49 protein-coding genes, 8 tRNA genes, 3 rRNA genes, 5 pseudogenes and 1 riboswitch (2 of these 66 cut by a window edge) are annotated in these 57,671 nt (G+C 33.6%); of the genes and pseudogenes, 23 read left to right on the top strand and 42 right to left on the bottom strand.

The window, feature by feature from the left end; translation table 11 throughout:
• Both EAG11_RS13175 and EAG11_RS13170 read left to right on the top strand, forming a co-directional pair.
• Positions 1-665: the 3' portion of a porin gene (locus EAG11_RS13175; protein ID WP_129539574.1), read on the top strand. 487 nt of this gene lie to the left of the window's left edge; the window shows 665 of its 1,152 coding nt (coding positions 488-1,152); its start codon lies beyond the left edge, outside the window; the stop codon is at positions 663-665.
• Between the two features lie 20 nt (positions 666-685).
• Positions 686-2,116: an anion permease gene (locus EAG11_RS13170; protein ID WP_129539573.1), complete on the top strand. Its 1,431-nt coding sequence runs from the start codon at positions 686-688 to the stop codon at positions 2,114-2,116.
• Here EAG11_RS13170 and EAG11_RS13165 read toward each other — a convergent pair.
• A pseudogene (locus EAG11_RS13165) lies at positions 2,113-2,396 on the bottom strand (GNAT family N-acetyltransferase). The gene EAG11_RS13170 and the pseudogene EAG11_RS13165 overlap by 4 nt on opposite strands.
• Positions 2,397-2,722: 326 nt before the next feature.
• Here EAG11_RS13165 and EAG11_RS13160 point away from each other — a divergent pair.
• Positions 2,723-3,379: an alpha/beta hydrolase gene (locus EAG11_RS13160; protein WP_129539572.1), complete on the top strand. Its 657-nt coding sequence runs from the start codon at positions 2,723-2,725 to the stop codon at positions 3,377-3,379.
• 103 nt (positions 3,380-3,482) lie between these two features.
• Here EAG11_RS13160 and EAG11_RS13155 read toward each other — a convergent pair whose 3' ends face one another.
• Positions 3,483-3,998 (bottom strand): DUF2892 domain-containing protein, encoded by a 516-nt coding sequence (locus EAG11_RS13155; RefSeq protein ID WP_129539571.1) that lies wholly within the window; start codon positions 3,996-3,998, stop codon positions 3,483-3,485.
• A gap of 168 nt (positions 3,999-4,166) precedes the next feature.
• Here EAG11_RS13155 and rpmH point away from each other — a divergent pair, with 168 nt between their 5' ends.
• Together rpmH and carB are read left to right on the top strand one after the other, a co-directional pair.
• Positions 4,167-4,328, top strand: coding sequence for a 50S ribosomal protein L34 (rpmH, locus tag EAG11_RS13150; protein ID WP_008464848.1), 162 nt, complete (start codon positions 4,167-4,169; stop codon positions 4,326-4,328).
• A 144-nt stretch (positions 4,329-4,472) separates the two neighbouring features.
• The gene (gene carB, locus EAG11_RS13145; RefSeq protein ID WP_129539570.1) at positions 4,473-7,328 is read left to right on the top strand and encodes a carbamoyl-phosphate synthase large subunit; all 2,856 of its coding nucleotides are present in this window, start codon (positions 4,473-4,475) and stop codon (positions 7,326-7,328) included.
• 64 nt (positions 7,329-7,392) lie between these two features.
• Here the strand turns inward: carB and EAG11_RS13140 are convergent, their stop codons facing one another.
• The 4 genes and pseudogenes from EAG11_RS13140 to EAG11_RS13125 form a co-directional block, all read right to left on the bottom strand.
• Positions 7,393-7,929: a DUF4252 domain-containing protein gene (locus EAG11_RS13140; protein ID WP_129541101.1), complete on the bottom strand. Its 537-nt coding sequence runs from the start codon at positions 7,927-7,929 to the stop codon at positions 7,393-7,395.
• Between the two features lie 6 nt (positions 7,930-7,935).
• Positions 7,936-8,505, bottom strand: a pseudogene (locus EAG11_RS13135) (DUF4252 domain-containing protein); the annotation flags it as partial.
• A 1-nt stretch (position 8,506) separates the two neighbouring features.
• A complete protein-coding gene (locus EAG11_RS13130; protein ID WP_129539569.1) occupies positions 8,507-8,980 on the bottom strand; it encodes a hypothetical protein in 474 nt (157 codons plus the stop codon).
• Positions 8,967-9,475, bottom strand: a pseudogene (locus EAG11_RS13125) (RNA polymerase sigma factor). Before EAG11_RS13125 ends, EAG11_RS13130 begins: the two are co-directional and overlap by 14 nt.
• Before the next feature lie 125 nt (positions 9,476-9,600).
• Between EAG11_RS13125 and EAG11_RS13120 the strand changes: the two are divergent.
• Positions 9,601-11,058 carry a S41 family peptidase gene (locus EAG11_RS13120; protein ID WP_129539568.1) on the top strand — a complete coding sequence of 486 codons (1,458 nt, stop codon included), beginning with the start codon at positions 9,601-9,603 and terminating at the stop codon, positions 11,056-11,058.
• Between the two features lie 77 nt (positions 11,059-11,135).
• Here EAG11_RS13120 and EAG11_RS13115 read toward each other — a convergent pair whose 3' ends face one another.
• The 9 genes from EAG11_RS13115 to EAG11_RS13075 all read right to left on the bottom strand — a co-directional run bounded on the left by EAG11_RS13115 (position 11,136) and on the right by EAG11_RS13075 (position 19,686).
• Positions 11,136-12,218, bottom strand: coding sequence for a YncE family protein (locus EAG11_RS13115; protein ID WP_129539567.1), 1,083 nt, complete (start codon positions 12,216-12,218; stop codon positions 11,136-11,138).
• Between the two features lie 4 nt (positions 12,219-12,222).
• Positions 12,223-14,085, bottom strand: a complete 1,863-nt coding sequence (locus EAG11_RS13110) for a TonB-dependent siderophore receptor (RefSeq protein WP_129539566.1) — start codon at positions 14,083-14,085, stop codon at positions 12,223-12,225.
• A 27-nt stretch (positions 14,086-14,112) separates the two neighbouring features.
• A riboswitch (cobalamin riboswitch) is annotated at positions 14,113-14,346 on the bottom strand.
• Positions 14,347-14,423: 77 nt separating this feature from the next.
• Positions 14,424-14,960: an alpha-ribazole phosphatase gene (gene cobC, locus EAG11_RS13105; protein WP_129539565.1), complete on the bottom strand. Its 537-nt coding sequence runs from the start codon at positions 14,958-14,960 to the stop codon at positions 14,424-14,426.
• Entirely contained in the window at positions 14,945-15,742 is a 798-nt protein-coding gene (locus tag EAG11_RS13100) for an adenosylcobinamide-GDP ribazoletransferase (RefSeq protein WP_129539564.1), read from the bottom strand. Before EAG11_RS13100 ends, cobC begins: the two co-directional genes overlap by 16 nt.
• 343 nt (positions 15,743-16,085) lie before the next feature.
• A complete protein-coding gene (gene tnpA, locus EAG11_RS13095) occupies positions 16,086-16,526 on the bottom strand; it encodes an IS200/IS605 family transposase (protein ID WP_129539563.1) in 441 nt (146 codons plus the stop codon).
• Between the two features lie 13 nt (positions 16,527-16,539).
• Complete coding sequence (cobT, locus tag EAG11_RS13090) at positions 16,540-18,219, bottom strand: nicotinate-nucleotide--dimethylbenzimidazole phosphoribosyltransferase (RefSeq protein WP_129539562.1); 1,680 nt, start codon at positions 18,217-18,219, stop codon at positions 16,540-16,542.
• A gap of 53 nt (positions 18,220-18,272) precedes the next feature.
• Positions 18,273-18,782 carry a bifunctional adenosylcobinamide kinase/adenosylcobinamide-phosphate guanylyltransferase gene (gene cobU, locus EAG11_RS13085; protein WP_129539561.1) on the bottom strand — a complete coding sequence of 170 codons (510 nt, stop codon included), beginning with the start codon at positions 18,780-18,782 and terminating at the stop codon, positions 18,273-18,275.
• Between the two features lie 157 nt (positions 18,783-18,939).
• A complete protein-coding gene (locus tag EAG11_RS13080) occupies positions 18,940-19,305 on the bottom strand; it encodes a four helix bundle protein (protein ID WP_129539560.1) in 366 nt (121 codons plus the stop codon).
• A gap of 24 nt (positions 19,306-19,329) precedes the next feature.
• On the bottom strand, positions 19,330-19,686 hold the full coding sequence (locus EAG11_RS13075; protein WP_371414587.1) for a DUF5522 domain-containing protein: 357 nt from the start codon (positions 19,684-19,686) through the stop codon (positions 19,330-19,332).
• A 129-nt stretch (positions 19,687-19,815) separates the two neighbouring features.
• Between EAG11_RS13075 and EAG11_RS13070 the strand changes: the two genes are divergently transcribed.
• From EAG11_RS13070 to EAG11_RS13060, 3 genes are all read left to right on the top strand, one after another.
• Positions 19,816-20,958 carry an ABC transporter substrate-binding protein gene (locus EAG11_RS13070; protein WP_129539558.1) on the top strand — a complete coding sequence of 381 codons (1,143 nt, stop codon included), beginning with the start codon at positions 19,816-19,818 and terminating at the stop codon, positions 20,956-20,958.
• A gap of 6 nt (positions 20,959-20,964) precedes the next feature.
• On the top strand, positions 20,965-21,993 hold the full coding sequence (locus EAG11_RS13065) for an iron ABC transporter permease (protein ID WP_129539557.1): 1,029 nt from the start codon (positions 20,965-20,967) through the stop codon (positions 21,991-21,993).
• A 106-nt stretch (positions 21,994-22,099) separates the two neighbouring features.
• A complete protein-coding gene (locus EAG11_RS13060; RefSeq protein WP_129539556.1) occupies positions 22,100-22,876 on the top strand; it encodes an ABC transporter ATP-binding protein in 777 nt (258 codons plus the stop codon).
• 34 nt (positions 22,877-22,910) lie between these two features.
• On the opposite strand, the gene EAG11_RS13055 is transcribed toward EAG11_RS13060, so the two are convergent.
• Entirely contained in the window at positions 22,911-23,366 is a 456-nt protein-coding gene (locus tag EAG11_RS13055; RefSeq protein ID WP_129539555.1) for a tRNA (cytidine(34)-2'-O)-methyltransferase, read from the bottom strand.
• A 60-nt stretch (positions 23,367-23,426) separates the two neighbouring features.
• Positions 23,427-24,011 (bottom strand): pseudouridine synthase, encoded by a 585-nt coding sequence (locus EAG11_RS13050; protein WP_129539554.1) that lies wholly within the window; start codon positions 24,009-24,011, stop codon positions 23,427-23,429.
• Positions 24,012-24,645: 634 nt separating this feature from the next.
• Here EAG11_RS13050 and EAG11_RS13040 point away from each other — a divergent pair.
• Positions 24,646-28,065, top strand: a complete 3,420-nt coding sequence (locus tag EAG11_RS13040) for a T9SS-dependent choice-of-anchor J family protein (RefSeq protein ID WP_129539553.1) — start codon at positions 24,646-24,648, stop codon at positions 28,063-28,065.
• A 111-nt stretch (positions 28,066-28,176) separates the two neighbouring features.
• On the opposite strand, the gene EAG11_RS13035 is transcribed toward EAG11_RS13040, so the two are convergent.
• The 5 genes from EAG11_RS13035 to EAG11_RS13015 form a co-directional block, all read right to left on the bottom strand.
• Positions 28,177-28,977 carry a hypothetical protein gene (locus EAG11_RS13035; protein ID WP_129539552.1) on the bottom strand — a complete coding sequence of 267 codons (801 nt, stop codon included), beginning with the start codon at positions 28,975-28,977 and terminating at the stop codon, positions 28,177-28,179.
• 47 nt (positions 28,978-29,024) lie between these two features.
• Complete coding sequence (locus tag EAG11_RS13030) at positions 29,025-29,810, bottom strand: hypothetical protein (protein ID WP_129539551.1); 786 nt, start codon at positions 29,808-29,810, stop codon at positions 29,025-29,027.
• Complete coding sequence (locus tag EAG11_RS13025) at positions 29,807-30,322, bottom strand: RNA polymerase sigma factor (RefSeq protein WP_230728660.1); 516 nt, start codon at positions 30,320-30,322, stop codon at positions 29,807-29,809. The genes EAG11_RS13030 and EAG11_RS13025 overlap by 4 nt, the downstream gene beginning before the upstream one ends.
• Positions 30,323-30,410: 88 nt before the next feature.
• Positions 30,411-30,812, bottom strand: coding sequence for a hypothetical protein (locus EAG11_RS13020; protein ID WP_129539549.1), 402 nt, complete (start codon positions 30,810-30,812; stop codon positions 30,411-30,413).
• 49 nt (positions 30,813-30,861) lie between these two features.
• A complete protein-coding gene (locus tag EAG11_RS13015; RefSeq protein ID WP_129539548.1) occupies positions 30,862-31,740 on the bottom strand; it encodes a protease complex subunit PrcB family protein in 879 nt (292 codons plus the stop codon).
• Positions 31,741-31,938: 198 nt separating this feature from the next.
• Here EAG11_RS13015 and rmuC point away from each other — a divergent pair, with 198 nt between their 5' ends.
• From rmuC to EAG11_RS12995, 4 genes are all read left to right on the top strand, one after another.
• Complete coding sequence (rmuC, locus tag EAG11_RS13010) at positions 31,939-33,297, top strand: DNA recombination protein RmuC (protein WP_164998707.1); 1,359 nt, start codon at positions 31,939-31,941, stop codon at positions 33,295-33,297.
• Positions 33,298-33,309: 12 nt separating this feature from the next.
• Complete coding sequence (locus EAG11_RS13005) at positions 33,310-33,675, top strand: 6-phosphogluconate dehydrogenase (RefSeq protein WP_129539547.1); 366 nt, start codon at positions 33,310-33,312, stop codon at positions 33,673-33,675.
• Positions 33,676-33,683: 8 nt separating this feature from the next.
• Positions 33,684-34,238, top strand: coding sequence for an acyl-CoA thioesterase (locus EAG11_RS13000; RefSeq protein ID WP_230728656.1), 555 nt, complete (start codon positions 33,684-33,686; stop codon positions 34,236-34,238).
• A gap of 213 nt (positions 34,239-34,451) precedes the next feature.
• On the top strand, positions 34,452-34,991 hold the full coding sequence (locus EAG11_RS12995; RefSeq protein ID WP_129539546.1) for a YceI family protein: 540 nt from the start codon (positions 34,452-34,454) through the stop codon (positions 34,989-34,991).
• Here EAG11_RS12995 and EAG11_RS12990 read toward each other — a convergent pair whose 3' ends face one another.
• Entirely contained in the window at positions 34,992-35,903 is a 912-nt protein-coding gene (locus EAG11_RS12990) for a TIGR01777 family oxidoreductase (RefSeq protein WP_129539545.1), read from the bottom strand.
• Between the two features lie 99 nt (positions 35,904-36,002).
• On the opposite strand from EAG11_RS12990, the gene EAG11_RS12985 reads away from it, so the two are divergent.
• Positions 36,003-36,665: a TetR family transcriptional regulator C-terminal domain-containing protein gene (locus EAG11_RS12985; protein WP_129539544.1), complete on the top strand. Its 663-nt coding sequence runs from the start codon at positions 36,003-36,005 to the stop codon at positions 36,663-36,665.
• Entirely contained in the window at positions 36,662-37,966 is a 1,305-nt protein-coding gene (locus EAG11_RS12980; RefSeq protein WP_129539543.1) for an AarF/ABC1/UbiB kinase family protein, read from the top strand. The genes EAG11_RS12985 and EAG11_RS12980 overlap by 4 nt, the downstream gene beginning before the upstream one ends.
• 161 nt (positions 37,967-38,127) lie before the next feature.
• On the opposite strand, the pseudogene EAG11_RS12975 reads toward EAG11_RS12980, so the two are convergent.
• From EAG11_RS12975 to EAG11_RS12910, 14 genes and pseudogenes are all read right to left on the bottom strand, one after another.
• Positions 38,128-39,422: pseudogene (locus tag EAG11_RS12975) on the bottom strand (deoxyribodipyrimidine photo-lyase).
• Positions 39,422-39,883, bottom strand: coding sequence for an SRPBCC family protein (locus tag EAG11_RS12970; protein WP_129539542.1), 462 nt, complete (start codon positions 39,881-39,883; stop codon positions 39,422-39,424). Before EAG11_RS12970 ends, EAG11_RS12975 begins: the two are co-directional and overlap by 1 nt.
• A 9-nt stretch (positions 39,884-39,892) precedes the next feature.
• The gene (locus tag EAG11_RS12965) at positions 39,893-40,333 is read right to left on the bottom strand and encodes a sterol desaturase family protein (RefSeq protein ID WP_129539541.1); all 441 of its coding nucleotides are present in this window, start codon (positions 40,331-40,333) and stop codon (positions 39,893-39,895) included.
• Positions 40,334-40,356: 23 nt separating this feature from the next.
• Positions 40,357-41,193: a phytoene/squalene synthase family protein gene (locus tag EAG11_RS12960; RefSeq protein ID WP_129539540.1), complete on the bottom strand. Its 837-nt coding sequence runs from the start codon at positions 41,191-41,193 to the stop codon at positions 40,357-40,359.
• A 4-nt stretch (positions 41,194-41,197) separates the two neighbouring features.
• Positions 41,198-42,664 carry an NAD(P)/FAD-dependent oxidoreductase gene (locus EAG11_RS12955; protein ID WP_129539539.1) on the bottom strand — a complete coding sequence of 489 codons (1,467 nt, stop codon included), beginning with the start codon at positions 42,662-42,664 and terminating at the stop codon, positions 41,198-41,200.
• 37 nt (positions 42,665-42,701) lie between these two features.
• Complete coding sequence (locus tag EAG11_RS12950) at positions 42,702-43,601, bottom strand: MerR family transcriptional regulator (RefSeq protein WP_129539538.1); 900 nt, start codon at positions 43,599-43,601, stop codon at positions 42,702-42,704.
• Positions 43,602-43,676: 75 nt separating this feature from the next.
• Entirely contained in the window at positions 43,677-44,639 is a 963-nt protein-coding gene (locus EAG11_RS12945; protein WP_129539537.1) for an ion channel, read from the bottom strand.
• Positions 44,640-44,779: 140 nt separating this feature from the next.
• Positions 44,780-45,280, bottom strand: a complete 501-nt coding sequence (locus EAG11_RS12940; protein WP_129539536.1) for a tetratricopeptide repeat protein — start codon at positions 45,278-45,280, stop codon at positions 44,780-44,782.
• Between the two features lie 187 nt (positions 45,281-45,467).
• Positions 45,468-45,540: transfer RNA gene (locus tag EAG11_RS12935), tRNA-Lys, on the bottom strand.
• Between the two features lie 40 nt (positions 45,541-45,580).
• Positions 45,581-45,653 (bottom strand) — tRNA-Lys (locus EAG11_RS12930).
• Positions 45,654-45,696: 43 nt separating this feature from the next.
• Positions 45,697-45,769: transfer RNA gene (locus EAG11_RS12925), tRNA-Lys, on the bottom strand.
• A 39-nt stretch (positions 45,770-45,808) separates the two neighbouring features.
• Positions 45,809-45,891, bottom strand: a tRNA-Leu gene (locus EAG11_RS12920).
• A gap of 39 nt (positions 45,892-45,930) precedes the next feature.
• Positions 45,931-46,003: transfer RNA gene (locus EAG11_RS12915), tRNA-Lys, on the bottom strand.
• A gap of 40 nt (positions 46,004-46,043) precedes the next feature.
• A tRNA-Lys gene (locus EAG11_RS12910) sits at positions 46,044-46,116 on the bottom strand.
• A 127-nt stretch (positions 46,117-46,243) separates the two neighbouring features.
• Between EAG11_RS12910 and EAG11_RS12905 the strand changes: the two genes are divergently transcribed.
• A complete protein-coding gene (locus EAG11_RS12905) occupies positions 46,244-46,762 on the top strand; it encodes a shikimate kinase (protein WP_129539535.1) in 519 nt (172 codons plus the stop codon).
• On the opposite strand, the gene EAG11_RS12900 is transcribed toward EAG11_RS12905, so the two are convergent.
• On the bottom strand, positions 46,754-47,254 hold the full coding sequence (locus EAG11_RS12900) for a phosphoribosyltransferase domain-containing protein (protein WP_129539534.1): 501 nt from the start codon (positions 47,252-47,254) through the stop codon (positions 46,754-46,756). The genes EAG11_RS12905 and EAG11_RS12900 overlap by 9 nt on opposite strands.
• A 47-nt stretch (positions 47,255-47,301) precedes the next feature.
• Positions 47,302-47,694, bottom strand: a complete 393-nt coding sequence (locus EAG11_RS12895) for an RNA-binding S4 domain-containing protein (protein WP_129539533.1) — start codon at positions 47,692-47,694, stop codon at positions 47,302-47,304.
• A 79-nt stretch (positions 47,695-47,773) separates the two neighbouring features.
• On the opposite strand from EAG11_RS12895, the gene EAG11_RS12890 reads away from it, so the two are divergent.
• From EAG11_RS12890 to rrf, 6 genes are all read left to right on the top strand, one after another.
• A complete protein-coding gene (locus EAG11_RS12890; RefSeq protein WP_129539532.1) occupies positions 47,774-48,781 on the top strand; it encodes an FKBP-type peptidyl-prolyl cis-trans isomerase in 1,008 nt (335 codons plus the stop codon).
• A gap of 842 nt (positions 48,782-49,623) precedes the next feature.
• A 16S ribosomal RNA gene (locus tag EAG11_RS12885) occupies positions 49,624-51,137 on the top strand.
• A 123-nt stretch (positions 51,138-51,260) separates the two neighbouring features.
• Positions 51,261-51,334, top strand: a tRNA-Ile gene (locus tag EAG11_RS12880).
• 87 nt (positions 51,335-51,421) lie between these two features.
• Positions 51,422-51,495: transfer RNA gene (locus EAG11_RS12875), tRNA-Ala, on the top strand.
• A gap of 134 nt (positions 51,496-51,629) precedes the next feature.
• Positions 51,630-54,513 (top strand): 23S ribosomal RNA (locus tag EAG11_RS12870).
• 145 nt (positions 54,514-54,658) lie between these two features.
• A 5S ribosomal RNA gene (gene rrf / locus EAG11_RS12865) occupies positions 54,659-54,768 on the top strand.
• The 16S, 23S and 5S rRNA genes sit together here with 2 tRNA genes alongside, the layout of an rRNA operon.
• Before the next feature lie 546 nt (positions 54,769-55,314).
• Here the strand turns inward: rrf and EAG11_RS12860 are convergent.
• From EAG11_RS12860 to EAG11_RS12850, 3 genes and pseudogenes are all read right to left on the bottom strand, one after another.
• The gene (locus EAG11_RS12860) at positions 55,315-56,268 is read right to left on the bottom strand and encodes a transketolase family protein (RefSeq protein ID WP_017498449.1); all 954 of its coding nucleotides are present in this window, start codon (positions 56,266-56,268) and stop codon (positions 55,315-55,317) included.
• Positions 56,269-56,341: 73 nt separating this feature from the next.
• Complete coding sequence (locus EAG11_RS12855; protein WP_129539531.1) at positions 56,342-57,190, bottom strand: transketolase; 849 nt, start codon at positions 57,188-57,190, stop codon at positions 56,342-56,344.
• Positions 57,191-57,393: 203 nt separating this feature from the next.
• Positions 57,394-57,671 (bottom strand): annotated as a pseudogene (locus tag EAG11_RS12850) (polysaccharide deacetylase family protein); it runs 582 nt beyond the window's last position.

Raw genomic sequence — 57,671 nt, 5'->3', positions numbered from 1 at the left:
AAAATGGATGGACTAGTTTTCAGATTGGAGCTTCTGCGACAGGTTCTTTCGATGTTGGTGTTCTTCCTGTGAGTTATGCTATTTCTATTTTAAACGGGACAGGACGGAATCAGGAAAAAGATAAAGATAGTGGAAAGCAATATTCTACAAGATGGGTTTTTGGGCTTTCTAAACTGAATAAAATTAATTTAGGATTAAATGGCGGAATTGGAAAAGTATTCGATCAGGATGTTTTTGCTTTAGGTGTAGATATTACCAGTGATTTTAAAATTACTGATGCGCTTACTTTTGATATGCAAGTTGAGTATAAACAAGGAACGAATCATAATTTATATTTTTCATTACCTGTAGATGGTAGGACATTAAATGCAGATGATTATCAGATGCGAGGTTATTATATTATGCCTAATTTGAGATATCGCATTGATTATAAAAAATTAAGTTCTTTAGAGTTTTCATGCCGTTATGAGTCTTTTGATACCAATTTTAGATTAAAATCAAATGTCCGTCAAACATATGTGCCAATGATGAGTCTTGAATTTGGAAAGGCATATACAGGAAGAATTGGGTTAGGATTTCAAATTGATAGATATGACAAGAATATACCTGATACATCGATGTATAATGAAAATTTATTTATTGTTCAATTTCAAACTAGACTTTAGTATAACTTAATTTCTGTATTATGAAAGAAGTAAAAATTCCGCAAACATTAATAACACTTGTAGTTGCTATTGGTCTTTGGGTTATTCCTGCTCCTGAGGGGGTGAAAGTAGAAGCCTGGCATTTGTTTGCAATTTTTGTGGCAACTATTCTTGGAATTATTTTAAAAGCAGCCCCTATGGGAACTATGTGTATGCTTGCAATAGCGGTAACTGCATTTTCACAGGTGTTGGCTCCTGATGATGCTGGGAAATCAATAACACTTGCCTTAAGAGGTTTTGGGGATAAAGTTATTTGGTTAATTGGGATATCGTTTTTTGTAGCACGTGGTTTTATTAAGACAGGTTTAGGTAATAGGATTGCTTTTATTTTTATAAGGATATTTGGGAAAAGTTCTCTGGGATTAGCTTATGGATTAGGACTTGCTGATTTATGTCTAGCTCCTGCTGTTCCTAGTAATACGGCTAGGGGAGGAGGAATTATTTATCCTATTATGAAATCGATGGCGATAAGTTTTGGTTCAGAGCCAGATAAACCAGAAACACACAAAAAGTTAGGCTCGTTCTTAACATTGAATAGTTACAATATGAATCTTATTTCATCCTCAATGTTTTTAACTGGAACGGCAAGTAATCCGATGTGTCAAAAGTTTGCATTAAATTTAGGGATTAAAATAACTTGGATGTCTTGGGCGCTTGCTGCAATTGTACCGGGATTAGTCGCTTTTTTTGTAATTCCTTTAGTATTATATAAAATTTATCCGCCTGAATTAAAATCGACAGCAGATGCTCCAGCAATTGCGAAGCAAAAGCTAAAAGACATGGGGCCAATCTCTAGAAATGAATGGTTGATGTTGTTGACGTTTTTTATCTTGTTGTTTCTTTGGATGACAGGAGATTTGTTCTCTATCGATGCAACGACAACAGCTTTTATTGGGTTGGTAATTTTGTTATTAACTTCAGTGTTAACTTGGGAAGATGTAAAATCTGAGAAGGGAGCTTGGGATACTATTGTATGGTTTTCGGTTTTGGTAATGATGGCGAGTTCGCTCAATGAATTAGGTTTCATTGGATGGTTTAGTGATTTGGTAAAAGAGCAAATAGGGGGATTAAGCTGGCAAATGGCTTTTCCTATTATAATTTTGGTGTACTTTTTTAGTCATTATCTTTTTGCAAGCGCAACAGCTCATGTAGCGGCAATGTATGCCGCGTTGCTAGGAGTTGGTGTTTCTTTAGGTGTTCCGGGATTACTTTTGGCTTTTATGCTTGGGTTTGTTGGTTCGCTTTATGGTACATTAACCCATTACGGTCATGGACCAGCTCCTGTATTTTTTGGTAGTGGTTATGTCGATTTAAAGAGCTGGTGGGTAAAAGGTCTTGTAACGGGTCTTGTCCTATTACTCATTTATATGGTAATAGGAGGATTATGGATGAATATAATCGGGTACTATTAAATTCGGATACCAGGCGGAAGTAGTTCTTTGTAAATTGGGTTTTTCTTAAAGAAAGCGGCAATTTTAGGATGAATAGGAACTACTTTTAATTTTCGTTCAATGGAGATTTCCATTATGCTTTTAAGCATGTTGTAGAAAAGCTCTTGATCATCAAATGAGTCGGGAGTGTTGACTTTTGTTAGAAATATCTTTTTTCTTGAAAAGAATATTCGATTGTTACTAATCCTGTAGGTGTTGAGATTTCAAATTGTCTTGCAAAGGCATTGTCTTTGATTTCCATTACTGAAATGGGTTCCATATTACTTGTTTTTTATGTGGTATTTAAAAAAATAGAAGAAATGAACTTTGTAAAAAGGTCAGGCAGGCTTCTTATAATATATTGTTAGAAACAAATCATTTCTACTACAAATATAATCATTTGATATTCAATAACAAAAGATTTTAAGGATGGGAAATATTTTACATTTTTAAAACTGTTGTGAACACGCGGGTTTGCTATGATTTTAAGGGATAATATTATTATAAAAACAGAGTTGAACTCGTTAAAAAACAATAATTTTATATCAATAATACTTTTTTGATGTTATTAATATTTGAGATGTGATTATGAGTAAAGTTTCTGTTTATTTTATGCCTGGTCTTGCGGCAAGTACAACTATTTTCGAGAGGATTGCATTGCCTGAAGATGTTTTTGAAATTCATTTGTTAGAATGGGAAATACCACTTGATGGCGAATCCTTACCTGATTATGCTAAAAGGATAGCTCAAAGTATAAAACATCAAAATCCAGTTTTGATAGGAGTGTCATTTGGAGGTATACTGGTTCAGGAAATGGCAAAGCATATAGTTGCTAGAAGAGTGATCATTATTTCTAGTGTAAAAAGTAACGTAGAGTTTCCTAGAAGAATGAAAATTGCAAAAACGACCAAAGCATATAAGTTAATCCCCATGCGATTAATCTTGAATGTAGAAAGTCTGGCTAAGTTTTCTTTTGGTGAAAAGATAAATAAACGATTGAAGTTGTATGAGAAATTTTTGTCTGTGCGTGATATTCGCTATCTAGACTGGGCGGTTGAACAAGTAATTCTTTGGGATAGAACTAAAATTGATGAAAGTGTAATTCATATTCATGGAGATCAAGATGAGGTTTTCCCTATAAAATATATAACCAATTGTAAAGTGGTAAAAGGAGGAACGCATATTATGATTTTGAATAAGTATAAATGGCTAAACGAAAACTTACCGAAAATCATTTTAGAGTAGATTTTTTGGCTATAGTTGAGTTTTCTTATTGACTTATTTTAACATATAAAAAAAACCATCCGTTTTTGCGGATGGTTTTTTTTGTAAAAGGTAAACATGAAAACTATATTTTTTTCATTTGATCTTTCATCATAGTAATTTGTTCTTTTAGCATTCCTTGTTTGTCAAGCTTCTTAGCTTCGTTCAATAAGTTTGTAGCTTCAAGCTTTCTTCGGCGTGACATGGCAACCCCAGCAAGGTTTAATTTGGCTACAGCTAAATCCATATCCATAGACAGACCGAGTTCAATTGCTTTTTTGAAATATTTTTCAGCTTGATTGATATTAGTTTGAGAAACCATAATACCCTGTAGGTAGTTAAAGTATCCTTGTTGTTTTCTTACCAAAGCAGTTTCAGGGTTTTTGATGTGTGCTAGCCATTTTTTAGCACCTTCAAAATCTTGTTTTCTTAGTTTTAAGAAGGCTAATAAGATGAATTCATTTTTAAAATAAAGGAAAATAGGGATTCCAGCCAATAATATGAGGAAGATTCCGTTTCCAATATTACTTTCTGTAAATTGCCAAATGCCAGCAACTACTAATAGTCCGGCTAAAATAAGTTTAATATTTCTGTGAAACATAATAGGTGTATTTTTGTGATTGCAAAGATAGTAAAATGAATTAAAAATATTTTTATAAAACTACTTGCCAGAAAAAAAAGTCTTTGTATATTTGCACTCGGTTTTACGGGAAGACAATTCCAAAACCAAAAAGAAGATATTAGACACCATATTTAAAGATACAAAGCAATGAGTAAAAGAACGTTTCAACCATCGAAAAGAAAAAGAAGAAATAAGCACGGATTTATGGACAGAATGGCTTCTGCGAATGGAAGAAAAGTTCTGGCACGTAGAAGAGCTAAAGGAAGACATAAATTAACTGTTTCTAGCGAACCTAGACACAAAAAATAATGTTTCTATAAACATAAATAAGGCGTTACTTTTTTTAGTATCGCCTTTTTTTATACCTTGTCATTAAAAAATAAGTAATGTTTTAATTTCTAAACAAGTAGAGTTAAACGTTAAGCCGAAATATAACTACACAATACAATTAAAATGCCTAAAGACACATCAATAAAATCAGTTTTAATAATAGGTTCGGGACCTATTGTTATTGGTCAAGCCTGCGAATTTGATTATGCAGGATCGCAATCAGCACGTTCTATCCGTGAAGAAGGAATTGAAGTTATCTTGATAAATTCAAATCCAGCGACTATTATGACCGACCCAAGTATGGCCGATCATATATATTTGAAGCCATTAACTACAAAATCGATTATTGAAATTTTAAAAGCACATCCACAAATTGATGCAGTTCTGCCTACAATGGGAGGACAAACTGCATTGAATTTATGTCTGGAGGCTGATGAAAAAGGAATTTGGGCTGATTTTGGAGTAAAATTAATCGGTGTTGATGTAAATGCGATCAATATTACCGAGGATAGAGAGCAGTTTAAACAACTTCTTGAAAAAATTAATGTACCAACAGCACCTGCAAAAACAGCTACTTCATATTTAGAAGGAAAAGAAATTGCTCAGGAATTTGGTTTTCCATTAGTTATTCGTCCTTCATTTACGCTTGGAGGAACTGGAGCAGCGGTAGTTTATAAAAAAGAAGATTTTGACGAACTCTTAACTAGAGGATTGGAAGCTTCTCCAATACATGAAGTTTTAATTGATAAAGCTTTAATGGGATGGAAAGAATATGAATTAGAACTTTTAAGAGATAAAAATGATAATGTAGTTATCATTTGTTCTATCGAAAATATGGACCCAATGGGAATCCATACTGGAGATTCGATTACAGTTGCACCAGCAATGACATTATCTGATACAACATTTCAAAGATTACGTGACTATGCAATCTTAATGATGCGTAGTATCGGAAATTTCGCTGGAGGTTGTAATGTGCAATTTGCAGTTTCACCAGATGAAAAAGAAGATATTGTTGCGATTGAAATTAACCCACGTGTATCTCGTTCGTCAGCATTAGCATCAAAAGCAACTGGATATCCAATTGCTAAAATAGCTTCTAAATTGGCATTAGGATATAATCTTGATGAATTACAAAATCAAATTACAAAATCGACTTCGGCTCTTTTTGAGCCAACTCTTGACTATGTAATTGTGAAAATCCCACGTTGGAACTTTGATAAATTTGAAGGGGCTGACAGAACGCTTGGACTTCAGATGAAATCTGTAGGTGAGGTTATGGGTATCGGACGTTCATTTCAAGAAGCTTTACATAAAGCAACCCAATCTTTAGAGATTAAAAGAAATGGTTTAGGTGCTGATGGAAAAGGATATAAAAATTACGAACAAATTATAGAGAAACTAACTTTTGCAAGTTGGGATCGTGTTTTTGTAATTTATGATGCAATTGCAATGGGGATTCCATTGAGCCGTATTCATGAAATTACAAAAATTGATATGTGGTTCTTGAAACAATATGAGGAACTTTATACACTTGAGAAAGAAATCTCTAATTATAAGGTAGCTACTTTACCGAAAGACCTTTTGCTTGAAGCGAAACAAAAAGGTTTTGCCGACAGACAAATTGCTCATATGGTAAATTGCTTGGAGAGTGAAGTTCACGCTTTAAGAATGACAATGGATATTAACCGTGTGTTTAAATTGGTAGATACTTGTGCAGCCGAATTTAAAGCAAAGACTCCTTATTACTATTCTACTTTTGAAGCACAAATTGAGAAAGCAAATGGTGAGCGTTACGTAGATAATGAAAGTGTTGTTACTGATAAAAAGAAAATAATTGTTTTAGGTTCAGGACCAAACCGTATCGGACAGGGAATTGAATTTGATTATTCTTGTGTTCACGGTGTATTAGCCGCTAAAGAATGTGGTTATGAAACAATCATGATTAACTGTAATCCTGAAACGGTTTCAACAGATTTTGATACTGCTGATAAATTGTATTTTGAGCCAGTTTTCTGGGAACATATTTATGATATCATTCAACATGAAAAACCAGAAGGAGTAATTGTGCAGCTTGGTGGGCAAACCGCTTTGAAGCTAGCTGAAAAATTATCTAAATACGGTGTAAAAATTATAGGGACAAGTTTTGATGCCTTAGATTTAGCTGAAGATAGAGGACGTTTTTCAGAATTATTGACTGAATTACATATTCCTTTCCCGCAATTTGGAATTGCTGAAACGGCTGATGAAGCTTCAACTTTAGCAGATACGCTTGATTTTCCATTATTGATTCGTCCTTCTTATGTATTAGGGGGGCAGGGAATGAAAATTGTAATCAATAAAAAAGAGCTTGAAGAGCATGTTATCAATTTATTGAAAACAATTCCTGGAAACAAATTACTTTTGGATCATTACCTTGCTGGAGCAATCGAGGCTGAGGCTGATGCAATTTGTGATGCTGATGGTAATGTTTATATCATTGGAATAATGGAGCATATCGAGCCTTGCGGAGTTCACTCTGGAGATAGTAATGCGACATTGCCTCCTTTTAACTTAGGAGAGTTCGTGATGCAGCAAATAAAAGATCATACTGTAAAAATTGCCAGAGCTTTAAAAACGGTTGGTTTAATTAATATTCAGTTTGCTATAAAAGACGATACCGTTTATATTATTGAAGCGAATCCTAGAGCATCTAGAACAGTACCATTTATAGCAAAAGCATACGGAGAGCCTTATGTAAATTACGCTACAAAAGTGATGTTGGGTCATAATAAAGTAACTGATTTTAAATTTAATCCACAATTAAAAGGATTTGCAATTAAACAACCAGTATTCTCTTTTAGTAAATTCCATAATGTAAATAAAGCATTAGGGCCAGAGATGAAATCAACAGGAGAAAGTATCTTGTTCATCGATGACTTAAAAGATGATCAGTTTTACGAATTGTACTCAAGAAGAAAAATGTATTTGAGTAAATAATCTCAAATCATAAATATAAAAAAAGCCTCATGAAATGAGGCTTTTTTGTTTTAAAGTAAGAATATTATTTAATCAGTTGTTGTAACGGTTTAAGTTGTTCCATATCTATATTAGATTCTTTAAGAACGGTCATTAATGTCATGATATTGTTTGGGTTCATGTTTTTTCCTAAAACGCGAACTAAAGCAAACCCATTTTCGTTTCTGTTGGCGTAGATTACAAATTCTTCAATATTTTCGTCAGTTCCAACATAGCTTACTGAAGCACCATCTTTTCCAGAACCAAATTTCATTAATTGCTGGTATTTCGGATTCTTCAAAATAGTATTTACTTTGGTTCTTTCTGCTTCATATTCAGCCTGATTTTTATCATTTCGTTTAAAGGCTAGAATATTCATTTTGTCAAAAGATTTTAATGCTTCGTTTTGTTCTGTAGATAGTTTTGTTTTCTCTACATTAAGTATATTTGGAGAAACATCTAATGCAATGAAATTTTTATTTTCTGTGTTTTCTACAAAATATTTTTGCAATGATGGGTCAGAATTACAACTTGTTAAAAGTAATAATCCTAAAAAGGTGAAAATAGTGGCTATCTGTTTCATGTTATTTTTTTCCTTTAGATGCTTTTTTAAATCAGATCCTCCAGGTAGTTTCATTTTATCAGTAAGTACTGAGATTTCATTTAAATCAAAGTTCCCTGTTAGTGATAGTAAAACGGTATCTTCATTTTTACCTGAATCGATAAACATGAACAACTCTTTTATTTGAGTAGCACTTGATCCAGATTTTACATAAATTTTTACATTTCTTCCACTATCATTTACTCGCATTAATTCTTCTAATCCTGCCGATTTTATGTATTTATCTGTAGTGAGTTTCATGTCGGCTTCAACTTTGGCGCTTTGTGTTGTAAAAACTTTTAGATTGTCTAATTTTTTTATAAGGCTTAAGTATTGCTGTGTTTCTTTATCAGAAGTATCAACTTTTACCTTGCTCATTAAATCAAACATTTTTTTGTTTACAATTACAGATGTTACATCGTCTTGGCCATCGTATTTGTCAAAAGCTCCTTGTGCGTAAAAAGCATGGCTAACTAATATGAATACTAATGTTAGTATGAAATTTTTACCAAAACTACTTCTGTTATTTTTTCTGTTTTCGTGAATTATTGATTTCATTTTATTGGATTTTATTTTGTTTAAAAATTAAGTTTTTTGATTGTTCATATTCTTTAATGTACTGGACACTTTCTATACCAGTATTAACATTGTGAGAGACCATAGCGAGTGCTTTTTGCGTTGCCGCTAAAGCTTCTTCTGGAGAGTCATAAGTTCCTAAATCTGATTTTGCAACAACAGGGGTTGTATTATTTGTGTTGTTGAGGTAAAAATAAGAACCTATTCCTAGTAAAAGGACAGCCGAAGCAGCAATTGATAACCACGCCACATTACGTTTCTTAGTTTGTAGTGGAATTTCTTGCGTTAAACGTTGTTCTTTTACTTGAGAGAAATAACCAAAAATTGGTTTGTATTGTTCCAAATGCTGCGCAACATCTGAAGAAGAAAAGTATTTTTTTAGTTCATTTTCTTCGGCAATAGTACTTTCTCCCTGAAAGTATTTTTCTAATATTATTTCTATTTTATCTAATTCCATATTGATGTGTATTAAGCATAGATTCTCTTATTTTTTTCTAGCTCTTGAAAGTGCTACGCGTATAGCAGTTTCGTTCATATTAACTATTTTGGCAATTTCATCAAACTCATATTGTTCGACATCCCGCAACTGAATTAAAATTTGTTGCTGTTCTGGTAATTGATTCATTATTTTTTCTACCCATTCTAAACTATTATTATCTTCAATTTTTTGATCTAATTCTGGCTCCTTGTCTTTGTAATTCGTATGTACAAGAGTAATATTGCCAGCCCGTTTTGATTTTAATTGATCCAAACAATAATTTTTGGTCATTGTCATTGCTAGAGCTTCAACATTATTATAGGTATTTAAAGTCTCTTTTTTATTCCATAGCTTTACTAATATTTCCTGCGAAGCATCTTCGGCCTCTTCAGTACTTGTTAGTAATCGTTTCGCCAGACGAAATACTTTGTCTTTAAAAGGATTTACCAACTGGATGAAAACGATTTGATTCATAAAAATGATAAATTTTAGGTTCGCTTATAGTATCAAGACGATGCAGAATTATTTTTGTTACAAATGTGTAAGAAATAAAACTAAAGATAGTATTTTTACGTTAGTATTATATTGATACCTACTATATGAAGACAATATTTAGAACCGTAATATTATTATTTTTAGCTGTATTCTGCTTTCAAGCTTGCCAAGATCAAGATGATGTGGGCGCTCCTAGAAATTTACAAGTACAAGATTTTATCTGGAAAGGATTGAATCAGTATTATTTGTGGCAAGGTGATGTTCCTAATTTAGCTGATGACCGTTTTAATAATAATCAAGAAGCATTAAATTCTTTTTTGAGGGGGTATCCAGATCCTGAAACATTATTTAATTCTTTGCGTGTAGATCCATCAATAGATAGGTTTAGCTGGATTGTTGATGATTATACGGTTTTAGAACAAGAACTTCAAGGAACATCAAAAAATAACGGAATAGATTTTAAATTAAGTCCAAAGTCCAAAGGTTCTAATGATTTGATTGGTTTTGTACGTTATATTTTGCCTAACTCTGATGCTGCAAACAAAGGAGTGAAACGTGGAGATTTATTTTATGGTATTAACGGAACTCAAATCACTTATGATAATTATAGAACGCTGCTTGCACCAGATAGTTATACTATAAATCTAACGGATTATAATGGGACGGCATTTGTTCCAAATGGGAAATCGATTACGCTTACTAAATCAGTTTTGGATGAAAATCCAATTTTCATCAATAAAGTGATAGAAAAAGATGGTCATAAAATAGGGTATTTGATGTATAATGGCTTTTATGGAAACTATGATGATCAATTAAACGCGGCATTTGGAGAATTAAAATCAAAAGGTGTTACTGATTTGGTTCTTGATTTGCGATATAATGGGGGAGGTTCTGTACAAACGGCAACCCGATTGGCAAGTATGATTACAGGACAGTTTACTGATGAAGTTTTTTCTAAGCAAAAATGGAATAATAAGCTCAATAAGTATTATGAAACTGAAGATCCGGAATTACTTAATAATAGGTTTGTAGATAGATTTAATGGAGTTGCTTTAAAAAGTTTGAAACTAGCTAAAGTATATATCTTAACTACTAAAAGTACTGCATCGGCAAGTGAATTGGTTATTAATGGGTTAAAACCATACATTGATGTAGTACAAATAGGTGATGTTACTATAGGTAAAAATGTGGGGTCGGTTACTCTTTATGATTCACCTACTTTTGGTAAAATGAATAGAAATCCGAGTCATAAATATGCTATGCAGCCCATTGTTTTAAAAATTGTTAATTCTGTAGGCTTTGGAGAATACACTAACGGATTAACACCTACATATAGTGTAATAGAATCTGTAAATGCGTTAGGCGTTTTAGGAGAGTATACTACTGAACCTTTATTAGGTGCTGCAGTTTCAAAAATTATTGGAACAGGTAAAATGATTCTGCCTAAAGATGACAAAGTGTTTGAGTATTTTACCGATTCAAAATCAATAGATGGTATTCGAAATCAAATGTATTTGGATAAAGCTCCAGAAGGGCTCTTGAGAGCGTTACAAGATAGATAATTCAACAAAAAAGGCTTTCGATAGAAAGCCTTTTTTGTTGAAAATAAGTAAGATATGAAATTAAGATTTTTAATTTACTATTTGTTAAAATAGAAGCCATTTGGTGATATTCCAACACTGAATTCATTAGATAAAACTCCTGTTAAAGAATAAATATAAACATCTCCAGGGTCTTGAAAATTTACTGCATCAGCAATATATATATTGTTGTTTTTTACTGCAAAGCCATAAAGAGCACTAACTTCTTTTGCTTTAAATATTTCTGTAGTTGGTAACGTTGTTGTGCTTGTTGATGCAGCATAGATATTATTTCCAACAGTATAATACAGTTTGTTGTTTTCAATAGCTAAGAAGCTAGGATGAGTGATGCCAGGAAAATCAATTGTAGATGAAACGGTATTGTTACTCATGTTAATTTTTACTAATTTACCAGTTGTTTCAGGTGAAACGTATGATGGTCGTCCATTACATAAAACATATAAAGTGCCATTATCTTTTACTAATGAACTAGGTACGTCTCCTACTGCAAAGTTTTTTGTAACTGTATTATTACTAGCGTCGATAATAGATAATGAGTTTCCTTGGCCCCAACCACCTTTGTGAGCTACATAAAGTTTGTTGTCATTTTCGATTATTTGCTCAGGACCTTCAACAACAGGAATTGTTGATGTAACTTTATTTGTTGTTAAATCAATGACAGCTACATAATCATCTGAAGGGTCTACTGGGTTACCCCAGTTTGTAATAAATCCTTTTCCATTTGCAAATGCAATATATCTTGGGCTATTTATCTTTGTGTTGATTGTAGCAATACTTTTAAATGTATTTCGGTTAACTACTTCAATTTTATTTCCTCTATTTACAATGATGTAAGCATAATCACCATTAAAACCAATGCTTTGAGGAGCATCTTTAATATTTTTACCTTCATTAACTAAAGAAAAAACATTTTTCCCGAGTTTTAAGTCGTCTGATAAATAGGAAATAGATCCATTTACTTTTTCAAAAACACCTTCTTCGATAATAAATAGTCCTCCTTCGTAATTTCCACGTGGTGCAGGTTCTGGTTCTGGAGTAATGGTATCGTCGTCATTACTACAAGATGCAAAAAATGTAGCGCTTACAATGACAGCTAAAAATAGCTTATTAAATTTTTTCATGGTATTAAAAGTTAAGGTTTATATATATGGTGTAATTTCTTCCAGGCATTTGTCTTCCAATAACTGGTTGGTAATCTTCGTTCCAGATATTCAGTATTTGTAATCCAATTTTGTAACTGTTCTTTTTTCCTAAGTCATAATCAATTCCTAGATTACCAACGTTATAAGGTTTCACTTTGGTAGCAGGATTATTAAAAGGAGTGCTAAATGCTTCTCCGTTATATAAGTATTGAAAGTAAGAAGAAACTTTTTTCCAATTGTAAGAAACAGATCCAGTTAATTTATGATAAGGGACATATATAAGTTGTTTATAAAATAATTCGCCTTTAATTAATTGCTTGCTTTCTGAAACAGTATAGGCATAGGTTCCGTTAAGTGTGAAATTATGATTTTCTATTTTTGTTCTCCATTCTAAAAGTACTTCAGCACCATAAGCTCTTACTCTGCTTGTGTTTTCTGGAGACCAGTTATCACCACCACCTTGGGATGGTACCCAACGTAATAAATCTTTTATCGAATTGTAATACATAGTTACAGATAATGAGAATTTTTTTGTAAAAAACTCGTTGCCGATTTCTCCCTGATAAGAAGTTTCAGGCTTTAAATCAGGGTTACCACTTCCTTCCCAAAATAAATCGTTGTAAGTAGGCATTCTGAAATTCTTAGAAGCGTTTAATTTTATGCGATAAAAATCTGTAAATTGATACCTTGTTCCTAAAGAAAAAAGAAAAGGATTTCCATAATTATCTGTTAATTCCTGACGAATACTAGCTGTGTAATCCCATTTGTCAGTTACGAAATGCTGTAATAATAAACTAGCAGAACCAACTTGCCTTTTTACATTATTTATACTAGAGCCATATCCTTTATTACGATTATAATCAATGATAGAATTCAGTTTAATCTTGTCATTTACATCAAAAGCTAAATCATATTTTATAATAGAAGTTTCAACTTTTCCATAAGTATAAAAATCGGAGGTAATACTTGGGAAATATTTATAAGATTCTCCAATATGTGCCATCCTTAATTTAGAAGTAAACCGATTAAATGTATTCTCCCATTCTAAAAGATTACGAGTGTTAAAGTCATTATATTTTGTTTTGGTAGCGTTTGGAGAAGTCAAAGAAAAATGACGCTCTGCATCATAAAACTGACTATATAATTTCAAGGAGTTTTTAGAGTCTATTTTATAACCAAATGTTGTATTCATACTCGTGTTATAGTATGCACCATTAATGTTTTTTTGATCAGTAGTTCCAGGGTATTTAAAATCATTATCAGAACTATTTCTGGAAATATTAACTTGAATGCTGTATTTGTCGGACGAAACGTTAGCACGATAATTTGTGCTATAAGTATCATAACTGCCTCCACTGAGAAACAAATGGTTAGAAAAATCCTTTTTAAAACGTATGTCATTATTTAAGTGAATACTTCCGCCTATTGCGCCACTTCCATATAATACACTTCCTCCTCCGGCTTTTACAGCAATAGAGTTGAAATCTCTAGTTCCAATTGTATTAAAATCTGCTTGACCTAAAAATTGAGAATTGATGTTTATTCCGTTCCAAATAACTGCAGTTTGGGCGCCTGTCGTTCCTCTAAAAGAAGGTGCAGAAGTCATTCCTAGTCCATTTTCCTTAAAGTAAATAACAGTGTTATAATTTAAAAGAGATGTTAAGGATGCTTGGTTTTTATTAATAATAGAATCATTAAGTAATTGAACCGATTGTGAGTCTGAGTATTTCTTGAGGTTAGTATCTGAAACTATAACTTCTTTTAATTTTGTTATAGAATCATTTTGTGCCAAAATAAATTGGCAAGCTAAGAGTGAAAGACAGATGTATAACTTTTGTAATGTCATAATTTCTAAACTCTTTTTCCCGAGAGTTCGATATTTGTTAACAAAGGCAGGTCTCCTGGCTTACGTCTTGTTGTTTTCCTTCCCGTTTTAAAACAGTGGTTTTGTAGTTAACAACAAGCATTCCTTTCGGAACTAAGTTTACAGTTGCGGGTACAGCTCAAGATTTACGAATGTTGATTTTGATAATTTCAAACTTCAATTACTTGATTCCCTTTTAATGTGTCTAATAAATATGGCACAACCTTAATGTGGCTACAAATATAAAGTTAAAAATGCTTAAAAATCAATTTTGTTTAGACTTTAACCCAGAATGTAAATCGAAGGTTTCGTTTATAGTTTTATATTGTAATTTTTATAACCTGTCCAAAATCGACTTTGTTTTGAAAAGCATCTTTTAAAGGAAGTGAATTCAAAAGACATAAAATGCTTCGAATAACTCCAGCATGTGTAATTATAATTGCCTTTGATGGTTTTTTGATAAGTATTTCGTTTTCTATAAAATGAGTTACCCTTTGATGTAAATCAATAAAAGATTCTCCGTTTGGAACTCGAATATTTACGAAATCTTCCATCCACGGATTTAAATCTTCTTGAGCAATTTCATTCCAATTTTTCATTTCCCAATCGCCAAAATTCATTTCCATCAAGCGTTTGTCTTCTTGGTAGTTTGAAATTTTGGTTTCTTTTTGGATATGTTTAGCAAGTAATGCACAACGTTTCAATGGACTAGAATATAAGATTGCATCACCAGGCAATTGCTTTGCGATGTTATCAAAAATCAAATCGTAAGGTTCAGCAATATCTACATCGGTTTGACCGTAACAAATTCCTTTTTCGCAAACAGTTTCGGTATGGCGAACTAAATAAATTTCCATATTGCTATAACACTTAAGTAAAAAATAACTTCGCAAACTTGTTGTGTGGCACCTAGGCAATCTCCTGTATAACCATCAATCCATTTTTGGAAATAACGAGCTAAGAAATAACGAGCAAGAAAGACTGGGAGTATGACCAACAGTATTTGGTACTGAAAATAAGAAAGAACTAAAAGAGGTAATAAACCAAAAAAGAAAGAGCCTACAACTTCTTTCCAGCTAAAACTTTTAGCGATTGGTTTACTTTTGCTTGAAGCATCTTCACGAGAATATTCATGAGTAAATACAATGCTTATAGCCACCAAACGACTAATAGAATGTCCTGCAATAAATAATAATAAAATTGTGAATGTTGATTTCTGGTTTGTAATTATTTCTGTTGTTACTAGTTCTGAAAGTAATTGAAATTTCAATAAAAATAATAATACAACGCCAATAGCTCCATACGCTCCAATGGCACTATCTTTCATGATAAGTAAGATTTTTTCTTTGGTCCAACCGCCACCAAAACCGTCACAAACATCCGCAAAACCATCCTCATGAAATGCTCCTGTAGTCAAGATTCCAGCAATCATTCCTATAATTACTGCAGCAAATAATGATACTAAAAATGAAGCTCCATAAAAAGCCAGAAAAGAAATCCCTCCAACAATCCAACCTATCAAAGGGAAATAACGACTTGCTTTATTAAGATAATCAGGATTATGATCGATGTTTTTAGGACAAGGAATCCTTGTGTAGAACATTAATGCAGTAAAAAATATATGGAGTTGTTTTTTCATTTAATGATTTTGTTTATTTGGCTAAAGCCAATATGATTAACCTATTGTTAACGAACATCTAAAGATGTTGGCAATTCAATATTTAGATTGTCTATAAAATTTGTTTTTATGTATTGATGCTTTTGTTAGGTTACTTTGGAGTATATTTATTAAAATCATGCTGCTATTAAGTATTTGGCTAAAGCCAATTTGTTTGTCATTTAATAAAACAACATCTAAAGATGTTGGCAATTCAATTTCTAAGATTGTTATTTTATTTTATTGACAATCTTAGAAATTGAATTGCCTCCAGATTTATCTGGAGGATACGAAATTTGTTATGTTATTGGCTTTAGCCAAATCTTTATTTATTATTTGTTTTCTGAAATCCATACTTGAGAATAAACTCATTATATTCTTCCTGAAGTGTTTTTTTAGTATGATGTATTTCTTGATTTTTAATATAGTCTCTTACTCTATCAATAATAGATTCAGAAACAGAAACTGCAAAATACTCATCTTGCCATTCAAATTTTTCTTTAGTTAATTGGTTTTTATTAATCCAAAACGAAGACTCTCCTTTTAGTAATTGTATTGTTTTTTGGATGTTTTGGTCTACGCCTAATGAAATAAGGCAATGGCAATGGTCTGAATATCCATTTATAAAATCAATATAAATTCCTTTTTCTTTTGCATTCTCTCTTATATGTTGCCAGACTTTTTGACGCAATTCTGCAGAATCTAAATAGGGAACTCTATTTTTAGTACTCCAAACTAAGTGTATATATACTTTTATAAATGGCATAATTTTTAAACTCTTACTTATTACTAATCCCAGCATTCTCAAAAGTAGCCATTTCGTTAAGAAAAGACACTGCCGATTGTAATATTGGTAAAGCAATGGCACAACCAGTTCCTTCGCCTAAGCGTAAATCAAGTTGTAAAACCGATTTGGCCTCAAGATGATCTAATAATTTCTGATGTCCTTGTTCAGCCGAAGAATGACAGAAAATTGCATTCTTTTTAATGTCAGGATTTATTTTAAAGGCAATTAAAAAGGCGACAGTACAAATAAAACCATCTACAAGAATAAGCATGTTGTTTTTATAAGCGGCTAACATCCCGCCAGCCATCTGCATGATTTCAAAACCACCAAAATAAGCTAGTTGCTCTTTTAATTCGGCTTGACCAGAATAATTTTCGATAGCTTTTTTTAAGATTTCCTGTTTCTCATTTAGTTTAGCATCATCAACTCCAGTTCCTTTTCCCACACATTCCTTAATAGAGAAACTAGTTAAAACACTCATCAAGACAGAAGCTGTAGAGGTATTCCCAATACCCATTTCGCCAAACCCAATACAATTACTTCCTGTTTTTGCAATAGAATCAACAATTTCAGATCCTTTTAAGAAACATAATTGTAGTTCAGTTTCGCTCATTGCGGGAACATGTAAAAAGGACTGAGTTCCTTTAGCAATTTTAGCATTAATTAAATTGGCATTGGTAGGGAAATCATAATTTATACCAGCATCTACGATAGAAAGTTCAATATTGTTTTGTTTACAAAACACATTAATTGCTGCTCCACCTTCAAGAAAATTACCGACCATTTGTCGGGTAACGTCTTGCGGATACGCGCTTACACCATGATTGGCAATTCCGTGATCTGCGGCAAAAACAACGATATTAGGTTTTATAATCTCAGGATTCAAAGTCTGAAAAACAGTCCCGATTTGGAATGCTAATTTTTCTAAAATACCCAAAGAACCAAGAGGTTTCGTTTTTGAGTCAATTTTATGTTGTAGTGATTCTTTGAAAGAAGCAGTAATTTCAATTTTCGATTGATTTTCTAAATCTAATTTCGGAGCAAAACTCTCATTTATAGTTTTAATTTCGATGCAATCAAAAGTTTCTGATTTCTGTTTCCAGTTCAATTGTTGCAACATCGGTTGATTGTCATAGTTCGTTGCGGGTTTTCCAATGCAAAAATAGCCTAGTGGCTCTATGTTTTCGGGTAAGTCAATTATTTTCTTGAACTGATAATAGTTTAATATAGAAACCCAACCCATACCGTAACCTTGTTCCGTAAGTGATAACCATATATTTTGGGCAGCACAAACCGAGCTAAATTTTACCGCTTCATTACTACCAACAGTTCCTATAGTAAAGTTGTTCAGTACCGAGCGATCATACGCAATAATCATCCCAATCGGAGCTTCCTCAATGGCCTCTAGTTTTAAGGATTTATAATGTTCTTTTTGGTGCTCATCATCAGTTAATGATTCTGCTTTTTTATTATAATCTAAAAATAAATCTTTGATAGCTTTTTTAACCCCATCAGATTTTATGATGTAGTATTTAGTTGCATCAGTCAAACCTACCGAAGGTGCCCAATGTCCTGCCTGCAACGCTTTTTGGATAACCTCGTCAGGAACTTCATCATTTGTAAAATGGCGTGTATCGCGGCGTGATTTTAAAATATCATCTAAATAACTCATGTTTTTTCTTTTTAAGGTTCAAAGGCGCAAAGGTTCAGAGGGACATAACCAAATTATCCTTTTATTTTTACCGGAATTCCAGAAACCATTAATACAACAGTATCGGCATTTTTGGCAAGAAACTGATTCATCCAGCCTTGTAATTCCGTAAATTTTCTTCCTACATGTGTATCAGCATGAAGTCCCATTCCGATTTCGTTAGTTACAATTATCAAGGTTGCATCTGGCTGATTGGCTATTTTCAAGAATTCAGCTTTAGCTTCATCAAGAGATAATGTAACATCGTTTTTAGTGTCAACAAAAAAGTTCGTTAACCAAAGCGTTACACAATCAATCAAAGCCACTTTACCCGAAAAATCAATTTCGCTCAAGTGTTTTTCCTTTTCAATATTTGTCCAGCGTTCGTCTCGTTCTTGTTGGTGTCTGTCAATTCTATTCTGGAAATCTTCATCCCATTTTCGAGCCGTCGCCACATAAATTGGCGTATTCGTAAGTTCTAAAGCCAGTTCTTGAGCATAACCACTTTTCCCCGAACGTTCCCCACCAGTAATCAAGTAAATCATTTTTATAATTGTTAATTATGAATTGTAAATTTAAGAAGAGCGTTCCCTTCGGTCGGGCTTCCCGATAGCTATCGGGATGCTATATCTTTTATTTTTTAAAGAAAAAAATAAAAGGATGCCACTACTATCCCTAACGCAACAATTTAATTATTAGTTGTTAATTATTAATTGTAAGTTGTTGCTTAGTAGTTTTAAGGATACTAGTTATAAGTTTTAATATTGAAATTGCATCATTATATATGGTTTCGAATTGTTTTTCATTTAAATAATCAGTTGCTTTTAATAACTCTAACCAATAAACGGATTCATTGGTCTCTTTTTGAGCAATCGCAAATTTATGGATAAAATCATTTTTACTTTCAGCATGTTCTGCTTCTCGAACCATTGCACCAATACTTGTTCCTGATCTTAAAAGTTGTTTAGAAAGTATAAATTCCTTTTTCTCAGTACATAAGTATTGATATAATTTAACTATCCGAATGGCGAAATCAAAACTTTTATCTTTTACAATATTGTTTTTCATAATTAATAACTAACAATTAATAATTTACAATTGTTTATAGGGGCAATGTCTACATCCGTTTCCACAACAACTTCCCCTTTTCAAATGAAACCATTCCTTAAAAACATAATTTCCATTTTCCAGATAATAATCGATTCCTTCAATTAGCGTATTGTTTTTAGGTAAAACCGAAGCTTTATTATCAATTGCAATTTCGGGAGTAATTGTATTTACATAATCATCTATTTTTACAGCGCAAGCATTTTTGAAACAATTCGGGCAAAGACAATCTACAACTTCCGAAGGTACAAAAATAGGAGGGAAGTCGTTGCACCAACATTTGTTTCCATCGGGAGAATCTCCACAATTAAATGCAGTTCCGCAGCTAGAGCAATTTTTCACTTTAAGACCATTCATACAACAAAGATACTATTTGTTCAATTTTTTACGTTTAAAAGTAAACAAGAAATTTGGAAATAGCGCTACCTTTGCTACTGTCTACAACCTTTATAAAACAAATAGTAACTACATATGAAGTCATCATTACATAAAGTCGTTTTTCTTTTCTCTTTTTTAGTAGTAATAGGATGCAAGAAAAATGAAAGTACGCCAGAAACAAAAACTGAAATAGGACAAAACAGTATCGAATATGCCTCGGGACTTTCTATTAATAAATTCACAGGTTATTCAGTTGTAAAAGTTTCAAATCCATGGCCAGATGCTGGAAAAGCTTATACTTATGTATTAAAAGAAAAAGACGGAGTTGTACCAGATAGCTTAAAAACTTATACAACTATTCAGGTTCCTTTACAGACAATTGTAGTAACATCAACAACTAATATTCCGTTTTTAGAAATGCTTGATGTCGAAAATAATTTGGTAGGTTTTCCACATACCGATTATGTTTCTTCGGAGAAAACCAGAAAATTAATAGATAAAGGTTCTGTTAAGAATGTAGGTCAAAATGAAAAATTAAATATCGAACAACTTATAGAATTAGCACCAAATTTAATTGTCACTTTTGGGGTAGATAACAACAACCCAATGTTAGATAATTTACAAAAAAGCGGTTTAAAAGTGCTTATTCAAGCCGATTGGATGGAACAATCACCACTAGGAAAAGCGGAATGGATTAAACTTTACGGAGCATTATTTGGAAAAGAAGCGCAAGCCAAAGAACTTTTTGATAAAATTGTAACTAGTTATAATGAGGCTAAAAAATTAGTGTCTTCAAAGAAAGCAACTTCAACAGTTTTATATGGTTCGATGTATATGGATCAATGGTATGTTGCTAAAGGAAATAGTTGGGTTGCCCAATTTATGGCCGATGCCAAAGCCGATTATTTATGGGCAAATCTAGAAGGAACAGGAAGTCAGGGCTTATCTTTTGAAAAAATATTAGATAAAGCCAAAACAGCTTCGGTTTGGATTGCGACAGGTTCTTTTAAATCATTATCAGAATTAGAAAAAAGTAATCCACATTACAGCCAGTTCGATGCTTTTAAAACGAAAAATGTATATACTTTCGAGAGTAAATTTGGAGCAACTGGAGGAACGGTTTATTATGAATTGGCACCAAGCCGTCCAGATTTAGTTCTTAAAGATTACATTAAGATATTTCATCCTGAGTTATTGCCAAGTTATGAATTTGCGTTTGCGTCTAAATTAAACTAACTTCCATTGGCGAATCAAAAGCGAAATACAATCTTGTTCTTTATACTCGGTTTAGCACTTTTGTTACTATTCTTTCTAGATATTAGTTTTGGGTCAATTACAATCCCGTTCAAAGAAGTTTATACCAGTTTAACAGGAGGGGAAGCAAGTAAATCAACATGGGAATATATCATAATTAATTACCGTTTGCCCAAAGCTATAACGGCAGTATTGGTAGGTGTAGGATTAGCGATAAGCGGTTTATTAATGCAAACATTATTTAGGAATCCATTGGCTGGTCCAGATGTCTTAGGATTAAGTTCGGGAGCAATATTAGCAGTAGCTATTGTAATTTTAGGAGCGGGTTTATTACCTTCATTTTTAAATACAATTTTGCTATCAAGCTACGGAATCGTATTCGCATCGACATTAGGAAGTATTTCTGTTTTATTTCTGGTCTTATTAGTATCGCAACGATTACGAAATACTATGGCTATTTTAATCGTAGGACTTATGTTTGGTAGTTTTACCAGTGCCATTGTTGGAGTTTTAACCTATTTTAGTTCGGCAGAACAATTACAGAAATTCACTTTTTGGTCATTAGGAAGTCTGGGGAATCTCTCTTGGTCTTCGATTATTGTTTTAGCAGTTAGTGTTAGTATTGGCTTGCTTTTAAGTGCTTTTAGTATTAAGCCATTAAATGCATTGCTTCTAGGAGAGAATTATGCCAAAAGCATGGGGCTTAATTTCAAGAGAACAAGGCTCATCATCATTTTGGCAACAAGTATTTTAGCCGGAAGTGTTACCGCTTTTGCAGGGCCAATAGCTTTTATCGGGCTAGCTGTTCCTCATATTGCCAAGCTTACATTCAGAACTAGTAATCATGCCGTTTTATATTGGAGTACTCTTTTTTATGGCGGAATAATTATGTTGTTTTGCGACATCGCATCACAATTACCAGGATTAGAAACCACATTGCCTATTAATGCAATAACATCAATAATTGGAGCACCAGTAGTAATTTGGCTATTAGTTCGAAAAAGAAATTTTGAGTAAATGTTTTTGTCACTGATTATAGTCTTAAATAGATTACAATTTGTGACTAGAATGAATTTTAAAACTTAGAACCTTAGTTACTTTGCATCTTAGTACCTTAAAGAAAATGGAAACTATCTTATCAACTTCGAACTTAAGTATTGGCTACAAGTCCAAGAAAGCAACTATAACTATTGCTCAAAACTTAAACCTGAACTTAGAACCAGGCAAACTTATAGCTTTAATTGGTGCTAACGGAATTGGGAAATCGACTTTGTTGCGCACCATAACAGGAATTCAACATCCGCTGTCAGGAACAGTTTTATTAAATGATAAAAATGTATTCGAATATAAACCACTAAATTTAGCTCAAAACTTAAGTATTGTTTTAACTGAAAAATTACCGTCAAGTAATTTATCCGTTTTTGAATTGGTAGCTTTAGGACGTCAGCCTTATACTAACTGGATTGGAACTTTAAGTAGATACGATATCAAAAAAGTAAATGAGGCATTGGAACTCACTCAAATAAGCCATTTATCGCATAAAAAACATTACGAAATAAGTGATGGACAATTGCAAAAAGTGTTAATTGCAAGAGCTTTGGCACAAGATACGCCACTTATTATTCTTGATGAGCCTACAACACATCTTGATTTATTACACAAAGTAGCTTTGTTTAAATTGCTCAAGAAGCTAACAAATGAAACAGGAAAATGCATCCTGTTTTCTACACATGATATTGATTTGGCAATTCAATTAAGTGATGAAATGATTATTATGACACCTGAAACAGTTATACAGGACGAGCCTTGCAACTTAATTGCGACAGGTAGTTTTGCAACTTTGTTTAAAGATGATCATATTACTTTTGATGCCGAAAAAGGAAAGTTTGTAATTACTTAAAAATTTAGATTTGTCTGATTGGATAAATGACCGTTTAAAGCTTTAATCCAATCTGTCTCTTAGCTTCACCAACAACAAAAGCAACCGAATTTGCGATATTAAAGCTTCTGATTAAAGATGACATCGGAATCGTAAGATGATTTTCGAACTGTTCTAAAACTTCCTTACTCAATCCTACACTTTCTTTACCAAAAACCAACCAATCTCCATCTTGGAAATCAGTTTCAAGATATGATTTTTCGGCATGAGAACTCATAAGGAATACGCGTGATAAATCTGGAATTTGAGCTTTCCATTCGGCCACATTTTGATATTCGGTTACATCAAGATGAACCCAATAATCGAGTCCGGAACGCTTTAGGTTTTTATCATTTATAACAAAACCAAATGGATGCACTAAATGCAATCGGCTTTGGGTACCAACGCACAATCGGCCAATATTTCCAGTATTATTAGGTATTTCGGGTTCTACGAGAACTATATTTAACATTGTCGTTAATTTGTTTATTCGGTTAATTGTTAATTTGAAAATTATCTAATTATTTAATTATCAGATTGATATATTATCTAATTTAAAATTGGGTACTTCAAGAACTTCCCCAGCTTTTAAGCCTTGCAAATATACATTTCCTATACGAACACGTACCAATCTTAAAGTAGGAAAACCAACGGCAGCAGTCATTTTTCGCACTTGGCGAAATTTACCTTCATTTACCGTTATCGAAGCCCATGAAGTGGGACCATGTCGTTCGTCTCGAATTTTTTTTGCTCTAGGACCAAAATCAGGAATTTCGGTAACGATAAAAGCAGAGCAAGGTTTGGTTTTATACTTTCCACCATCAAAACCTATTTCTACCCCTTTTTGTAATTCTTCAATTGCTTCAGGAGTAATAATTCCATCAACTTGAACGTAGTATTCCTTATCGACTTTTTTACTTCTTATTTGTTCACTTACTTTTCCATCAGTGGTAAGCAATAGCAAACCTTCTGAATCTTCATCAAGTCTGCCAATAGCCATTGTGCCTTCAGGGAAATTATATAATTCACCTAATAGTTTTTTCTTTCTTTTTAGCTCATATATAAACTGACTTAAATAACCGTATGGCTTAGAAAGAATAAAATGTTGATGTGGCATGCTAGAATTTTTGTGCAAAGATAGGTTTGTTTCACAAGAAATCCCATTTATCCTTAATCTGACTTATTGTTTTGATTTTATTCAGCGACAAATAAACAGCCCGAATTACTGTAATAGCAAATAAGCTAATCAAAGGAAGATTGAAGTTGTTAAAAAATCATGGAAATAGTTGCCAGTTATTATATATACCGAAGCGATACAGAGTTTTAATACAATAAAGTCAGCATTAGACAACTAGTTTTGATTTTAAAAAAGCTCATGATGTGTAATTTTCATGATTAGAAAATTAGTAATAAAAATAAAATTCTTGTGAGTAAATCTAAAGAATTTCTAATTTAATGGATACAAAATTGCTCGGTTTTATTAAGAGATTAGAACGTGTGTTTTTGCTAGAAAAGCCTTACTATTACTGGGATTATTGAGGTTTTTTAGTTTAAAGTAATAAATGAAAAAAGTGCTGATTATTTGTTTAATTGATCATAATATCTATTATTTATTATATAAATAATAGATATTATGATGTTTTTTGTTGAATGTTTAATAAATTTATAAACACTAACTTTAAGGTTTTATAATATTGGCTTAACTTTAAAGACTATAAATTTGAACTCTAAAAACTCTATTTTTTAATCGTATGAAAAACATTTACTCTTTACGCCATTTAATGGCTTTTTTTAGTTTTTTTTATTGCTTTTCGGTGAATCTCTTTGCCCAGACAGCACCACCGGCCCAAACATTGCCTTATTCTCAATTATTTGATCCATTTCCATCGACAGTAGTAGAATATCCAGTTGGATTTCAAGGATGGTTGGTTGCTACGACTACTGGAAAGACATTTAATACAAATGGTATTTTAATTAGTGATAAAGCATTAACTGCTGGGGGTTCAGCAAGTAGTGCTAGTGGAAATATATATAATTTTGAGAATAAAATAGGTTTTCTTAATACAGGATCTGCTGATTTTGCTATTGGATTTGCTTTTATCACTACTGGCCAAAAAGCGATTAAGGTTAAATATGATATAATGACTATTCGTAATCCTTATGGTACAGGTACAGGTACTACTCTACCAAGCCGTATAAATGAAATGGTTTTGCAATACCGAGTTGGGACTACTGGGGTTTTTACATCTTTATTACCAACAGCTTATAGAAATAATACCGTTGGACAAATTGACAAAGGTGTTGTAATTCCTCAAAATTTGAAAAGCATAGAAGTAATATTACCTGAAGAGTGTAATGATAAAAGTATAGTGCAGATTAGGTGGATTTCTAGAGAGGACTCAGGCTCAGGAACTCGTCCTTCGTTTGCAATTTCAAATATTAATATTCAACAAGATCTATTTCCTCCAGTAAATAGTGTTGATTATCCAAAAATAGATAATGTTTTATCGGATGAGTTTGATTTTCATAATAAAATTGATGAGGTAGGTAAAACATATTATGTATTAGTAGCTACTACTGATGCAGCGCCTACACCAGCACAAATAAAAGGAGGCTTGAACGCAAGTGGAACAGTAGCATTACAATCTGGTGTATTGGATATTGCAGATGAAGCATTGGTTTATTCAAAAACCATTGTAGGTTTAGCACTAAATACAGCATATAGTGTTTACTCTATTTCTGAAGATCCATATGGTAACATACAAGCAACAGCGAATAAAATCGATGTTACTACTTCAGCTGTTGTGTCGCCAAAAATAACTACAACGATTACAGCTATTGATTTGGGTACCGAAGAAGAAAATTTTAGTTCATCAGCTTTAGATTATAAAATAGAAGGGGCCAATCTTATTAATCCTGTAACAGTTACAGCAACAGCTAATTTTGCAGTATCTAAGGATAATATTACTTTTGGACCTTCTGTTGTATATGATTTAGGAGCTTTTGCTTCAAACGCGACTCCAACAGTTTATGTACGTTTTACACCAAATGGACTTGGTAGTTTTACAGGACAAATTACTCATCAATCAACCAATGCAGCAACTAAAATAGTGACTGTATCAGGTTTTGGAATTAATCCATACGTTCAGAATTTTAATGATGCCAATGTTTTTACTAATAGCGGTTGGACATCTTATAGTGTAGCTGGTGTTGCTAATCAATGGAAAAGTACAACTACAAATGCTAATTCAGCTCCCGGAGCAGTGGTAATGAATGGATTTTCAGATGGTGGAGTAAGTGAAGATTGGTTGATTTCACCAAAATTACGCTTAAATAGCTTTAATAATTATCCATTATTATCATTTTATTCTCGTAAATATTTTGCCGGACCAAGTTTAAAATTAATGGTTTCTACAAATTACGATGGAAAAAGTAGCCCTGATACTGCTAGTTGGACAGAAATAGATGGTAACTTTCCTGTAACAACGGGAACTTATGTTCAATCACAATACATTAATTTAGGAGCATACATAACGGATCATACTTATGTAGCTTGGGTTTACGAAACGTTATCAGGAGGTAGTGGTAATGCATCAGAGTGGACGATTGATGATGTAGCTATAACAAATGAGCTAGGATTCGTAGATTCAAATCCTAATTTAGATTTTGGAGATGTGAGTCCAAATGCAGTTTCTACTAGTAAGTCTTTTATTTTTAAAGCTGGTGGTTACGGTGATGTTACTATCGCTGCTCCATTAGATTATCAATTATCTCTTAATGATTCTAACTTTTTATCAAGTGTTACTGTAAGCGAAGCTGATGCATTGCTTGGGAAAACAATTTATGCAAGATTTACACCTTCTACAAAAGAATTGTCTATAACAGGTACATTGACATTAACAGGAACTTCATTGAATAAAAATATTGGTACATTAAAAGGTTCTTCTTTGCCTAAAGCAGATACATTTGATGTTGTAACATATAATCTTGAATTTTTTGGGACAGATATAAAAGATAAAAGTGGCAAAGAATTCGGGCCTACAGATAATGCATTACAAATAGCTAATGTTGCAAAAGCAATGATTAAGTTAGATGCCGATGTTTATGCTGTACAAGAAGTGTCTGATGATAAAGCAATGGAAGAATTAATTAAACAAATTAGTGTTGGTGGTAAAACATTTGATAAAGTTACTTCACCTAGTTGGTCTTATTCATTTAATGAAGCTGATCCAAATTTTCCTGCACAAAAATTAGTTGTGATTTATAATACTCAAATAGCAACGGTTACAAGTCAACGTGTAATGTTTAAGGAATTTTATGATGACCTTCGTGCTGGAACAGAAACTTTAGTAAATTACCCAGGTACCAATGCTAATTTTTTCTCGTCAGGACGTTTGCCGTATATGGTACAAATAAAAACAGATATTGGAGGAGTAAAAAGATTAATTAATTTGGTTAATCTCCATGCACGTGCCAATAGCGGAAGTGATATCAGTAAATACAACATGCGTAAATATGATGCACAAGTATTAAAAGACAGTCTAGATCGTTATTATGCAAATTCTGATTTAATCATTTTGGGAGATTATAATGATGACGTAAAAGCATCTGTTGTAACACCAAATCCTTCTTCATATAAAATGTTTGTAGATGATGTCGCAAATTATAATGCACTTACTTTAGATATTAGTAAAGCAGGAGCTTTTAGTTTCTTGAGTTCAGGTGGATTTTTGGATCATATTATGATATCAAATGAATTAAATAGTGAATATATCCCTAATTCGATTGCAGTATATGATCCTCGTTCGGATATAAATAATTATGTAAATACAACATCGGATCACGGGCCAGTAATTGCTCGTTTCGAATTAAAAAAATCTACATTAGGGACAATTGATTTTGAAACTAAGAATGGTTTTGCAGTAAAAACATATCCTAATCCAGCGACAGATATCGTGAATGTTCTTGTAAAAACGAATGATGACAAGAAATTAAAGTTAAGACTTTATGATATTACAGGGCGTATGATAGGAAAGCCAGTTGATGTAAATGGAGGGACAGAAAATAGCACTTCGGTAATCCAGATAAGTGATTTAAAATCGGGAATTTATATTTACACTTTATCAGAAAACAATAAAGTTGTTTTTAAAGATAAGATTATAAAAAAATAAAAGACAGTAAGCTTATAAATTAAAAATAAAGCTAGATTCTAATCATTAGAGTCTAGCTTTATTTATGTAATATAATTTTGTGTGTAATTGTTATTATAACAAAAGAGAGAATTAAAACCCAAAATTAACCCCAAAATTCAGACCCCACTGAAATTGGTTAAACGATTGGGTTTTTAGTGGATTGACATAATAATTTAGACCAGGTTCAACAAACAAACGAGTCTGCTTAAGCACTTCATATTGTAAAGTACTGCTTAATTTAGATCCATAGACGAAATTGTTGACATCTAGATTCTCACCAATTGAATTGCCATCTAAGAAAATTTCATTGGAGATTAATTTCCCTACGAAGCCACCCGTGTTAAGCATTATAGCTGTTTTTTTTGTACTTAAAATAGCATAAGAAACTTCTAAGGGCATTTCTAGATATTGTAATTGTTGACTAATATTACCAGTTAGGTTACTTGTACCACTGCTTTGAATTTTTTGATTACTGTTGTCAGAGGAAAAAACATAATCCCTATTTGTCGAAATGTATTCTACATTTGGACTTGAAATAAAAAAGTCATTGGTAATTCCAGTATTTAATGTGTTTTGTTGTTTGTTGTAATAAGATACGTTAGCTACTGATTGCCCTAGTTCATTGATTTTTAAACCAGAACTTACTGCCCATTTTTTGTTGAGTTTGTAATTTGTTTTTACACCGTATCCAGTATTTTGTTTTGATTCGATAGGATTGCCTAATGTCTTTTTATTACCTGAACTTTGAGAGTTTACAATACCTGCATAAAGCCCCACTGACCATTTTTCTTTTAAAAGATCTTTTTCAGTTTTCGGTTCGTCCTTGTCTTCTTTATTATTTAGTCTGTTTTCTAATTGTTGTAATTCAAGTGCAATTTGTGCTTTATTCAAAGAATCGTTAAAAGATGTAAGATTCTTTTCAGAGATACTATTTAGAGCTATTTCCTTTTTTGATCTGATTTTAAATTACTATTAATTTCAGTTGTGTTTTGTTTGTATAGAGAATTATTGACATCATTTTGTGATGTAGATTGAATATTACTATTTAAAGCAATTTCTCTGCTTTTATCACTATTTAAATCGTTGCCAATTTTGGTGTTATTTTGTTTTATTAAAGATGTATTTACATCATCCTTAACTGATTTTTCAGAGTTGTTATTACTGTTTAAAGCAATTCTTTCGCTTTTAATTTTATTTAGAGTATTGCCAATTTTAATACTGTTTTGCCTTGATGAGGTAGTTTTATTGCTGTTTTCTGATGATGATTTGGCTAAAGAAATAGTTTCATGATTTAATTTTAATGGAGACTTTTCTTTTTTATTGATTGAAGTTGTTACTGTTTTAGGTGATTGTTGACTGTTGTTTGACTTTTTATTAGTTGTTGAATTGTCTGATTCAGCAATAGTTATTGTAGTCGCACTATCTAAAGGAGTATTATTAATAGTAGATGGAGTTGTATTTGATTTTGAGTTGTTTTCTTGATTATCTAGAACAACATTATTGCTCTTAATTAAAGTATCATCTTCATTTGAGTTAAAATATAGACCAGACGTGATGGCTAAACCTATTAAAAGACTAGCAGCTAACGACCACCAAATGGCTGTTGCTTTTTTCTTTTTAGGTTCGTCTAGTTTTTCTTCAATCATAGTCCATAATTCTGGTGGAGGTACACTAGAAAAATTTTCTATTGAAGAAAAAACATCTTCTATTTTTTTCTTTTTCATGCTATTTTAAAATTTAATACGGCTAAAATTTTTGTTTGTAATATTTTTTTCGCCCTATTTAAGTTTGATTTAGAAGTCCCTTCAGTAATTTGGAGCATTTCGGCAATCTCTTTGTGTTTCATTTTTTCAAATACAAATAGATTAAAAACCATCCGATATTGGTCGGGTAAATCCTGGATATATTCGATTAGTTTTTCTTGTGTTATCGGAATAGATTCTAGTTCTTCCTCTTCGATAATTTCTGTTTCTGAATCAAAAACATCCAAAAAAAGATAATCTCTTTTTCTCTTTTTTAGAGTTTCTATGAGTTTATTGATGAAAATTCGTTTCATCCATCCCTCAAAACTACCTTCAAATTTATATTGCTTTATTTTTTGAAAAACGATTATAAAAGCTTCTTGAAAGACATCTTTTGCATCATCTTCATTTTTCATATATTTTAGACAAATTCCATACAATACAGGAGAGAACAATTGATAAATTCTCAATTGCCCTCCTCTGTCATTGTCCATGCACTTTTTTATAAGTAAGTCTAAATTGTCTTCCAAAAAATAATTTTAAAGTAAATTAGATTGCAATAGGTGTTTGGATATTGATATTCTACCTTTTATAAGTAGAAATGTATCCGTTAGGGAAATTGTTTGCAATAATTAGATTTTTAGAATCTAATTTATTGATTACATAAGTCATTCCTTCAAATGTGATTAAGTCATGCTCTAGATTATCAAATACGCTAATTCCTTTAGTAATAAGATATTTGCTATTTCTTATTTCGACATTGTTTTTATATGTAATTACTTTTCCCTCAGGTGTAAAAACTAGTTTTTTAGTGCTTCCAATACTCTTTGGAGTTGAGGTGTAGCTACTGTTTTGATTACCTGTAGATTTTTGCCAAGTCCAACTTCCATGAAGTTTAGTCATTTTATTAGACTTGAAAATTACATTTGCAGAATAAGTTGAAACAGAAATAATAATTAGAAGAGCTAAGATTGTTTTTTTCATTTTAAGAAATTAATAAATTTGTGTTAATTATTTAACCTACAAAGTTAAGTTAGTTTCTTAGAACTGCAATTTTATCTTTGATTGCTTTTTTGAATGTAATTATTTCAGGGCTTTGATCCGGTGTGTTGTTGTTGTCTATGAGTACTTTAGTTACTTTGTTTCCTTGGTTTAATTCAAAATAGATTCCTCCTTGATTGTCAGAATCTGGATTTCCATAGGTCTTATTTCCACCATCTAGGTTCAAAATTTCTGTAGGAATTAGTTTTAAAAAGTCAGAATAGTCTCCTTTTTTTGTTAATGATCGATAGTTGTATTTACTAAAATCATATTGACCAACAACTACGTTTAAATATTGAACAACATTTAAATTGTTGATATTATAAAATAATTGGCAATCAGCTCCATTACATTGACTGCTGTAACTTCCTAAAACTACAAAGTTTTTATTTTCACTTACTTTGTTTAAGTAAATAGGTTTGTCTGTTTTTGGAATTAAAACAAAATCGTAAGGGTTTGTTGCAGGAGTAGTAACTGGATCATTGTTAAGTGGTTCTTTTTCATAGAATTGTACTATTATTTCACAAGAGTTCTCTACAATAGAACTAATTTTTATTTCATAACCACCAGTTGGCTTTGGGCCAGAAAAAACACCAACTAGGTAATTTTTGGTAAAATCTATATTAGGATTTATTGGTGTAGGACAAGGATTCGTGTTTTTGGTAAAAAAAGAATCCATTTTTTCTTGCGTTTTTATTGCTACAGCCATAGGAGTAGCCGGCATGTCTTTTATGGTATAGTTGCATTCTAAAGGAAAACCAGAAAAAGCAACATTACTAAAATCACCACAGCTTTGATAATCATTGTCTGAGTTCATTGAGCAAGAACTGATTCCAAAGGCAACAAATAGGACAAAAATAATTTTCTTCATTTTTTTAATGTTTTAAAAGATTATACCTTATAAGATGATGTAAAGTCAAAAAGGTTGCGTCAAGAAAATGTTTTTTTTGAAAAAAAATATTTGCGTTTAAAAAGGTTGTAGAAAGGGAGTATTCTTAAACTCAAAAAAACAATCTCTTCTTTGAAACTAGCTATTATTACGTACTTTTACTCTTTAAAAAATCTCCTTATGTTGAATCTATTTTCTCTCCTATTAGTTTTTATTATTGCTTTAATTATTGGGGCTTTTATAGGTAAACTTATTTTTTCTGCACGATTTCAATCAGAGAAGGTAAGTTTAAACGAAAAATTAATTGCGCTAACGAATCAGTTTCAACAGCAAAGAGAACATTTTCAGTCAGAAAAAAACAATTTCGAGAAATTACTTCAAGCATCAAATTCTGATAAAGAAATTATTCGAACTGAAAAAGATAGTCTTGCAATTCAGTTATCAAAAAAAGAAGTTGATTTTGAAAATTTATGGGAACGCCATAAAGAACAAAAAAATGAAGTAGAACAACTTCAGGAAAAATTCACCAAAGAGTTTGAAAATCTTGCCAATAAAATACTCGAGGAAAAATCGACAAAATTCACTGCACAGAATAATGAAAATATGAAAAATATCTTGTTGCCTTTGCAAGATAAAATATTAGGATTTGAAAAGAAAGTAGAAGATACGCATAAAGAAAGTATTGATTATCATGCGGCTTTACGTCAGCAAATAATTGGATTAAGTGAGATGAATGCTCAAATGAGTAAAGAGACACTTAATTTGACCAAAGCCTTAAAAGGAGATAGTAAAATGCAAGGGAATTGGGGGGAATTAGTTTTGGAACGAGTTCTCGAAAAATCTGGTTTAGAGAAAGGAAGAGAGTACGAAGTACAACAAAGTTTTACTAATGAGGCTGGTCTTCGTGTTCTGCCAGATGTCGTAATTCATTTACCAGATGGTAAAAAAATGATTGTAGATTCTAAAGTTTCTTTGACAGCATATGAAAAATGGATTAACGAAGAGAGTGATAGTTTAAAAGCAGCTTATTTAAAGGAGCATGTAAATTCTATAAAACGTCATGTTGAGCAACTTGGAAATAAAAACTACCATGATTTGTATCAAATAGAAAGTCCCGATTTTGTATTACTTTTTATACCAATAGAACCCGCTTTTGCAATCGCATTAAATGAAGAAGCTACCTTATATAATAGAGCATTTGAAAAAAATATTGTAATTGTCACACCAACTACATTATTAGCGACTTTACGAACTATTGACAGTATGTGGGCAAATCAGAAACAACAAGAAAATGCTTTTGAGATAGCTAGACAAGCCGGAGCGTTATATGATAAATTTGAAGGGTTTATAGCCGATTTAATTAAAATTGGAAATAAAATAAATGATTCAAAAACCGAATATGAAAACGCGATGAGTAAACTAGTCGAAGGACGAGGAAATTTAATTACAAGCGTAGAAAAGTTAAAGAAAATGGGAGCAAAGGCGAAAAAATCCCTTCCTGAGAATATCTTAACAAGAGCAAATAACAGCGAAAACTAAATTAATATTAGGATGAAACGAATTCTGGGAATTGTCATTGGTATTGTAGCGCTTGCTTTAATTGGGTATTTTGCTTTTATTTATTATGTACCTTATAGTACAGGAATACGTTCGGGCGAATTAATAAGACTGAGCCATAAAGGAGTTGTAATGAAGACATGGGAGGGAGAATTGAGTCAGGGAATTTCGGGAGCACAAATATTCTCTTTCTCCGTTTTAGATAGTGATAAAAAAGTGATAGAAGACTTAAAAGTGCTTCAAGGCAGTTATGTGCGATTAAATTATATAGAAAAATATAAAACATTTCCTTGGTGGGGAGACACGCGCTATTTTGTAATAGCAGTAGAAAAGGAAGACTCTCCATTTAATGTAAAATAATATAGAATATGGATACAAATACAAATTTTAAAACAGTAGCCTGCTCAAGAATAAGCATTTCAGAATTGATGCTTCCATCACATACTAATTTTAGTGGAAAAATACATGGAGGTTACATATTATCATTGTTAGATCAGATTGCTTTTGCTTGTGCATCTAAGTTCTCTGGTAATTATTGCGTAACAGCTTCGGTAGATACAGTCAATTTCTTAAAGCCTATTGAGGTAGGAGAATTAGTAACTATGAAGGCCTCAGTTAATTATGTAGGTAAAAGCTCGATGATTGTGGGTATTCGTGTTGAAGCTGAAAATATTCAAACAGGAGCTATAAAACATTGTAATTCTTCTTACTTTACAATGGTTGCCAAAGATAAAGATGGAAAGAGTGTTCTTGTTCCAGGACTTATTTTATCAAATCTTGAAGAAGTAAGACGTTTTTGTAAAGCTCTGAAACATATAGAGGTCAAAAAAGAAGTCGAAAATCATGCTGAAGAATATAATTATAGTTCTATTGAAACATTGGCAAGTTTAAGCAAATACAATGTTTTATTAGAGCTAAATTAAAATAGATTTTTGTGTAAGTTTTAGCGTTGTTTTAAGAACCAAAGTAGATTAAAATTCGTAACTTTAAGAAAGAGCATTTAACTATCGTTAATGACTTAATCTCTTTTCAGAATAGTTCTATTTTTGATTTATGTCTGTTGTTGGTTTACTTTTGTCAATAGGCTTTTTTCAAAAAATGTCATGCAATGTGTTTAATTTTAATTGCTGAAGATTATGAAAAAAAGTACTTTTTTAATTTTATTACTTACCGCTAATTTTATTACAGCACAAGATAGAATAAGAACTTCAATAGGTGTTATTAATTTTGAAGCTTCTGTACCTTTTTTTGAAGAGGTAAATGCAGTCAATAAAACGGTAACTATGGTTATGGAGCCAGAAACAAGTAGTTTTGTTTGTGTGGCTGTTATGAAAGATTTTCGATTTAAAATGGATTTAATGGAAACTCATTTTAATGAAAATTATATCGAAAGTGATCGGTATCCGAAAGCCATATTTAAAGGCAAAATTGGAAAATTCGACATGAAAGATATTAGTGAAATACCAAAACAATATACCATTAAAGGGAAACTTCAAATTCATGGTAAAACAAAAGATATAGAAGTAAATGCAATCCTTAAAAAAGTGCCTGAGGGCATAGAAATCACTTCAGATTTCCCGCTTAATACCGAGGATTTTAATATTAAGATTCCATCTATGATAGAAAGTAAAGTGTCAAAAAGGGTGAATACAAGCGTGATGGGGGTTATGAAATAATTATTTGATGCAACTTATAAGTGCAGGTTCTAAATTTGAATATTTGAATTTAAAACCTGCATTTTCTATTTTTTGAGAAGAAACTCGTTGTCCCGTTAATACAATATTACTCATTTCGCCCATTATCAATTTAATTACAAAAGAAGGAACTTTAGGTAACCATAAAGAATGATTATATACTTTTGCTAGAGCTTTAGAGAAAACAGCATTATTAGTGTTATCAGTAACAGCAGCATTAAAAGGACCATTCATATTAGTATTTGTAATTGCAAGGAGATAAATGCTACATAAGTCATCAATATGAATCCAAGGCATATATTGTTTACCAGTTCCTATAATTGAGCCAAAACTATATTTGAATAGCGGAGTTAATTTTTTCAAAAAACCATCACCCTTACCTAATACTAAACCAGTTCGTATTATAACAGTACGAATTCCTAGTGATTTAATTGATTCGGTGGCAGTTTCCCATTTTTGGCAAGTTTCTCCAAGAAAATCATTTGCAGCAGGTGTTTCTTCATTGCAAATGTTCTCACTTGTAAATACTCCATAAATTCCAACTGCCGATGCAGATATAAAAGCATCTAAGGATTTATTATTCTTATTTAAAACTGAATAAATGAGTTCAATAGGTTTTTCTCTACTATCGATAATTTCTTTTTTTCTTTTACGAGACCATTTTTTTGTAGCAATACCTTCACCAGCAAGATGAATAATATAATCTGCTTTTAAAACCGATGTTTCATCTATATAATTGTTTTCTATATCCCATTTATAATAGGTGATATCTTTGCTAGGTTTCCTTTCGGTGCGACTTAGTATAGAGACAGAATATCCGTGGTTAATTAATAACGTAGTAAGTTTTTTACCTATAAAACCAGAGCCACCAGTTAATAAAATATTTTTACTCATAATAGTTTATAATATATTTAACACCTTGTTTTGTTTAACATTACGTAAATATAATTAAACGTTGCTTATCTTTATACTCAATTAAAAAAAGTAAGTGCTATGGGAACTAAAAAAGAGATATTGACAAAAGATAAAATTGTTTCTTTATATATGAATTACGTTTTGGAACATGGACAAAATCCTAAATCGGTTTTTCATTTTGCCAAAGCAAATGATTTCGAAGAGGCTGAATTTTATACTTTTTTTGGAACATTTGAAGGATTAGAAAAAGAAATTTTTAATCTGTTTTTCAAGAACACACTTGAATTACTAGATAAAAACCCAGAGTACCAAGAGTATGATATGAAGAATAAAATGCTCAGTTTTTATTTTACTTTTTTCGAATTGCTAACTGCAAATCGTAGTTATGTTGTTCAAGCTTTGAAAAGCAATTCCAACCCAATAAAAAACTTAGTAAAATTAACTACACTTCGCGATAGTTTCAAAAAATATATCAGTTCAATTATAACCGATGATTATCGAGTTCAGCAAGAGAAGCTTCAAAATTTTCAGGAAAAAGCAATTCAGGAAACCGCATGGATGCAACTTTTGCTTACGCTTAAATTTTGGGTAGATGATGCATCTCCAGCTTTTGAAAAAACGGATCTTTTTATTGAGAAATCTGTAAATGTATCTTTTGAATTGATGAATGTAGCGCCAATGAATCATTTACTGGATTTTGGCAAATTTATTTTTAAAGAAAAAATATATAGCAAACAATGAAAACCATCGACTATATCCCAACTTCCAAGATAGAAAGGGCGAGCAAACTTGTTCAAACAGGAGCAAAAATTGGAGTGAATTATTTAAAGTACTACGGAGAAAAAATTGTAAACCCAGAAATAACCCGCGATAAATTAAATGAAAATAATGCCGAAGATATTTATGATGGGCTCAAAAGCCTAAAAGGAAGTGCACTTAAAGTAGCACAGATGTTAAGCATGGACAAGAATTTCTTACCACAAGCCTATGTAGAAAAATTTTCTTTATCGCAATTTTCAGTTCCGCCATTATCTGCGCCATTAGTATTAAAAACGTTTAAAACTAATTTTGGTAAAACTCCCTATGAAATTTTTGATGAGTTTAATCCCAATTCTGTAAATGCAGCAAGTATCGGTCAGGTGCATTTAGCTGTAAAAGATGGAAAGAAACTAGCCGTAAAAATTCAATATCCAGGAGTTGCCAATAGTATTTCTTCCGATTTGGCTTTGGTAAAGCCCATGGCAATAAGAATGTTTAACCTACAAGGAAAAGATTCAGATAAATATTTTAAAGAAGTAGAAGATAAGTTGATTGAAGAAACTAACTATTTATTAGAATTGCAACAGAGCCAAGAAGTGGTAAATGCTTGTAAAAAGATAGAAAATCTGGTCTTTCCTAACTATTATCCAGACTTTTCTTCAGAGAAAATCATCACTATGGATTGGATGGCAGGAATTCATCTTTCAGAATATACAGTAAAGCCCCACAGCCAAGATGAATTAAATACAATTGGACAGGCACTTTGGGATTTTTATATGTACCAAATTCATATTTTGCGAAAAGTTCATGCTGATCCTCATCCTGGTAATTTCCTGGTAAATGATAAAAACCAGTTGGTAGCTTTAGATTTTGGATGTATGAAACAAATTCCAAATGACTTTTATGTACCCTATTTTGAGTTAATCAATAAAGAAGTGATAACTGACGAGAAGCTTTTTAATGAGAAATTATTCGAATTAGAAATTCTGAGAACAGATGATACCAAGGAAGAAATTGAATATTTCACAGGAATGTTCCATGATTTATTATCGTTATTCACAAAACCATTCCAATCAGATACATTCGATTTTTCTGATGAAGAATTTTTTAATAATATAGCCAAGTTGGGAGAACGATTCTCAAAAGACACAAACCTTAAAAAGATGAACGGAAATCGTGGTTCAAAACATTTTATATATATGAATAGAACATTCTTCGGATTATATAATTTAATGTTCGATTTAAAAGCCAAGATTGAAGTAAATAATTATCAGATATATTAGTTCCAGCTTCCCGGTAGCTATCGGGATACTATATCTCTTGTGTTGAACACCAACACAAGAGCATGCCGTTTCCATCTGGGCTAGAAACGACAAAAAATAAAGCCTCTGTCAAAGTTTAAACTCTGACAGAGACTTTAAGATTTAGATTTTAATTAAAAAAGCTATCTCAGAATTCCTTTTTTATAAGTTGCTATAGCACGATCTCTAGCAAAAGCATGGTCAATCATCGGTTCATTGTACCCTAAATCAAATTCAGGAATCCATTTTCGGATATAAATTCCCTTCTCATCAAACTTCTTAAGCTGAATTTCTGGGTTAAAAACTCTAAAATACGGAGCAGCATCACAACCCGTTCCAGCAGCCCATTGCCAATTACCAACATTAGAGGCCAATTCATAATCAAGTAATTTTTCGGCAAAGTAAGCTTCGCCCCATTGCCAGCTAATTAATAAGTGCTTGCATAAAAAACTGGCAACAACCATTCGAACCCGATTGTGCATATATCCCGTTTCATTAAGTTGGCGCATTCCAGCATCGACCATAGGATATCCAGTAGTTCCAGTACACCAGCGTTTAAAGTCGTTTTCGTTATTTAACCATTGAATACCATCATATGCGGATTTAAAATTATGGTTAACGACATTTGGAAAACTAAATAAAATTTGAATAAAAAACTCCCTCCATATTAATTCACTCAAGAAAACCTGATTTGTCTGAGCAGCCCAGTTTACTAATTTTCGAATACTAACAGTACCAAAACGTAAATGAGGTGAAAGATAAGAGGTTGAATCTAACGCAGGAAAATCTCTTGTTTCTTGATAATTCGAAATGTTTTTTAGATTATGAGGAAGTACTTTAATCGTACTTTTTTCAAACCCAATTTGGTTTATTGTTGGGAATACAAATTGACTTTTATAAAAATTAGAAAAAAGACTTGCCGTATTATATTCTTCGGCTTGACCTAAAATTTTATATTTTTCTAACCATTTATTTTTATAAGGAGTATATATAGTATAAGGTAAGCCATCAGATTTTGTGATTTCTTTTTCCTCAAATATCACATGATCTTTATATAAATGTACCGAAGTGTTATTTTTTTTAATAAATCAGAGATTGTTAAATCTCTTTTTATAGCATAAGGCTCATAATCTTTATTGAGAAAAACTTCCTGAATATCGAATTCTTCGATGAGAGATTGCCAGATATTATTAGTTTCCCCTTTTTTAATTAAAAGAGAGCTTCCAATAGTATTCAATTCAGTATTAATTTTTTCTAGAGAATCGTATATAAAACTCACTCTTGAATCGTCTTTAGGCAAGCTCTCAAGAATTGCCTCATCAAAAATAAACAAAGGAATAACTGGAAAATTAGATTCAAGGGCATGAAACAATCCGCGATTATCATCTAAACGCAAATCGCGTCGAAACCAGAATAGACTAACTTTTTGTTTGTTCATTATTTAGTATTAAAAATTTCTTCAACCTTTTTGTGGCGATATTCGAAAATTGTTTTCAGTTCATTTCTCACAACAAGAGCATTCATGATGCGTCCGATAAAACCTAGCGGAAGAGCATAATGTACAATATCTGTCATTTGAGTTCCATTAGCTGTAGCTTCAAAAAAATGTTTGTGATGCCATAAAGTATAGGGGCCAAAACGTTGTTCGTCTATGAAATAACTGTTTTCCTTTACTACAGTAATTTCAGTCATCCAGTTTAATTTAATCCCTAAAAGCGGAGTGATTTTATATTGAATGATTTGTCCAGCATACATTAATTTGTCATCATAATCGGTAACTTCAAATCCCATTGACTTAGGAGTAATTATCTGAAGGTTTTTAGGATTAGAAAAAAAAGACCAGCATTCTTCTAAACTCGTATTGATATGCTGAACAGATTCTTTTTTATATACTTTCATGATTCATGATTAGATTTTGTAGTATTTAAACGGAACGAATAGCATTCCAAAACATTCACCATGTTCCTTGTCTAAGTGTTTATGATGTGCTTTATGCGCTTTTCTTAATCCAATGAGGTATTTGTTTTTGGTGTTTTTAAACCATTTAAAGCGTTGATGAATCAATACATCATGTACCATAAAGTAGCAAAATCCATAAAAAGTTAATCCCAGACCGATAAAAAATAAGTAATTGATACCATCTATAGTTCCAAAATAGAATAGTAAAATACTCGGGATTGCAAAAATTACAAAGAAAATATCATTTCGTTCAAATACATTTGTGTATTTAGGTTGATGATGATCAGAATGAAAATACCACATAAAACCATGCATAACAAATTTGTGAGTACACCAAGTGACACATTCCATGAAGAGAAATACACCTATAAAAATTAAAAAGGAAACCATTGTTGTGTTTTTTTTGTTAGAAGTTATACCATTCTTAGTTTATATGAAACAAAAGACTTGGCTAGTAATCCAGCTTTTGAATAATTAGAAACTCGAATTCTTTCATTGCCTATCTCATGGTAAGGAGTGTTTTCTAGTTTCTTTAAAAGCTTTTTGTAATAGATATAAGCAGTATATACTCCAAACTTAGCTTCAACAGGAAGTTTTACAATTCCCTGATAGGCTATTCTAAAATCTTCTTCAATTTCTTCTATGATTTTATTTTTTGAATTTTCATCAAATGAGTTTAAATCGATTCCTGGAAAATAGTTCCTGTTTAAAATTAGATTATCATCTTTTAAGTCTCGTAAAAAATTTACCTTTTGAAAAGCGGTGCCCAATCGCATTGCTTCCATTTTTAATGTTTCATATTTTGAATCGCTACCAGAAACAAAAACTTTAAGACACATTAAGCCTACAACATCTGCAGAACCATAAATATAATCTTCAATTTCTTCTTTATTATAGTCCGTTTTGATTAAATCTTGTCGCATACTTTTTAAAAAAGACTGAATTAAATCATCAGTAATATTATACTTTTTTACGGTTTGTTGAAAAGAATTTAAAATAGGATTAAGACTTATATCAGTTGCTATTGCTTTATAGTATTCTTTTTCGAAATCATCGATTAGAAACTTTTTATCAAATCCATGAAACGAATCTACAATTTCATCAGCAAAACGGACAAAGCCATAGATACTGTAAATAGCATCTCTTATGCTTGGAGCTAACATATATACAGCCAAGGAGAAAGAAGTACTGTAGCTTTGGGTTACCAGTTTGCTACATTTAAACGAGACATTATCAAATAACTGTTTCATATTTTTATGATGAAAAGGATTTGTTTATTAATTCGGATACTAGTTTTCCCGATATCAAAGCAGGAGGTACGCCAGGTCCTGGAACAGTTAATTGCCCAGTAAAGTATAAATTTTTTACTTTCTTGCTTTTTAGTTTAGGTCTTAAAAATGCAGTTTGTAATAGGGTATTTGCCATTCCGTATGCATTTCCTTTATAAGCATTGTAATCTTCGATAAAGTCATTTTTGCAAAAAGACTTCTTAAATATAATATTATTTTTAATAGATTGTTGAGTGATAGTTTCAAAACGAGTAATTATTTTCTCAAAATATTCTTCACGAAGTACTTCAGTGTCTTCTATTCCAGGTGCTAGTGGAACTAGAAAAAAACCACTTTCCATTCCTTCAGGAGCTGCTGTTGTATCTGTCACTGATGGGAAGTTAGCATAGAATAAAGGAGCTTCAGGCCACTTAGGTTCGTCATAAATATCCATGGCATGTTGGTTGAAATCTACATCGAAGAATAAAGCATGATGCGAAATGTTTTGAATTTTTTTATCAAATCCAATATAAAATAGAAGAGAAGAAGGAGCAAAAACACGGCTTTCCCAATAAGAGTCCGAATAGGCTCGATGTTCTTTGTCTAATAAAGTTTCAGTATGTTGGTAATCGGCACCACTTAATATTATATCTGCAGTAATAATTTCATCATTAATAATTAATCCAGTTGCGATATTATTTTTGACTATGATTTTATCAATGTTAGAATTGGTTTGAATAGTAACTCCAAGTCCTTTGGCTAGACTTTCGATACCGCGTACAACATCATACATCCCCGTTTTAGGATGCCAGGTTCCTAATCCGAAATCAGCATAGTTCATGAAATTGTAGAAAGAAGGAGTCTTAGATGGTTTAGCACCAAGAAATAAAACTGGAAATTCAAGAATTTGAATCAGCCTTTGGTCTTTAAATTTCTTGCGAATGTCTTTACTTACTGTTCCAAAAAACTGACTTAATTTTTGTGTAGTTTCAAGAGTGATCAATTCTAAAGCAGAAACACCTGGACGATACACTAATTTTTTTATGGCAATGTCATAGTTGCTTTTAGCTTTCGATATGTAATCAACTAATTTTTTACCACTCCCTTTCTCTATAGATTCAAAAGTTGCTGCAATTTCGTTTAAATTATCAGTGATAGTCATAAATTCATTAACTCCAAAATATATACGATATGCTGGATTGAGCTTTATTAATTGATAATAGTCACTTGTTTTTTTATCAAAATCACTAAAGAAATTTTCAAATACATCGGGCATCCAATACCAGCTTGGACCCATGTCAAAAGTAAAACCATTACTTTTTAGTTGTCTAGCTCTACCACCTATAGATGCATTTTTTTCATAAATAGTTACGTCATAACCTTGCTTAGCTAGATAGCATGAGGCGGCTAAAGACGAAAAACCGGAACCAATAATTGAGATTGTTTTCTTCATTTGTTTAACAAAAATACAAAATAATTAAACAAAATAATTATATCTGCATCACTAATTTTTCTATAGAGTTAAAAATGTGTACTCTTTGGTCTAGGTTTTCTGACTCAATGTGCTCAACCACTTTGCCAATCAACCATATCTCGTTGGATTTATTTAGTAACTCAGAACTCATATTTTTTACATATTGATTGACTATTGTGCGATCTGGTTGGGTTGTGAGGTAGGAAACAAAAGTGATGTTGTTGAAATGATTGTTAAGTTCTTTTAGATTTTCTATAGGCATGCTTTCACCTAAGTAAATTGTTTTATAGCCTTGAAGAAGTATCTCGTATTGTATATACATTAATCCTAGTTCATGAATTTCATTCATTGGTAATGAAAGAACGTATATTCTATCATTTTTTGTTGGCTTTTGAACTTGAAGTTTCTCGGTATTTATATGTAGCTTTTGTTTTATCAAGTTAGATATAAAATGTTCATGAGCAGGAGTTATAGTATCGGATTGCCATAATAAGCCCAACTCATTTAATAAAGGGATGAATACTTGTTGAAAGATTTCCTTAAAAGATTTCTCAGTAGTCAGCCAATTAAAAGTATTGAAAAATGATTCTTGATCAAAATTCATCATTGCCATTTTGAATGAACTGATTGCATGATTTTTTGCATTCTTATTAGAAATGATTTCTCTAACTAATTGTGGAATCTTGTCTTGTGGATAGGTTGCTATTTTTGAGATCTTATAACCATATTCATGTAGTAATGTAATGTTTAGTAGTTTTTGTAAACTGGCTAAATTATACAGGCGAATATTGGTGTCAGTACGCATAGGTTCAAGAATGTTGTATCTCTTTTCCCAAATGCGAATGGTGTGTGCCTTAATTCCAGAAAGGTTTTCAAGGTCTTTTATGCTAAAAACACTTTTTATATTGTTTATCATTAATTGATATTTAATAAACAAATTTAGTTTAATTTCTATAAATATGCTTAAAATTAGAAATTTATCATTTTTAGTCTATTCAAGATTAACAGCCTGATGAGAGTTGAGTTTGTCTAAATGTAATATAGTTTTGGTGTTATCTCTATTTCGATTGTACATTGGGATAAATTTAGCTCCGTATATAACCTCTTTGAAGGTGTAAGAAGTTCTTGCTGCTACAGTATTGCTATACGTGTCATCAAATGTTTTAATGAATACCAATATTTCTCCATGAATAGAGGAGAAGTCATCTTTTGTGAATTTATATAAAGGGCTTTTTTCTGTTATAGGATGGACTAATGTCCAGCTTAGTGTAAGGGCATTTATTTGTTTTAATTCTAATTCTAGAGAATAAAATTTATTAGTCTTTATGGTGTTTTCTTCAACGGTTATTCCTAAAGTGATTTTTGCTTCTGCATCAGTAAAGTTTGTATTTTTAAAAGGAACAAGGCGAATCATCAAAGCTTTGTGATCTCCGTAAGGGCTAATTAAAGCATTATGAGAGAATTTAAGAAATGCAGTTGGTCTGCTAAATCTACCAAAAAATAGTCCAGTTGCAATAGCAAAGCTCAATAATCCTATTAATGCTTCAGCTGCAGATAGAGAGCTTGTTAGGAATCCTGTAGGGCTGATATGTCCGTAGCCTACGGTTGTGAAGGTTTGTGCGCTAAAAAAATAAGCTTGTCCGAATTTTGACCATCCGCTTTGAGATGTAACAATTCCGTCTAGGTGTTCAATGCCAATTGCATAATAGGCAATCGCAAAAATAAAATTGATAGCGATATAAAAGGAAAATAAAATAAGCATAAACTTCCATGTGGGCATATCGATCATAGTGTGGTACCAGCTAATGCGACGTAGTAAATGCATTCCTCGTTTTTCAATATTTGGAGAGCCATCCTTATTTACAAAACGGCCTCCGTAATTGTTAGAGTTAGTTCCAAAACCTGAGTTCTTATCGGTTTCGGCTTTAGTATTTATCTTTTTTAATATTGACATATTTTTTATATCGAATAAGTTTGAACTAAATTAAATTGACCGCCGAATATCCTATCAAATATAAGGATAAGTTAGGATACAAAAAAAACACCCAACTCTTGCTTTGTGAAAAGAAAAGTTGGGTGCTTCTTAGTGATTTTTTATTTGCAGAAAGTAGCTTTGTTTTTGCTAGCGCTTCTGCTACCTAATTCTATTGCTTTGGTAAAATCTTTACAGGCATTTTTCTTGTCTTGGATTTGGGTGTAACAAGTGCCTCTTAAGTTATAGGCTATGTAGTCTTTAGGATTTAAAGCAATCGAAGAAGTGCAGTCTTTAATGGCTGCTTGAAAGTCTTTTAATTTGTAATTTACATTAGCTCTTCCAGTAAAAGCATCTGCATTCATAGGGTCTAATTCAATAGTTTTGTTAAAGTCGGAAAGAGCTCCCTTGGTGTCGTTTAGTTTTAGTTTGGCAACACCTCTGTTCTGATATGCTTCAGTAAAGTTTGCTTTTAGTTTAATAGCTTTATTATAATCAGCTATTGCGCCTTTTGTATTTCCGTTTTCGGCTTTTCTTATGGCTTGGTCAAAATAATCAGATCCAGATTGGCTCCAGCATATGCTAGTTGCTAAAAATAATAAAATAAGTAATGATTGTTTCATGAAAAATAATTAGTAGGTTTAGATTGTTTAACGTGATTTTGGGTTGTTTATTATGGGAAAAAAGAAAGTATTATTTGGTATTCTCTCTTTTTTGTTTTTAGCTAATTTTGATTTTTAATTGAGATTTATCTCTTTAAGATTTCTATAAAGCTAAAAAAGGGTCAAGTAAAAATTACTTGACCCTTTGTGACCCGACTGGGGCTCGAACCCAGGACCCCATCATTAAAAGTGATGTGCTCTACCAACTGAGCTATCGAGTCGTTATTGACATTGCTATATTCTGTTTAATCACAAAATTTGTGACCCGACTGGGGCTCGAACCCAGGACCCCATCATTAAAAGTGATGTGCTCTACCAACTGAGCTATCGAGTCATTACTATCAATGCAATAGTAGTGTATGTATGTATAAAATTTGTGACCCGACTGGGGCTCGAACCCAGGACCCCATCATTAAAAGTGATGTGCTCTACCAACTGAGCTATCGAGTCATTATTTCAATAAATTATTATATTTGATCACAAATTTTGTGACCACGGTGGGATTTGAACCCACACGCCCTTTCGAGCACCACCCCCTCAAGATGGCAAGTCTACCGTTTCTCCACGTGGCCAAAAAAAAAAGGCCAAGTAAGAGTTTACTCAACCTTCTGTGACCCGACTGGGGCTCGAACCCAGGACCCCATCATTAAAAGTGATGTGCTCTACCAACTGAGCTATCGAGTCTTGCTATCAAGGAAAGTTTTATATTTGATCACGAATCTTGTGACCCGACTGGGGCTCGAACCCAGGACCCCATCATTAAAAGTGATGTGCTCTACCAACTGAGCTATCGAGTCATATTCTTTCCTTGAATGCGGGTGCAAATATAAGGAGTTATTTTCGAAGTTTCCAAGCATTTTTATTATAAATTTGTCTTTTTTTTGGAAAAAATTCCAATGGCTTAGTTTATAAGGTTTTATTAGTATGAAAAAAATTGTATTGTTAGGGTATATGGGTTGCGGTAAGTCAACAATTGCTCAGAAATTATCGAAAATCACAGAAATTCCTTTTTTGGATTTAGACAAATGCATCGAAAATAAGGTTAATTTAACCATAAATGAGATTTTTGATAAGCATGGAGAGATTTATTTTAGGAAATTAGAGCATGAAACATTTGTAGAATTGCTCCAATCTCCCGAAGAAATTATTATAGGCTTAGGAGGAGGGACTCCATGTTATGCTAATAATCATGAATTATTGAATAAAGAAGGGGTGATTTCTATTTATTTAAAAGCGTCTATCGATACATTATATGGACGTTTACTTCATAATAAGAGTAAACGCCCACTTATTGCTGATAAAAATGAGGAGGAGATGAGAGAGTTTATAGCTACACATCTTTTTGAAAGAAGTTTTTATTACAATCAAGCCAAGTATAAGGTGAGTGTAGATGAGAAGACTATAGATGAAACGATTTCTGATATTCTTGAGCTTTTAGCTTAAGAAGGCATAATTGTTATTGTTGTCGTCAAATACAACTTGTACGTGTTCTAATAAAGATGTTGAAAGAGATATTCCTTTAAAGTCAGCTTTTACAGGGTATTTCTTGTGATTTCTGTCAACTAGTACGGCAGTTTTGAATTTTTTTAGTGGAACATCTAGGAAATGACGAACAGCATATATTAATGTGGTTCCTGAGTTTAATACGTCATCTACAAGAACTAATCCTTTGTTGGCGTATTGCTCTTTAGTTAGAGATGTGTTTATAGGGGATTCGGGTTTTTGTTTGTTTATCTGTACTTCGCAAAGAGATACTTTAATAGAAGAAATAGATTCTAGTGCTATTGCTAGTTTCTTAGCGAATATAAAGCCGTTAGATGCGATGCCAGCAATTACAATTTCATCATCCTCTACAAAAGTTTCATATATTTGGTAGGCAATCCGTTTAATTTTATGTTCGATTTCTTGATTCGTTAAGATGATGTTTTTGCTCATTGTAGTTTTTTTTAAAATAATAAAATTAAGTGTGTCTGGTTAAGGTGTTATTCAGTTTCGTCTTCGTCGTTAGTGATGTCGTTTCCAAATTCATCAATATCCCTACGATCCTTTTTGGTTGGTCTTCCTGTTCCGTTTTTTCGGTAATGTTCTTTGGATAGTTTTAGTAATTCCAAATGAGCATATGCTTCAGCAGGAGTTTCGTTCTTTCTGTATATGTCAACAAGTTTTGCGCCAACCCTATTTTCAGGGATGTCTAGTACAGTTATAATTTGAGTAATTTGATCTTTTCGAAATGTAATTTTGTCAGTCGGAAAAACCTCCTTTGAAGGTTTCGCTACTTGTCCATTTACTGTGACATGGTTCTTTTTGCATGCCTCGGTGACCAGATTTCGAGTCTTATAATAACGCACGCACCATAGGTATTTATCTATTCTCATAAATTTTCAAAAATCGGAGTTAAATTGTTTACAAAAATAAATCAATATTGTATCTTGCGCACCTAAAAAATCAATAATAATGAACAAAATTAAATATTATTTTATATTAACAGTTGTGTCACTCTCTTTGTTTTCTTGTTCTAAAAGTGATAATAATAGTGAAGTTGTGCCTTTAAGAGATTATGCAGTCCAATATGCTACTGAACTTGCTGATATTGAAGATTATTTAAAAGCTAATTATATTACAGTTGTAGATCATGCGGGTTTTCCAGATGATCAGGATGTTACTATTACTGCGATTCCTCCAGGTGGTGTTCAAAAATCTATTTGGGAACAGAAGACTTATGAGCTTAAATATAGAGAAGTTAGTCTTAGTGGTGTTCTTCATAAAACTTACTTTTTAGTTTTAAGAAAAGGTGTGGGTGATTCTCCAGCAAATACAGATGCTGTTTTTACATCTTACACGGGTAAATACTTGGAGAGAGTCGCTAATGAAGGGGGTGTTGGTACTTTTGTTAAGTCAACTGATTTTCCAGGTGAGAAATTTCCTCAAGACTTTTTTGAATTATATGGTACAGGAATTATAGCAGGATGGGGTGAGATTTTTCCTCAATTCAAAGAAGGGACGTCTTCGTTAAATAATGATGGTTCGGTGAGATATGAGAATTTTGGGGCTGGAGTAATGTTTTTACCTTCTAGGTTAGCTTATTATGCTACGGGTAAAGATGTGATTCCTTCATATGCTCCATTGGTTTTTAGTTTTAAATTGTATGGGATTAAAAGATTAGATCATGATGGGGATGGTATTCCTGATTGGAAAGAAGATCATGATAATGATGGTTATATGTATGATTTTAGAAATGCATTTAATTATCCAGTGCCTCCACTTGTTAATATAGATGATACAGATAAAGATGGAATCCCTGACTTCTTGGATGTCGATGATGATGGGGATTATATCGCAACGAAAGTTGAAATTAAAGACCCGAGTACAGGTAAGCCTTATCCGTTTGATTCTATTCCAGTCTGTACTCCTTCAGGAAAGAAAAATTATTTAGATCCTTCTTGTTATCCTGGTAGTAAGTAATCAGGATGCGAAAAATATTTAAGCGGCTACTATATATAGTAGCCGCTTTTTTTTTGTATCCTAGTATAATAGGAGTAATATTCTGTTATTAATATATAAGAGAAGTTTTTTCGGGAGCACTTTCCTGCTATCCGCTCCAATCTTACCTTTTTTAAAGGAAAAAGGCTAAGGATTTCCTCTTTTATCAGGGTTAGGGAGTTCTAAATCTGCTGAATCAGCCAAATCTGCGAGAAACAAGAACCCGAAATCCCAGCAAAACCGAGCAAAAACAAGAGAAGAAGAGTTTAGCAAGTAGAAAAATCTTAGAAAACCCAAAAACACCGAAGCAGTAAGATGTGAGTTATCAATGTGTTAAGAAATAAACGTAAAATAAACCCAAAAATGCAATCGAAAAGTATTGTTTATCTATAAAAAGGTGGTAGTTTTGCACCCGCAACAAACAAGACGTTCACTGATACACTGGCAAGCAAAACAATCGGATTTAGAAACGAAAGTTTCTAAAAAAAAGATTAAAAAAAGCTTGTGAGTTTGGAAAACGAAAGTTACATTTGTACCCCGCAAAACAACGGAAGTTCCTTGAAATACTGCTAAGAAAAACGAAGAAAACGGAAGCGAAAGTTTCTAAAAAAACTTCAAAAAAATCTTGCCAGTTAAAAAGGAGTTCATTACTTTTGCACCCGCTTTGAGAAACAAGCGAACAAAATAAGTAGACAAGTTCTTAGACATATTGAATTGACAGCCGTTTCGAAAGAGATTTCGAAACAAAGAATAAAGAGTAATAGAATCGCAAGATTTGAATATAACCGATAGAATCTGAAGTCGCAATATAATATAAAAAATATACGATGAAGAGTTTGATCCTGGCTCAGGATGAACGCTAGCGGCAGGCTTAACACATGCAAGTCGAGGGGTATGCTTCTTCGGAAGTAGAGACCGGCGCACGGGTGCGTAACGCGTATGCAATCTACCTTTTACAGAGGGATAGCCCAGAGAAATTTGGATTAATACCTCATAGTATTATGAAATGGCATCATTTTATAATTAAAGTCACAACGGTAAAAGATGAGCATGCGTCCCATTAGCTAGTTGGTAAGGTAACGGCTTACCAAGGCTACGATGGGTAGGGGTCCTGAGAGGGAGATCCCCCACACTGGTACTGAGACACGGACCAGACTCCTACGGGAGGCAGCAGTGAGGAATATTGGACAATGGGCGCAAGCCTGATCCAGCCATGCCGCGTGCAGGATGACGGTCCTATGGATTGTAAACTGCTTTTATACAGGAAGAAACCCTGGTTCGTGAACCAGCTTGACGGTACTGTAAGAATAAGGATCGGCTAACTCCGTGCCAGCAGCCGCGGTAATACGGAGGATCCAAGCGTTATCCGGAATCATTGGGTTTAAAGGGTCCGTAGGCGGTTTAATAAGTCAGTGGTGAAAGCCCATCGCTCAACGGTGGAACGGCCATTGATACTGTTAAACTTGAATTATTAGGAAGTAACTAGAATATGTAGTGTAGCGGTGAAATGCTTAGAGATTACATGGAATACCAATTGCGAAGGCAGGTTACTACTAATTGATTGACGCTGATGGACGAAAGCGTGGGTAGCGAACAGGATTAGATACCCTGGTAGTCCACGCCGTAAACGATGGATACTAGCTGTTGGGAGCAATCTCAGTGGCTAAGCGAAAGTGATAAGTATCCCACCTGGGGAGTACGTTCGCAAGAATGAAACTCAAAGGAATTGACGGGGGCCCGCACAAGCGGTGGAGCATGTGGTTTAATTCGATGATACGCGAGGAACCTTACCAAGGCTTAAATGTAGTTTGACCGATTTGGAAACAGATTTTTCGCAAGACAAATTACAAGGTGCTGCATGGTTGTCGTCAGCTCGTGCCGTGAGGTGTCAGGTTAAGTCCTATAACGAGCGCAACCCCTGTTGTTAGTTGCCAGCGAGTCATGTCGGGAACTCTAACAAGACTGCCAGTGCAAACTGTGAGGAAGGTGGGGATGACGTCAAATCATCACGGCCCTTACGCCTTGGGCTACACACGTGCTACAATGGCCGGTACAGAGAGCAGCCACTGGGCGACCAGGAGCGAATCTATAAAACCGGTCACAGTTCGGATCGGAGTCTGCAACTCGACTCCGTGAAGCTGGAATCGCTAGTAATCGGATATCAGCCATGATCCGGTGAATACGTTCCCGGGCCTTGTACACACCGCCCGTCAAGCCATGGAAGCTGGGGGTGCCTGAAGTCGGTGACCGCAAGGAGCTGCCTAGGGTAAAACTGGTAACTAGGGCTAAGTCGTAACAAGGTAGCCGTACCGGAAGGTGCGGCTGGAACACCTCCTTTCTAGAGCCCTATATGTTAGCAGTAATGCACGTTAGGGAAAGAAGACGAAAGATTTTAAAGGTTCATCTCTAAAGATTATATTACTCTGCTGTTAGTTCAAATAATAAATTTAAGTAAAAACAGAGTCTCGTAGCTCAGCTGGTTAGAGTACTACACTGATAATGTAGGGGTCGGCAGTTCGAGTCTGCCCGGGACTACTATTTAAACTTAAATAAAAGGAAATTTTAGAAGTTGAGCATTTATGAGCGAATTCATAACTCATAATTCATCATCATTTTAAAAATGGGGGATTAGCTCAGCTGGCTAGAGCGCCTGCCTTGCACGCAGGAGGTCAACGGTTCGACTCCGTTATTCTCCACAGATCAATCCCTTAATTGGGTGCGATAAAAGTTCATTGACATATTGAGATAAGAAAATAATAAAAAGTAGAAAGCGTTTTTATTAGCGATAATAAAAACAAAAAAAAACGGTCATATTAATTTATGATTGGTACAATAAGCAAAATAAGGGCGTATGGGGGATGCCTTGGCTCTCAGAGGCGATGAAAGGCGTGATAAGCTGCGAAAAGCTACGGGGATCGGCACACACGAATTGATCCGTAGATACCTGAATGGGGCAACCCACTATGTTGAAGACATAGTACACCGATAGGTGGGCAAACCCGCTGAACTGAAACATCTAAGTAGGCGGAGGAGAAGAAAACAAAAGTGATTCCGTAAGTAGTGGCGAGCGAACGCGGATTAGCCCAAACCAATGTTGTTACGGCAATGTTGGGGTTGTAGGACCACGATATTTGTTGCGCAAAGAATTAGAATCTACTGGAAAGTAGAACCACAGAGGGTGATAGTCCCGTATAGGTAATGAGTGTAAATGATAGTGGTATCCTGAGTAGGGCGGGGCACGTGAAACCCTGTCTGAATTTGGCGGGACCATCCGCTAAGGCTAAATACTCCTGAGAGACCGATAGTGAACCAGTACCGTGAGGGAAAGGTGAAAAGAACCGTGAATAACGGAGTGAAATAGATCCTGAAACCATACGCTTACAAGCGGTCGGAGCCCTTTCGTGGGGTGACGGCGTGCCTTTTGCATAATGAGCCTACGAGTTAACGTTGCTGGCAAGGATAAGTGGTTAAGCCACGGATCCGTAGCGAAAGCGAGTCTGAATAGGGCGCTTTAGTCAGTAGTGTTAGACGCGAAACCGTGTGATCTACCCATGGGCAGGTTGAAGCTGTGGTAACACACAGTGGAGGACCGAACCGGTTGACGTTGAAAAGTCTTCGGATGACCTGTGGGTAGGGGTGAAAGGCCAATCAAACTCGGAAATAGCTCGTACTCCCCGAAATGCATTTAGGTGCAGCGTTGTGCATAAAGTTATATAGAGGTAGAGCTACTGATTGGATGCGGGGGCTTCACCGCCTACCAATTCCTGACAAACTCCGAATGCTATATAATGTTTCACAACAGTGAGGGCTTGGGTGCTAAGGTCCAAGTCCGAGAGGGAAAGAACCCAGACCATCAGCTAAGGTCCCCAAATATATGTTAAGTTGAAAGAACGAGGTTTGTCTGCCCAGACAGCTAGGATGTTGGCTTGGAAGCAGCCATTCATTTAAAGAGTGCGTAACAGCTCACTAGTCGAGCGGACGAGCATGGATAATAATCGGGCATAAACATATTACCGAAGCTATGGATTTAGAGTTTACTCTAAGTGGTAGGGGAGCATTCTAACAGGGTTGAAGGTGTGTCGTAAGGCATGCTGGACTGGTTAGAAAAGAAAATGTAGGCATAAGTAACGATAATGCGGGCGAGAAACCCGCACACCGAAAAACTAAGGTTTCCACAGCTATGCTAATCAGCTGTGGGTTAGTCTGGTCCTAAGGCGAACCCGAAAGGGACAGTCGATGGCTAACGGGTTAATATTCCCGTACTACTAATTACTGTGATGGGGTGACGGAGTGATGAAAGCGCCGCGAACTGACGGAATAGTTCGTTGAAGTACCTACCTATAAGATCTGCAGGCAAATCCACAGATTTTGGGGAAATACGATAGTACTCGGAGACTTCGGTTGAAGAGATAGTGCGCCTAAGGGCTTCCAAGAAAAACCTCTAAACTTCAGGTAATTAGTACCAGTACCGTAAACCGACACAGGTAGTTGAGGAGAGAATCCTAAGGTGCTCGAGAGATTCATGGCTAAGGAATTAGGCAAAATAGACCTGTAACTTCGGGAGAAAGGTCGCCAGCAGCAATGCTGGCCGCAGTGAAGAGGTCCAGGCGACTGTTTATCAAAAACACAGGGCTCTGCAAAATCGTAAGATGAAGTATAGGGCCTGACACCTGCCCGGTGCTGGAAGGTTAAGAGGAGATGTTATCTTCGGAGAAGCATTGAATTGAAGCCCCAGTAAACGGCGGCCGTAACTATAACGGTCCTAAGGTAGCGAAATTCCTTGTCGGGTAAGTTCCGACCTGCACGAATGGTGTAACGATCTGGACACTGTCTCAGCCATGAGCTCGGTGAAATTGTAGTAGCGGTGAAGATGCCGCTTACCCGCAGTGGGACGAAAAGACCCTGTGCACCTTTACTATAGCTTAGTATTGACCTTGGATAAATGATGTGTAGGATAGGTTGGAGACTGTGAAGTGGCGTCGCTAGGCGTTGTGGAGTCATTGTTGAAATACAACCCTTTGTTTATCTGAGGCCTAACCCCGTTATGCGGGGGACATTGCTTGGTGGGTAGTTTGACTGGGGTGGTCGCCTCCAAAAGAGTAACGGAGGCTTCTAAAGGTTCCCTCAGTACGCTTGGTAACCGTGCGTAGAGTGCAATGGCATAAGGGAGCTTGACTGAGAGACATACAGGTCGATCAGGTACGAAAGTAGAGCATAGTGATCCGGTGGTTCCGCATGGAAGGGCCATCGCTCAAAGGATAAAAGGTACGCCGGGGATAACAGGCTGATCTCCCCCAAGAGCTCATATCGACGGGGGGGTTTGGCACCTCGATGTCGGCTCGTCACATCCTGGGGCTGGAGAAGGTCCCAAGGGTTGGGCTGTTCGCCCATTAAAGTGGCACGCGAGCTGGGTTCAGAACGTCGTGAGACAGTTCGGTCTCTATCTACTGTGGGCGCAAGAAATTTGAGTGGATCTGATTCTAGTACGAGAGGACCGAATTGGACAAACCTCTAGTGTATCTGTTGTTCCGCCAGGAGCACCGCAGAGTAGCTACGTTTGGAAGGGATAAGCGCTGAAAGCATATAAGCGCGAAACCCACCACAAGATGAGATTTCTTTTAAGGATCGTGGGAGATGACCACGTTGATAGGCTATAGATGTAAAGGCAGTAATGTCATAGTCGAGTAGTACTAATAATCCGTAAGCTTATGTACGCCTTTTCCCCCGATGCAAGTCGGGGGGAGAAACTTTCTAAAAAATTATTTTTTCTTTATCTCAGTGTGTTAAGATATTATTGTAATTATCAATTATCAATTGTTAATTTTTATTACAAAAGTTGCCTAAAGCAACTAACGACCTTAAGGTGGTTATTGCGGCGGGGCTCACCTCTTCCCATCCCGAACAGAGTAGTTAAGCCCGCCTGCGCAGATGGTACTGCAGTTATGTGGGAGAGTATGTCGTCGCCTTTCTTTAGAATCCTCATCATGAATTTGATGAGGATTTTTTTTTGTTCGAAACTTTTTAAACATAAAGAGTTAAACGCAATCCCGATAGCTATCGGGAGCAAAGGTTCGCAAAGTTTAATGACTTTGCTAGCCTTTGTGTAATCCTTTGTGCTCTTTGCGGTAAAAATTATTATGTATAAAGAGAGTTTTGCGCCTTGGTTAAGAACTAATGATGTAACTTAATAAAAAAGAATTCCTCTATATTCTTAGTGCAATTTCGTAAAATAAAATAATTTGAAATAGATTTATAAGCGTTATCGAACAAGCTTTTGGATAGTTATTCTATTGTTGTTTTGAATGGAGTGTATATTAAAGCTTATAAGTGATAATTTTGACTAGCTTTATAATTTATCGTTTTTATTACTATGATTAAAGACAAAGGCTTAAAATAAGTAATAGAAATATCTGTAAAGAGGTTACTTGAATAAGTCAAATAAAATCTTATCTCATATATAAGCATAAAAAAACCTGCTCGATTGAGCAGGTTTTGATTTTATATTATAAAAGAAATTATTTTCTTTTGATAACTCTTTCTACAGCTTCAACAATCGCTTGATTGTTTAGTTTGTATTTTTCCATTAATTGCTCAGGAGTACCAGATTCTCCGAAACTGTCATTAACTGCTACAAATTCTTGTGGAGCTGGATTGTTTAATGCTAATACTCTAGAAACACTTTCTCCTAGACCTCCAAGGATGTTATGCTCTTCAGCAGTAACAACACATTTTGTTTTAGCTAAAGATTTTAATATTGCTTCTTCATCAAGAGGTTTGATTGTGTGAATGTTAATTACCTCGGCAGAGATTCCTTTTGCTTCTAATGCTTCTGCTGCAATAAGTGCTTCCCAAACTAAATGTCCTGTAGCAACAATAGTTACATCAGTTCCTTCGTTTAGTAAAATTGCTTTTCCAATTACGAATGGCTCGTCAGCAGGTGTGAAGTTTGGTACAACTGGACGTCCGAAACGTAAATATGCTGGTCCATGGTGATCAGCTAATGCAAGTGTTGCAGCTTTAGTTTGATTGTAATCACAAGTGTTGATTACAGTCATCCCTGGTAACATTTTCATTAAGCCAATATCTTCTAATATTTGGTGTGTAGCACCATCTTCTCCAAGAGTTAATCCTGCGTGAGATGCACAAATTTTTACGTTTTTATCTGAGTAAGCTACAGATTGACGGATTTGGTCATAAACTCTTCCTGTAGAAAAGTTAGCGAAAGTTCCTGTGAAAGGAATTTTACCTCCAATTGTTAAACCTGCTGCAATTCCGATCATGTTTGCTTCAGCAATTCCGATTTGGAAAAAACGCTCTGGGTGATTTTTTTTGAAATCATCAAATTTTAATGAACCAATTAAATCAGCGCATAATGCAACAACATTTTCGTTTTTCTGACCTAATTCAGTCATTCCCGCTCCAAAACCTGAACGAGTATCTTTACTTCCTGTATTTGTGTATTTTTTCATTTTTTTGTTGCTATAAGTAATGTACTTTGTAGATAATAGGCATAAAGCTTATTATGAAAAGTATAATACTTTTTTAATAATCTGCTAAAGTTGAAATGTTTTGAGCTAATGCATTAGCTAATTGGTCGTTATTTGGTGCTTTACCATGCCAAGCATGTGTATGCATCATAAAATCTACACCGTTACCCATTTCTGTATGTAGTAAAACACAAACTGGTTTTCCTTTTCCAGTTCTTGATTTAGCATCTGCCATACCAGCTAATATAGCATCGATGTTGTTTCCTTCTTTAATATCTATAACATCCCAATCAAAAGCTTCAAATTTAGCACGAATGCTTCCCATTGCTAGTACTTCGTCTGTAGTTCCGTCGATTTGTTTTCCGTTAAGGTCAATAGTTGCAATTAGGTTATCTACTTTTTTAGCAGAAGCATACATGATAGCTTCCCAGTTTTGTCCTTCTTGTAATTCTCCATCACCATGTAGTGTATAAACAATATGATTGTCTTTGTTTAGTTTTTTGGCCTGTGCAGCTCCAATTCCTACAGATAATCCTTGTCCTAATGAACCTGAAGCAATACGTACTCCTGGTAATCCTTCGTGAGTTGTAGGGTGACCTTGTAAACGAGAGTTTAGCAATCTAAATGTTGCTAGTTCTGAAACTGGAAAATAACCGCTTCTTGCTAAAACGCTATAAAATACTGGAGAAATATGACCATTTGAAAGGAAGAAAAGATCTTCTCCGATTCCGTCCATATCAAAACCTTCTTTGCGGTCCATGATATTTTGGTATAGTGATACCAAAAATTCAGTACAACCTAAGGATCCACCTGGGTGACCTGAGTTGACTGCATGTACCATTCGAAGAATATCTCTTCTTACTTGGATAGTTAAATCGCTTAATTGTTGTGTGTTAGGCTTCATTTTATGTGTAAAAGTTAAACTATTGCAAATGTAATTTTTATTTGGTGTTAAGGCAAATGATTTTAAAGGAAATGTGGTAATTAGAGAATTGTATAATTTAGCGATTAGATAATTTTCTTTTTAGTTTTCGAATCTATAATTATCTAAAGTTCTTATGACTAAGAAGTATTAATCGTTGTTTTTTTTATGCTTAAATTAGCGAATTATTTAATTGCTTGAATTTCCTTCCAAGTGATTAATTGTATGTTGTTTTCTTTTAATTTATGCTTGCATTCTTCACTACTGAAATAATCAAAGTCTATTTGTCTCCACTCTGAGCCGAAATTAGGATGGTTTTTTGTAATACCTTGCATTTCATTGTCGTCGAATGCGGGATGAAGTAAGAAAACGTTAAATCCTGGTTTTATGTTATCTAAATATTTTTCATAAGATTCTTTCAGTTTACCTTTTTCAAAGTCGGCAAAGTTTCCGATAAGAAGAT

Source organism: Flavobacterium sp. 140616W15, from assembly GCF_003668995.1.
In the GTDB taxonomy this organism is placed as follows: Bacteria; Bacteroidota; Bacteroidia; order Flavobacteriales; family Flavobacteriaceae; genus Flavobacterium.
This window is presented reverse-complemented; position numbering and strand designations above follow the sequence as displayed.

Coding starts and splice junctions, on each gene's coding strand:
- EAG11_RS13170 (WP_129539573.1), top strand. CDS start 686: ATGAAAGAAGTAAAAATTCCGCAAACATTAATAACACTTGTAGTTGCT.
- EAG11_RS13160 (WP_129539572.1), top strand. CDS start 2,723: ATGAGTAAAGTTTCTGTTTATTTTATGCCTGGTCTTGCGGCAAGTACA.
- EAG11_RS13155 (WP_129539571.1), bottom strand. CDS start 3,998: ATGTTTCACAGAAATATTAAACTTATTTTAGCCGGACTATTAGTAGTT.
- rpmH (WP_008464848.1), top strand. CDS start 4,167: ATGAGTAAAAGAACGTTTCAACCATCGAAAAGAAAAAGAAGAAATAAG.
- carB (WP_129539570.1), top strand. CDS start 4,473: ATGCCTAAAGACACATCAATAAAATCAGTTTTAATAATAGGTTCGGGA.
- EAG11_RS13140 (WP_129541101.1), bottom strand. CDS start 7,929: ATGAAACAGATAGCCACTATTTTCACCTTTTTAGGATTATTACTTTTA.
- EAG11_RS13130 (WP_129539569.1), bottom strand. CDS start 8,980: ATGGAATTAGATAAAATAGAAATAATATTAGAAAAATACTTTCAGGGA.
- EAG11_RS13120 (WP_129539568.1), top strand. CDS start 9,601: ATGAAGACAATATTTAGAACCGTAATATTATTATTTTTAGCTGTATTC.
- EAG11_RS13115 (WP_129539567.1), bottom strand. CDS start 12,218: ATGAAAAAATTTAATAAGCTATTTTTAGCTGTCATTGTAAGCGCTACA.
- EAG11_RS13110 (WP_129539566.1), bottom strand. CDS start 14,085: ATGACATTACAAAAGTTATACATCTGTCTTTCACTCTTAGCTTGCCAA.
- cobC (WP_129539565.1), bottom strand. CDS start 14,960: ATGGAAATTTATTTAGTTCGCCATACCGAAACTGTTTGCGAAAAAGGA.
- EAG11_RS13100 (WP_129539564.1), bottom strand. CDS start 15,742: ATGAAAAAACAACTCCATATATTTTTTACTGCATTAATGTTCTACACA.
- tnpA (WP_129539563.1), bottom strand. CDS start 16,526: ATGCCATTTATAAAAGTATATATACACTTAGTTTGGAGTACTAAAAAT.
- cobT (WP_129539562.1), bottom strand. CDS start 18,219: ATGAGTTATTTAGATGATATTTTAAAATCACGCCGCGATACACGCCAT.
- cobU (WP_129539561.1), bottom strand. CDS start 18,782: ATGATTTACTTGATTACTGGTGGGGAACGTTCGGGGAAAAGTGGTTAT.
- EAG11_RS13080 (WP_129539560.1), bottom strand. CDS start 19,305: ATGAAAAACAATATTGTAAAAGATAAAAGTTTTGATTTCGCCATTCGG.
- EAG11_RS13070 (WP_129539558.1), top strand. CDS start 19,816: ATGAAGTCATCATTACATAAAGTCGTTTTTCTTTTCTCTTTTTTAGTA.
- EAG11_RS13060 (WP_129539556.1), top strand. CDS start 22,100: ATGGAAACTATCTTATCAACTTCGAACTTAAGTATTGGCTACAAGTCC.
- EAG11_RS13055 (WP_129539555.1), bottom strand. CDS start 23,366: ATGTTAAATATAGTTCTCGTAGAACCCGAAATACCTAATAATACTGGA.
- EAG11_RS13050 (WP_129539554.1), bottom strand. CDS start 24,011: ATGCCACATCAACATTTTATTCTTTCTAAGCCATACGGTTATTTAAGT.
- EAG11_RS13040 (WP_129539553.1), top strand. CDS start 24,646: ATGAAAAACATTTACTCTTTACGCCATTTAATGGCTTTTTTTAGTTTT.
- EAG11_RS13030 (WP_129539551.1), bottom strand. CDS start 29,810: ATGAAAAAGAAAAAAATAGAAGATGTTTTTTCTTCAATAGAAAATTTT.
- EAG11_RS13025 (WP_230728660.1), bottom strand. CDS start 30,322: ATGGACAATGACAGAGGAGGGCAATTGAGAATTTATCAATTGTTCTCT.
- EAG11_RS13020 (WP_129539549.1), bottom strand. CDS start 30,812: ATGAAAAAAACAATCTTAGCTCTTCTAATTATTATTTCTGTTTCAACT.
- EAG11_RS13015 (WP_129539548.1), bottom strand. CDS start 31,740: ATGAAGAAAATTATTTTTGTCCTATTTGTTGCCTTTGGAATCAGTTCT.
- rmuC (WP_164998707.1), top strand. CDS start 31,939: ATGTTGAATCTATTTTCTCTCCTATTAGTTTTTATTATTGCTTTAATT.
- EAG11_RS13005 (WP_129539547.1), top strand. CDS start 33,310: ATGAAACGAATTCTGGGAATTGTCATTGGTATTGTAGCGCTTGCTTTA.
- EAG11_RS13000 (WP_230728656.1), top strand. CDS start 33,684: ATGGATACAAATACAAATTTTAAAACAGTAGCCTGCTCAAGAATAAGC.
- EAG11_RS12995 (WP_129539546.1), top strand. CDS start 34,452: ATGAAAAAAAGTACTTTTTTAATTTTATTACTTACCGCTAATTTTATT.
- EAG11_RS12990 (WP_129539545.1), bottom strand. CDS start 35,903: ATGAGTAAAAATATTTTATTAACTGGTGGCTCTGGTTTTATAGGTAAA.
- EAG11_RS12985 (WP_129539544.1), top strand. CDS start 36,003: ATGGGAACTAAAAAAGAGATATTGACAAAAGATAAAATTGTTTCTTTA.
- EAG11_RS12980 (WP_129539543.1), top strand. CDS start 36,662: ATGAAAACCATCGACTATATCCCAACTTCCAAGATAGAAAGGGCGAGC.
- EAG11_RS12970 (WP_129539542.1), bottom strand. CDS start 39,883: ATGAAAGTATATAAAAAAGAATCTGTTCAGCATATCAATACGAGTTTA.
- EAG11_RS12965 (WP_129539541.1), bottom strand. CDS start 40,333: ATGGTTTCCTTTTTAATTTTTATAGGTGTATTTCTCTTCATGGAATGT.
- EAG11_RS12960 (WP_129539540.1), bottom strand. CDS start 41,193: ATGAAACAGTTATTTGATAATGTCTCGTTTAAATGTAGCAAACTGGTA.
- EAG11_RS12955 (WP_129539539.1), bottom strand. CDS start 42,664: ATGAAGAAAACAATCTCAATTATTGGTTCCGGTTTTTCGTCTTTAGCC.
- EAG11_RS12950 (WP_129539538.1), bottom strand. CDS start 43,601: ATGATAAACAATATAAAAAGTGTTTTTAGCATAAAAGACCTTGAAAAC.
- EAG11_RS12945 (WP_129539537.1), bottom strand. CDS start 44,639: ATGTCAATATTAAAAAAGATAAATACTAAAGCCGAAACCGATAAGAAC.
- EAG11_RS12940 (WP_129539536.1), bottom strand. CDS start 45,280: ATGAAACAATCATTACTTATTTTATTATTTTTAGCAACTAGCATATGC.
- EAG11_RS12905 (WP_129539535.1), top strand. CDS start 46,244: ATGAAAAAAATTGTATTGTTAGGGTATATGGGTTGCGGTAAGTCAACA.
- EAG11_RS12900 (WP_129539534.1), bottom strand. CDS start 47,254: ATGAGCAAAAACATCATCTTAACGAATCAAGAAATCGAACATAAAATT.
- EAG11_RS12895 (WP_129539533.1), bottom strand. CDS start 47,694: ATGAGAATAGATAAATACCTATGGTGCGTGCGTTATTATAAGACTCGA.
- EAG11_RS12890 (WP_129539532.1), top strand. CDS start 47,774: ATGAACAAAATTAAATATTATTTTATATTAACAGTTGTGTCACTCTCT.
- EAG11_RS12860 (WP_017498449.1), bottom strand. CDS start 56,268: ATGAAAAAATACACAAATACAGGAAGTAAAGATACTCGTTCAGGTTTT.
- EAG11_RS12855 (WP_129539531.1), bottom strand. CDS start 57,190: ATGAAGCCTAACACACAACAATTAAGCGATTTAACTATCCAAGTAAGA.